At 71.1% G+C, this 55,838-nt stretch carries 52 protein-coding genes (1 of these 52 running past the window's edge); 24 read left to right on the forward strand and 28 right to left on the reverse strand.

The features are described from left to right. Positions 1–200: 200 nt before the first annotated feature. From J3P31_RS19780 to J3P31_RS19805, 6 genes are all read left to right on the forward strand, one after another. The gene (locus J3P31_RS19780) at positions 201–1,616 is read left to right on the forward strand and encodes a mannose-1-phosphate guanylyltransferase/mannose-6-phosphate isomerase (protein WP_210530303.1); all 1,416 of its coding nucleotides are present in this window, start codon (positions 201–203) and stop codon (positions 1,614–1,616) included. Positions 1,617–1,619: 3 nt separating this feature from the next. Continuing rightward, positions 1,620–2,939: a hypothetical protein gene (locus J3P31_RS19785; RefSeq protein ID WP_210530254.1), complete on the forward strand. Its 1,320-nt coding sequence runs from the start codon at positions 1,620–1,622 to the stop codon at positions 2,937–2,939. Positions 2,940–3,101: 162 nt separating this feature from the next. Beyond that, the gene (locus J3P31_RS19790) at positions 3,102–4,343 is read left to right on the forward strand and encodes an O-antigen ligase family protein (RefSeq protein WP_210530255.1); all 1,242 of its coding nucleotides are present in this window, start codon (positions 3,102–3,104) and stop codon (positions 4,341–4,343) included. A 44-nt stretch (positions 4,344–4,387) separates the two neighbouring features. Then, a complete protein-coding gene (locus J3P31_RS19795) occupies positions 4,388–5,665 on the forward strand; it encodes a glycosyltransferase (RefSeq protein WP_246849705.1) in 1,278 nt (425 codons plus the stop codon). Beyond that, entirely contained in the window at positions 5,662–6,561 is a 900-nt protein-coding gene (locus J3P31_RS19800) for a glycosyltransferase family 2 protein (RefSeq protein WP_210530256.1), read from the forward strand. Before J3P31_RS19795 ends, J3P31_RS19800 begins: the two co-directional genes overlap by 4 nt. A gap of 27 nt (positions 6,562–6,588) precedes the next feature. Beyond that, positions 6,589–7,149, forward strand: coding sequence for a VanZ family protein (locus J3P31_RS19805; protein ID WP_210530257.1), 561 nt, complete (start codon positions 6,589–6,591; stop codon positions 7,147–7,149). Between the two features lie 25 nt (positions 7,150–7,174). On the opposite strand, the gene J3P31_RS19810 is transcribed toward J3P31_RS19805, so the two are convergent. Next, positions 7,175–9,073, reverse strand: a complete 1,899-nt coding sequence (locus J3P31_RS19810; RefSeq protein WP_210530258.1) for a glycosyl hydrolase family 28-related protein — start codon at positions 9,071–9,073, stop codon at positions 7,175–7,177. 681 nt (positions 9,074–9,754) lie between these two features. On the opposite strand from J3P31_RS19810, the gene J3P31_RS19815 reads away from it, so the two are divergent. Continuing rightward, positions 9,755–10,495 carry a glycosyltransferase family 2 protein gene (locus J3P31_RS19815; protein WP_210530259.1) on the forward strand — a complete coding sequence of 247 codons (741 nt, stop codon included), beginning with the start codon at positions 9,755–9,757 and terminating at the stop codon, positions 10,493–10,495. Between the two features lie 4 nt (positions 10,496–10,499). Here J3P31_RS19815 and J3P31_RS19820 read toward each other — a convergent pair whose 3' ends face one another. The 14 genes from J3P31_RS19820 to J3P31_RS19885 form a co-directional block, all read right to left on the reverse strand. Beyond that, complete coding sequence (locus J3P31_RS19820) at positions 10,500–11,249, reverse strand: metallophosphoesterase (RefSeq protein ID WP_210530260.1); 750 nt, start codon at positions 11,247–11,249, stop codon at positions 10,500–10,502. 112 nt (positions 11,250–11,361) lie between these two features. After that, on the reverse strand, positions 11,362–12,360 hold the full coding sequence (locus J3P31_RS19825; RefSeq protein ID WP_210530261.1) for an MBL fold metallo-hydrolase: 999 nt from the start codon (positions 12,358–12,360) through the stop codon (positions 11,362–11,364). Further along, positions 12,357–13,106 (reverse strand): DUF4336 domain-containing protein, encoded by a 750-nt coding sequence (locus tag J3P31_RS19830; protein WP_210530262.1) that lies wholly within the window; start codon positions 13,104–13,106, stop codon positions 12,357–12,359. The genes J3P31_RS19825 and J3P31_RS19830 overlap by 4 nt, the downstream gene beginning before the upstream one ends. Before the next feature lie 87 nt (positions 13,107–13,193). Next, positions 13,194–14,183 carry an MBL fold metallo-hydrolase gene (locus tag J3P31_RS19835; protein WP_210530263.1) on the reverse strand — a complete coding sequence of 330 codons (990 nt, stop codon included), beginning with the start codon at positions 14,181–14,183 and terminating at the stop codon, positions 13,194–13,196. Positions 14,184–14,251: 68 nt separating this feature from the next. Beyond that, positions 14,252–15,199, reverse strand: a complete 948-nt coding sequence (locus J3P31_RS19840; protein ID WP_210530264.1) for a DUF808 domain-containing protein — start codon at positions 15,197–15,199, stop codon at positions 14,252–14,254. A 165-nt stretch (positions 15,200–15,364) separates the two neighbouring features. Beyond that, complete coding sequence (locus J3P31_RS19845; protein WP_210530265.1) at positions 15,365–15,550, reverse strand: hypothetical protein; 186 nt, start codon at positions 15,548–15,550, stop codon at positions 15,365–15,367. A 3-nt stretch (positions 15,551–15,553) separates the two neighbouring features. Further along, positions 15,554–15,739 (reverse strand): hypothetical protein, encoded by a 186-nt coding sequence (locus J3P31_RS19850; protein WP_210530266.1) that lies wholly within the window; start codon positions 15,737–15,739, stop codon positions 15,554–15,556. An 11-nt stretch (positions 15,740–15,750) separates the two neighbouring features. Further along, complete coding sequence (locus J3P31_RS19855) at positions 15,751–16,020, reverse strand: hypothetical protein (RefSeq protein ID WP_210530267.1); 270 nt, start codon at positions 16,018–16,020, stop codon at positions 15,751–15,753. Positions 16,021–16,121: 101 nt separating this feature from the next. Beyond that, positions 16,122–17,066 carry a S1C family serine protease gene (locus J3P31_RS19860; RefSeq protein WP_210530268.1) on the reverse strand — a complete coding sequence of 315 codons (945 nt, stop codon included), beginning with the start codon at positions 17,064–17,066 and terminating at the stop codon, positions 16,122–16,124. A gap of 12 nt (positions 17,067–17,078) precedes the next feature. Next, entirely contained in the window at positions 17,079–17,450 is a 372-nt protein-coding gene (locus tag J3P31_RS21905) for a response regulator transcription factor (protein ID WP_368373120.1), read from the reverse strand. Then, entirely contained in the window at positions 17,447–18,316 is an 870-nt protein-coding gene (locus J3P31_RS19870) for a S1C family serine protease (RefSeq protein ID WP_210530269.1), read from the reverse strand. The genes J3P31_RS21905 and J3P31_RS19870 overlap by 4 nt, the downstream gene beginning before the upstream one ends. Positions 18,317–18,394: 78 nt before the next feature. Beyond that, the gene (locus tag J3P31_RS19875) at positions 18,395–18,754 is read right to left on the reverse strand and encodes a DUF779 domain-containing protein (protein WP_438270312.1); all 360 of its coding nucleotides are present in this window, start codon (positions 18,752–18,754) and stop codon (positions 18,395–18,397) included. Between the two features lie 74 nt (positions 18,755–18,828). Next, positions 18,829–20,346 (reverse strand): aldehyde dehydrogenase, encoded by a 1,518-nt coding sequence (gene adh / locus J3P31_RS19880; protein WP_210530270.1) that lies wholly within the window; start codon positions 20,344–20,346, stop codon positions 18,829–18,831. Positions 20,347–20,428: 82 nt separating this feature from the next. Continuing rightward, on the reverse strand, positions 20,429–21,193 hold the full coding sequence (locus J3P31_RS19885; protein ID WP_210530271.1) for an ABC transporter permease: 765 nt from the start codon (positions 21,191–21,193) through the stop codon (positions 20,429–20,431). 121 nt (positions 21,194–21,314) lie between these two features. On the opposite strand from J3P31_RS19885, the gene J3P31_RS19890 reads away from it, so the two are divergent. Beyond that, entirely contained in the window at positions 21,315–23,384 is a 2,070-nt protein-coding gene (locus J3P31_RS19890; protein ID WP_210530272.1) for a 4Fe-4S binding protein, read from the forward strand. Continuing rightward, positions 23,384–24,259, forward strand: a complete 876-nt coding sequence (locus J3P31_RS19895; protein WP_210530273.1) for an FAD:protein FMN transferase — start codon at positions 23,384–23,386, stop codon at positions 24,257–24,259. Before J3P31_RS19890 ends, J3P31_RS19895 begins: the two co-directional genes overlap by 1 nt. A gap of 75 nt (positions 24,260–24,334) precedes the next feature. On the opposite strand, the gene J3P31_RS19900 is transcribed toward J3P31_RS19895, so the two are convergent. Then, entirely contained in the window at positions 24,335–25,237 is a 903-nt protein-coding gene (locus J3P31_RS19900) for a substrate-binding periplasmic protein (protein WP_210530274.1), read from the reverse strand. 2 nt (positions 25,238–25,239) lie between these two features. Further along, complete coding sequence (gene pedF / locus J3P31_RS19905; protein WP_210530275.1) at positions 25,240–25,929, reverse strand: cytochrome c-550 PedF; 690 nt, start codon at positions 25,927–25,929, stop codon at positions 25,240–25,242. Positions 25,930–26,101: 172 nt separating this feature from the next. Here pedF and J3P31_RS19910 point away from each other — a divergent pair, with 172 nt between their 5' ends. The 5 genes from J3P31_RS19910 to J3P31_RS19930 all read left to right on the forward strand — a co-directional run bounded on the left by J3P31_RS19910 (position 26,102) and on the right by J3P31_RS19930 (position 30,445). Further along, positions 26,102–27,280: an ABC transporter substrate-binding protein gene (locus J3P31_RS19910; protein ID WP_210530276.1), complete on the forward strand. Its 1,179-nt coding sequence runs from the start codon at positions 26,102–26,104 to the stop codon at positions 27,278–27,280. Between the two features lie 89 nt (positions 27,281–27,369). Further along, positions 27,370–28,344, forward strand: a complete 975-nt coding sequence (locus tag J3P31_RS19915; protein ID WP_210530277.1) for a YVTN family beta-propeller repeat protein — start codon at positions 27,370–27,372, stop codon at positions 28,342–28,344. After that, positions 28,341–29,060 carry an ABC transporter ATP-binding protein gene (locus tag J3P31_RS19920; RefSeq protein WP_210530278.1) on the forward strand — a complete coding sequence of 240 codons (720 nt, stop codon included), beginning with the start codon at positions 28,341–28,343 and terminating at the stop codon, positions 29,058–29,060. Before J3P31_RS19915 ends, J3P31_RS19920 begins: the two co-directional genes overlap by 4 nt. Next, a complete protein-coding gene (locus J3P31_RS19925) occupies positions 29,057–29,848 on the forward strand; it encodes an ABC transporter permease (protein ID WP_210530279.1) in 792 nt (263 codons plus the stop codon). Before J3P31_RS19920 ends, J3P31_RS19925 begins: the two co-directional genes overlap by 4 nt. 60 nt (positions 29,849–29,908) lie before the next feature. Further along, positions 29,909–30,445, forward strand: a complete 537-nt coding sequence (locus tag J3P31_RS19930) for a tetratricopeptide repeat protein (protein ID WP_210530280.1) — start codon at positions 29,909–29,911, stop codon at positions 30,443–30,445. On the opposite strand, the gene J3P31_RS19935 is transcribed toward J3P31_RS19930, so the two are convergent. After that, positions 30,385–31,071: an ABC transporter ATP-binding protein gene (locus J3P31_RS19935; RefSeq protein ID WP_210530281.1), complete on the reverse strand. Its 687-nt coding sequence runs from the start codon at positions 31,069–31,071 to the stop codon at positions 30,385–30,387. The genes J3P31_RS19930 and J3P31_RS19935 overlap by 61 nt on opposite strands. Positions 31,072–31,087: 16 nt before the next feature. Continuing rightward, positions 31,088–32,059 (reverse strand): ABC transporter substrate-binding protein, encoded by a 972-nt coding sequence (locus tag J3P31_RS19940; RefSeq protein WP_210530282.1) that lies wholly within the window; start codon positions 32,057–32,059, stop codon positions 31,088–31,090. 198 nt (positions 32,060–32,257) lie between these two features. Here J3P31_RS19940 and J3P31_RS19945 point away from each other — a divergent pair, with 198 nt between their 5' ends. The 4 genes from J3P31_RS19945 to J3P31_RS19960 all read left to right on the forward strand — a co-directional run bounded on the left by J3P31_RS19945 (position 32,258) and on the right by J3P31_RS19960 (position 38,307). Beyond that, positions 32,258–34,024: a PQQ-dependent methanol/ethanol family dehydrogenase gene (locus tag J3P31_RS19945; protein WP_210530283.1), complete on the forward strand. Its 1,767-nt coding sequence runs from the start codon at positions 32,258–32,260 to the stop codon at positions 34,022–34,024. 137 nt (positions 34,025–34,161) lie between these two features. Continuing rightward, the gene (locus J3P31_RS19950) at positions 34,162–34,845 is read left to right on the forward strand and encodes a response regulator transcription factor (RefSeq protein WP_210530284.1); all 684 of its coding nucleotides are present in this window, start codon (positions 34,162–34,164) and stop codon (positions 34,843–34,845) included. Between the two features lie 68 nt (positions 34,846–34,913). Continuing rightward, a complete protein-coding gene (locus tag J3P31_RS19955; protein WP_210530285.1) occupies positions 34,914–36,083 on the forward strand; it encodes an FIST N-terminal domain-containing protein in 1,170 nt (389 codons plus the stop codon). A 7-nt stretch (positions 36,084–36,090) separates the two neighbouring features. Then, positions 36,091–38,307 (forward strand): hybrid sensor histidine kinase/response regulator, encoded by a 2,217-nt coding sequence (locus J3P31_RS19960; RefSeq protein ID WP_210530286.1) that lies wholly within the window; start codon positions 36,091–36,093, stop codon positions 38,305–38,307. Here the strand turns inward: J3P31_RS19960 and J3P31_RS19965 are convergent. Together J3P31_RS19965 and J3P31_RS19970 are read right to left on the reverse strand one after the other, a co-directional pair. Beyond that, a complete protein-coding gene (locus J3P31_RS19965) occupies positions 38,238–38,846 on the reverse strand; it encodes an SRPBCC family protein (RefSeq protein ID WP_210530287.1) in 609 nt (202 codons plus the stop codon). The two genes, J3P31_RS19960 and J3P31_RS19965, sit on opposite strands and share 70 nt — an antisense overlap. 18 nt (positions 38,847–38,864) lie before the next feature. Beyond that, a complete protein-coding gene (locus tag J3P31_RS19970) occupies positions 38,865–41,987 on the reverse strand; it encodes a GAF domain-containing protein (RefSeq protein ID WP_210530288.1) in 3,123 nt (1,040 codons plus the stop codon). Positions 41,988–42,726: 739 nt separating this feature from the next. Between J3P31_RS19970 and J3P31_RS19975 the strand changes: the two genes are divergently transcribed. From J3P31_RS19975 to J3P31_RS19990, 4 genes are read left to right on the forward strand one after another with little or no spacing between them, the layout of a single operon-like run. After that, a complete protein-coding gene (locus J3P31_RS19975) occupies positions 42,727–44,283 on the forward strand; it encodes an OpgD/OpgG family glucan biosynthesis protein (RefSeq protein ID WP_210530289.1) in 1,557 nt (518 codons plus the stop codon). Continuing rightward, positions 44,283–44,447 (forward strand): hypothetical protein, encoded by a 165-nt coding sequence (locus tag J3P31_RS19980; RefSeq protein ID WP_210530290.1) that lies wholly within the window; start codon positions 44,283–44,285, stop codon positions 44,445–44,447. The genes J3P31_RS19975 and J3P31_RS19980 overlap by 1 nt, the downstream gene beginning before the upstream one ends. Before the next feature lie 2 nt (positions 44,448–44,449). Continuing rightward, entirely contained in the window at positions 44,450–46,141 is a 1,692-nt protein-coding gene (gene mdoH, locus J3P31_RS19985) for a glucans biosynthesis glucosyltransferase MdoH (RefSeq protein WP_210530291.1), read from the forward strand. After that, on the forward strand, positions 46,134–47,306 hold the full coding sequence (locus J3P31_RS19990; protein ID WP_210530292.1) for an OpgC family protein: 1,173 nt from the start codon (positions 46,134–46,136) through the stop codon (positions 47,304–47,306). Before mdoH ends, J3P31_RS19990 begins: the two co-directional genes overlap by 8 nt. A 12-nt stretch (positions 47,307–47,318) precedes the next feature. On the opposite strand, the gene J3P31_RS19995 is transcribed toward J3P31_RS19990, so the two are convergent. The 6 genes from J3P31_RS19995 to J3P31_RS20020 all read right to left on the reverse strand — a co-directional run bounded on the left by J3P31_RS19995 (position 47,319) and on the right by J3P31_RS20020 (position 53,354). Continuing rightward, positions 47,319–47,948, reverse strand: coding sequence for a nucleoside triphosphate hydrolase (locus tag J3P31_RS19995; RefSeq protein ID WP_210530293.1), 630 nt, complete (start codon positions 47,946–47,948; stop codon positions 47,319–47,321). Beyond that, a complete protein-coding gene (locus J3P31_RS20000; protein WP_210530294.1) occupies positions 47,948–48,796 on the reverse strand; it encodes a sugar phosphate isomerase/epimerase family protein in 849 nt (282 codons plus the stop codon). The genes J3P31_RS19995 and J3P31_RS20000 overlap by 1 nt, the downstream gene beginning before the upstream one ends. Before the next feature lie 4 nt (positions 48,797–48,800). Next, positions 48,801–49,793: an ABC transporter permease gene (locus J3P31_RS20005; protein ID WP_210530295.1), complete on the reverse strand. Its 993-nt coding sequence runs from the start codon at positions 49,791–49,793 to the stop codon at positions 48,801–48,803. Then, entirely contained in the window at positions 49,790–50,779 is a 990-nt protein-coding gene (locus J3P31_RS20010) for an ABC transporter permease (RefSeq protein WP_210530296.1), read from the reverse strand. Before J3P31_RS20010 ends, J3P31_RS20005 begins: the two co-directional genes overlap by 4 nt. Beyond that, a complete protein-coding gene (locus tag J3P31_RS20015; protein ID WP_210530297.1) occupies positions 50,772–52,271 on the reverse strand; it encodes a sugar ABC transporter ATP-binding protein in 1,500 nt (499 codons plus the stop codon). The genes J3P31_RS20010 and J3P31_RS20015 overlap by 8 nt, the downstream gene beginning before the upstream one ends. Before the next feature lie 90 nt (positions 52,272–52,361). Next, positions 52,362–53,354: a substrate-binding domain-containing protein gene (locus J3P31_RS20020; protein WP_246849703.1), complete on the reverse strand. Its 993-nt coding sequence runs from the start codon at positions 53,352–53,354 to the stop codon at positions 52,362–52,364. Positions 53,355–53,527: 173 nt separating this feature from the next. On the opposite strand from J3P31_RS20020, the gene J3P31_RS20025 reads away from it, so the two are divergent. Then, positions 53,528–54,583, forward strand: coding sequence for a substrate-binding domain-containing protein (locus J3P31_RS20025; protein ID WP_368373121.1), 1,056 nt, complete (start codon positions 53,528–53,530; stop codon positions 54,581–54,583). 12 nt (positions 54,584–54,595) lie between these two features. Here J3P31_RS20025 and J3P31_RS20030 read toward each other — a convergent pair whose 3' ends face one another. Further along, positions 54,596–55,138, reverse strand: coding sequence for a MarR family winged helix-turn-helix transcriptional regulator (locus J3P31_RS20030; RefSeq protein ID WP_210530299.1), 543 nt, complete (start codon positions 55,136–55,138; stop codon positions 54,596–54,598). Between the two features lie 192 nt (positions 55,139–55,330). Here J3P31_RS20030 and J3P31_RS20035 point away from each other — a divergent pair, with 192 nt between their 5' ends. Further along, positions 55,331–55,838, forward strand: the 5' portion of a protein-coding gene (locus J3P31_RS20035; protein ID WP_210530300.1) for an MDR family MFS transporter. Its footprint extends 1,001 nt past the window's final position; only the first 508 of its 1,509 coding nucleotides appear in the window; it begins with the start codon at positions 55,331–55,333; its stop codon lies off the right edge, out of view.

The following is a 55,838-nucleotide window of genomic DNA, read 5'->3' on the forward strand; positions in this document are numbered from 1 at the left end:
CTGGCGCGCCAGAACCGGGCTGCGGCAGGGCCTCGAGCACACCGTCCGCTGGTTCAGGCAAGAGATCGACAGCCTCCGACAGTGACGGGCCAAAGGCCCCTCCGACCCCGAAGCGACCCAAAAAGAAGTTCCGTGATGTCCGTGCCGCGTGACATGGATGGGACACACGGAACTTCAGCAATTTCGAGATCCCGATGGCAATGATCCACCCTGTCCTTCTGTGCGGCGGCTCCGGCACCCGGCTCTGGCCGCTCAGCCGCAAGAGCTATCCCAAGCAGTTCGCGGCGCTCCTGGGGAACGAAAGCCTGTTCCAGGCGTCGGCCAAGCGCCTGTCGGGCTCCCTGTTCGCGCGCCCGGTCGTGGTCACGGCCGACGCCTTCCGCTTCATCGCCGCCGAGCAGCTGGCCGAGGCGGGGATCCCGCCTGCCGCTCTCCTGATCGAGCCCGAGGGGCGGGACACCGGCGCCGCGATCCTGGCCGCCACCCTGCAGGTCGCGGCCGATGATCCCCGGGCGCTGATCCTGGTCGCCCCCTCGGACCACGTCATCCCCGAGGACCAGCAATTCCGCGACACCGTCGCCGCCGCTGCGCCCACGGCCGAGACCGGGCGCATCGTCACGTTCGGCATCGCTCCGGATCGGCCCGAGACCGGCTATGGCTACCTCGAGCTTGCGGCCCCGCCCTCGGCCGCGACGCCCGAGCCCCTGCCGCTCGTGGCCTTCGTCGAGAAGCCCGATGCCGCGAGGGCCGAGGCGATGCTGGCGGACGGGCGGCATCTTTGGAACGGGGGCCTCTTCCTGTTCCGCGCGGATGTCATGATCGATGCGGCACGCCGCCACGCGCCAGCCCTGCTTGCCGCGGTCGAAGCCTCCCTGGCGGGGGCCATGCGCGACCTGGGCTTCTGCCGGCTCGATGCGGCCGCCTGGGCCGACGCACCGACCATCTCCATCGACTACGCGATCATGGAGAAGGCCGACAACCTGTCGGTCATGCCCTACACCGGACGCTGGTCCGACCTGGGCGACTGGGCCTCGGTCTGGCGCGAGACGCAGGCGGACGGGACCGCCGCCTCCGGGCCGACGACGGCGATCGACTGCGACGGCACGCTGCTGCGGTCGGAATCGCCCGGCCAGCGGGTCGTGGGGATCGGCCTTCATGACATCGTCGCCGTGGCCATGCCCGACGCGGTGCTGGTCGCCCACAAGGACCGCGCGCAGGACGTCAAGGCCGCCGTCGCCGCCCTCAAGAAGGAGGGCGCCCGCCAGGCCGAGACCTTCCCCCGCGACCACCGCCCCTGGGGCTGGTTCGAAAGCCTTGCCATGGGCGACCGCTTCCAGGTGAAGCGCATCGTGGTCCATCCGGGCGCGGCGCTCAGCCTCCAGAGCCATCATCACCGGTCCGAGCACTGGATCGTGGTGCAGGGCACCGCCAAGGTCACCGTCGACGACGAGGTCCGCCTCGTGACCGAGAACCAGTCCGTCTACATCCCGCTGGGCGCCGTCCACCGGATGGAGAACCCGGGCAAGCTCCCCATGGTCCTCATCGAGGTCCAGACCGGGCCTTACCTGGGCGAGGACGACATCGTCCGCTACGAGGACGTTTACGCGAGGTCCTGACGAATGCAGCCCAGCGCCCCGACAGTCGGCCCGTCCCTGGCGGCCGGGCCCGGTCCGATCCGGACAGCGGGCGGCAGCCTTGCCGCCCGGGCCGCCAGCGGTGCCGCCCGCATCCTGGGCGGGTCGCGCGGGGTCGTGCTGGGCCAGGCCGTCTTCGCCGCGAGCCAGGCCGCGATCCTGATGATCCTGGCGCACCGGGGTCAGCTCGAGACCATCGGGGTGTTCACCGCGGGGCTGGCCATCTTCGGGCCGCTCTGCCTCGTGGCCAGCCTGAACTCGCGCATCCTGATCGTCATCGCCGCGGCCCCCGACCTCGGACCGCGCACGGCCTTCCGGCTTCGGGGCATCGCCGTCCTGGCAAGCGCGGCCGTCACCGCCCTGGCCCTGATCCCGGTCGCGCCCGACGCCTGGACGCTCCTGGCGGCCGGACTGCTGATCGGCACGCGCGCGGCGGACCAGCTCAGCGACGTGTCGATCGGCTTCTACCAGCGCGAGGGCCGCACGAACCTCATCTCGCGGTCCTTCGCGGTCCGGGGACTGGCCGCGCTCTCCGCCTTCATCGCCGTGCTGGTGCCGTTCGACAACGTCCCGGTGGCCTCGGCGGCGGCGGCCGTGGCTGCGACCTCGGCCGTGCTCCTTCTCGAGGTGCGGCCGCTGCTCGCCCGCTTCCCGGACCATGAGCAGGCCCCGGGCATCTGGAGCACGCTTCGTGCGCTGGTCCGCTTTCCGGCCGCCTTTTTCCCCTTCGTGGACAGCCTGCACACCAACGCGATCCGCTACGCCCTGGTGCAGGTCACATCGGCCCAGTTCCTGGGGCTGTTCGGCGTCGCCCAGGCCCTGTTCAGCCCGTTCCAGCTTTTGACCACGGCGATCGGCTACCAGCGGCTTTCCCTGTCGAAGAGCCTGGCAGAGCGGCAGGACCTCCCCGGCCTCCGGCGGCAGGCGATCCGCGGACTCGGCCTCGGGCTCGGGCTGTCGCTCCTGTTCACCGCCGGCGCCCTGCTGGTGCCGCATGCCGTCTTGGCCCTGGTCGTCGGCGACTCGGTCGAGGCGACCCGCGATGCCATGATCAAGGTCGGCGTGGCCATGTTCTTCTGGGCCCCGAACGCGATGGTGGCGCATCCGGTCATCGCCATGAACCGCCAGAGCAGCTACCTGCTCGCGCCGCTGGTGTCCCTTCTCGCCTTTGCGGGCGCTGTCGTGGGGCTGCACCTCTGGGGGACGGGAACCTCGGTCTGGCTGACCGTCCTGCTGTTCTCGGGCAGCTTCCTTATTCGGGTCGTCTGGTGCCTGGTCGTGGTGTGGCGCCCCGCCGCGCGCTGACAGGCGTTCTTTCCGTTGCCAGGAGCCCGAAGATGACGGAAAAGCCCGCACGGTCCGGCCCGCAGATCCCGGCCCTGGTCGGGGACTGACGCACCTTCGCCGCCTCATGGCGGCCCCAGCCCCGCCATCCTCCGGCCCCGCCGCTCCCCGAGGAACCACGACATGCCCAGCCGACGCAGCGTCCTCATCCTTGTCCTTGCCACCCTGGTCGCGATCTCCGTGATCGCGCCCGGCGGCGCCTTCGAGCCGCCGCCCGCCGTCGCCCGGCTCAAGGACATGGGCCGGGAGATCACCTACGCGGTCCTGGTCGGGCTGTTCCTGACGGCGGCGCTCAACCTGCTGTTCACCCTCCGGGGGGCGCGGCCCGGCGTCGTCGTCTGGGCCTATTCCGGCTTCTTCATCTTCACCGGAGCGAAGTTCGTCTACTACGACCTGGTCGGCCCCGGCCTGCTGTATTTCGGGGTCTTCGCGCTCTACTTCGTGACCTTCGGGCTGTTCCTGCCCAAGCTGTCGCGCTCGGGGCTGTTCGATCTCGATGCCGCAGTGACGGTGATCGGCCTGGCCAACCTCCTGGCGGTGGCGATCAACCTGCCGACCTCGTTCATGGCGGGCACCTCGAGCTTCTACGGGCGCTTCTCGGGCCTCGCCTTCAACGCCAACATCCTCGCCTACGCGCTGGTGCTGACCTCGGTGTGCCTGCAGGCCACCGTGCGCAACATCCCTTACCGCGCGCTCCGCACGCCGGCCCTGATGCTGGGGCTGGGCCTCAACTTCTACCTGATCTTCCTGACCCAGAGCCGCGGCGGCCTCATTCTGCTGGTCGTGTCCATGCTCATCAACTTCTACTTCTGGAACAGGACGCTCTTCCGGGTGGCGCTGGTGCTGTCGCCCTGCCTGATGCTCCTGGGCTGGCTGTTCTTCCTGAACAGCCCCCTTTACGGAGTCATCTTCGCGGATCGGGGCGACACGCGCGGCTGGGTCTTCGAACGGCAGTGGAACAGCTTCATGGCCTCGCCTTTCTTCGGCGACCCCTGGATGGATTCCCGGATCGTCTACGGCGAGAACCTGCTCCTCGGGGCCATCGCCGAGATGGGCCTTTTCGGGCTGCTGTTCGTGAGCCTCATCTGCCTTCCCCGGCTCGTCCAGTTCTATCGCCTGGGCTGGCGCCGGCGGCTGCCCACGCTCCGGCTGCGGCAGGACCACCAGCTCGCGGCGGCCTTCGTCGCCGTGACGATCCTGTCGGGCGGCCTGGAGTCCATGCTGCTGGGCGTCGTGGGACCGGCCATCATCTGCTTCCTCGTCCTCGACGCGGCCAGCCAGAGCTGGAAGCTCCCCGTGCGCCGGATGATGCAGGACCTTGCAGCCGGCGCGGGCGGTCCCGCCCTGAACGGGCAGCCGTCCTGAGCCCGCATCCCTCCCCTCACCCGAACCCCATGACGAGATCAGCCATGAGCGAACAGACAGCTCCCGACCCCCAGCGGCGGATCCGCGTGCTTCACGTGACGCCGACCTACTACCCGGCCGTGGCGTTCGGCGGACCGATCTTCTCGACCAAGGCGCTCTGCGACGGCGCGGCGCGCGACCCTGGCTTCGAGGTGCGCGTGCTGACCACGGACTCGGCCGCGCCGGGCCGGTCCGACGCGCTGCCCCTGACCGAGAACCCGGCCTGGTTCCCGGCGGGCTACGAGGTCCGCTACTGCCGCCGCCGTTTCATGACCTCGGGATCGCCCGAGCTTCTGCGGCGCCTGCCCGGGCTCATCCGCTGGGCGGACGTGGTGCATGTGACCGCCGCCTACTCCTTTCCGACGATCCCGGCGCTGCTGCTTTGCCGCCTTCTCGGCAAGCCGGTCGTCTGGTCGCCGCGCGGAAGCCTGCAGGCCACGGCGCAATGGTCCGGCGCGCCTCGGCGCCGCATGAAGGAGCTCTACGAGAGCGTCTGCAACGCCGTGCGGCCGCGCCGCACGATCCTGCACGCCACCGCCGAGATGGAGCGCGAAACCAGCCGGGGCCGGCTGGGCGACATCGAGTCCGTGGTCATCCCGAACGGCATCGAGCTGCCCGGAGAGCTGCCCGACCGGACCTGGCGGCCCGGCGGGCGGCTGCGGCTGATGTTCATGAGCCGCCTTCACGAAAAGAAGGGCCTCGATGTCCTGATCCGGGTCATGGCCCGGCTGCCCGCGCAGGTCACCCTCGACATCTACGGGGACGGCGAGGCCGACCATGTGGCGGGCTTCCGGTCGCTCGTGGCCGAGCTGGGGCTGACGGACCGCGTCCTGTTCCGCGGCCAGATCGGCGCGCAGGAAAAGCTCCGGGCCTTTGCCGAGGCGGATCTGTTCTGCCTGCCGACGCGATCGGAGAACTTCGGCATCGTGGTCGGCGAGGCGCTGGCCCATGGCGTGCCGGTCATCACGACGACCGCCGCCCCTTGGGACGGCCTGGAGACCGAGGGCTGCGGCCTGTGGACCGAGCAGGGCGAAGATGCCCTCGAGGCCGCCATCCTGTCGCTGAACAACGCCGACCTGGCGGCCCTGGGCGAACGCGGACGGCAATGGATGGAGCGCGACTTCACGCCCGTGTCCGTCTCGCTCCGCATGCGCGACGTGTATCGGCGCCTCGTCGGCGGCCGGCCCGCCGTCACCGGGGGCCGCCCGCACGCGACGGAGACGGCGCCAGCCGGTCCGGCGCCGCGCACCGCCTCGCTTCAACGCGAAGGGCACGCCCAATGACCCTGACCACCATCATCCTCACCCGTGACGAGGAGCGCCACCTCGCCCGGGCCATCGACAGCGTCCGCAGCATCTCGGACCGCATCGTGATCGTGGACTCCGGCTCGACCGACCGGACCCGCGAGCTCGCGGCCAGCCTGGGCGCGGAGGTTCTCGAGAACCCCTGGACCAACCACGCCACGCAGTTCAACTGGGGGCTCGACCACCTTCCGGCGGAAACGGAGTGGGTGCTGCGCCTGGACGCCGACGAGATCGTCACGCCCGAGCTGGCCGCACAGATCGCCGCGACCCTGCCCACGCTGGGCGCGGAGGTGGCGGGGGTCTACGTGTCGCGGCGGATGACGTTCCTGGGGCGCGCGATCCGGCACGGAGGCGTCTTCCCGATCAAGGTCCTCCGCCTGTTCCGCCAGGGCCAGGGCCGCTGTGAGGATCGCTGGATGGACGAGCACATCCTCGTGGATGGGCCGACCGTCGCGCTCAGCGGCGAGATCGTGGACGACAACCTGAACTCCCTGAGCTGGTGGACCCAGAAGCACAACGCCTACGCTTCGCGCGAGGTGGTGGACCTCCTGAACCTCGAATACGGCTTCCGGCCGCACGAGTCCGTCGCCAACCTCCGGGGCGGGCAGCAGGCCGGGGTCAAGCGATGGCTCAAGGAACGGGTCTATGCCCGGCTTCCAGGCGGGTTCCGGGCCTTTGCCTACTTCTTCTACCGCTACGTGGTCCGGATGGGCTTCCTCGACGGAAAGGAAGGCACGGCATTCCATGTGCTCCAGGGCTTCTGGTACCGGTATCTCGTGGACACGAAGCTGCACGAGGTAAAGACCTACATGCACCGGACCGGAGCCCCGCCGCTTCAGGCCATCGAGGCCGTGCTCGGCATCAGGGTGGCCTAGCGGCCCAAGCCGCGCCCGCCTGGATCCATGAGCGCCGGCTTCGCCCACCTTCTGTCCTATGCCGGCGGAGCCGCCGCCTATGCCGTGGCCGGGACCGCCGCTTTGGTCGGGCTGGGCGTGGCGGCGGGGTGGCGCCCCCTGGCGCAGGCCTGGCAGATCCTGCTGGTCACCCTGCTGTTCGTCAGCCTCACGCAGCATCCCTTTCCTGACAGGTCGGCGCTCGCCTGCCCCGTGGGCGCGGCCGCGCCGAACCTCCATCCGTTCAGCTTCCTGGGCTACCTGATCCACGGCTGGCGGCGGGCGCCGGACCTGGGCGCCTGGCTGGCGCAGGGGCAGCTTCTTTCGGTCGCGATGAACTTCGTCCTGTGCGCGGTCATCGGGGCCCTCCTGCCGCGGCACAGGATCGGGTTCGGCACGGCCCTGCTCCTGGGCTGCGGCCTGTCGCTGGCCGTCGAGCTCACGCAGCTGACGGGGATCTGGGGGCTTTATCCCTGCGCCTACCGCAAGTTCGACGTGGACGACCTGATCCTGAACATCCTCGGGGTCGCGGCCGGCTACTTCGCGGGGCGCGGGGTCCGGCGCGCCTGAGCGGCCGGCCCCGCCCCCACCCCGCTTACCCTTCGGTCATGAAGAAGCGGGCCTCGGCCATGAACTCCCCGGCATCGAGCCGGTTGGGGAACCGGGCCACCTGCAGCCCCCCGAAGTCCAGGGCTCCGGCCGTGGCGCTTTGCATCCGGAGCCGCGGCGTCCCGGCCGACGCCTGCGACCGCGTCACGATCCCGAGCCCGAACCATTCCCCGATCGGATGGGCGATCTGGTTCGAAAGCGCCGCGACGAAGCCGCTGACGTTCACGCCCGTGAAGGACAGCGGCTGCGCCGCCCGCATCATCAGGTAGATGGCGTAGAATTCGCCGGGCGCGAAGTCGGCCGCGATCCCGAGGTTGAACCCGAAATCCGCCGAGGTCACCGTCGCATGCTTCTGCTCGGGCAGGACGCCGCCGACCTGGCCAAAGGCGAGCGGGGCCGTCGTCGAAAGCTTGCCCGAGGTCAGCGCCGCGCCGGTGAAGGGCTCGGCGATGAGGAGCCGGCCGCCGAACGGGCGAAGGCCCCAGGTCTTCTCGGTCTTGGCCGGGACGCGGGCGACGATGGCGCGGCCCGTGCTGTGGACCGGCATGGGGCGCTGCACGAGGCAGGACACCGACCGGTTGTCGGTCAGGACGCGGTCCATGCGGACCCGCCCGGTCCCGATCTCGGTCACGTCGGCCTCGAAGAGGTTCGCCAAGCCATCCACGTAGATGGAGCCGCCGTCGCGCGCCACCATCCGCCCGACCCGTCCGCCGTCGACGGCGACCTGCCCGCCGAAGCTTTCGTACAGATCGCCGGTGGGCGCGGCAGTTCCGGCGACCACGGCGCCCTTCTCGTAGGTCGCGCCGTTGAAGGTCACCGTGCCCGAGGTGGCGTTGTTCTCGAACCAGGGCTGGACCAGCCGGAAGCCGCCCCGGATGCAGAGGAGCCCGATGCCGCAGCTTTCGATGCTGGCCTTGGTCAAGAGGTTGTGGGGCGTGTTGACGGTGGCCCCCAAGCCCGCCAGGCCGATGTCGCAGCTGTTGATGCGGATCGTGTCCCAGTGCTTGTTGCCCGAATGCCCGCCCGCGTTCGCCATGGCGAAGGGCAGCGTGACGCTGACCGTCGATCCCGCGCCGTTTACCAGGTCGCCGATCGTCGTGGCCCCGGTCCCGAAGGTGCCGTTCAGGATGCCCACGAAGCAGTCGCGGAGGTTCAGGTTGCGCCCGCCGTAGTAGTAGTTGTCCCCGGTCACGAGCCCGATGAGGCATTCGGTGAACGACACGTTCTCGAGCCGGTGCTCGCGCGGGGCATAGAGGCCGCAGCCCATCCGCTTGGTGCCGCCGACATAGCCCGAGAACTGGAGGTCGCGGAGGGACACGCCCCACCAGGACTGCGAGAAGGCCGACTGGCCCAGGGTGACGGCGAATTTTCCGGCGTCGCGGGCGCGGATCACGGTCGCGCCGTAGTCCCCGACCAGCGCCACGGGGACCGAGCTCGAGGCGGTGGTGAGCGCGAACTCGTGCAGGACGTAGGTGCCGCCCGGCGCATAGATCGTGCCGCCTCCGGCCGCCGCGGCGGCGGTGCGGGCCATGACGAAAGCCGCGGTGTCGTCGGCGGCCCCGTCGCCCTTGGCCCCGAAGGCGCCGACGTGCCAGCCCCTTTCGCCGGGGCGCACATAAAGCCTCACCCCTCGGGCGGTGGTCAGGTGGGCGTCGGCGGCGTCGGGCGCGGCGACCAGATAGGTGAAGCCCTGAAGCGTCGTGCGCACGATGTCGCCCTCGGCCACGGGCCGGGAGCCGGTGCCGTAGCCCATCGAGCGGTCGGCCACGAGCGCGGCGAAGGACGACAGGGTCCGGCTCGCGCGGAGCTCCACGACGGCGGCGTTGACACGGGCGGCCAGGTCGGCGCCGCTGAAGTTCGGGGTGGGCAGGTTGTCGAGGGTCATGTCAGCCCTCCGACCGGGTGCGGCAGGCGGCGTGGGGCCGGGTCGTCCGACGGAGCGGCACGGCGTCGCCGCGCCCGACGGGGCGGGTGATGGGTCTGGATCGCATGGGGAAGTCCTCCTGATATGCGACCAGGCTAGGACAGAGCGGTAACCGGCTTCTTATAGCACCGAGCGTTGCGTGCCCCTGCCCCGCACGGACCGCCCGGGTCGCCACCGTCCCGATGGGCACCCGGGCGGAGGTTCCGGGTGGGGCCCCGGACCTGGACGAGTTCGGTACCTAGGCCGAACGGGAGGGGGATCGTCGGGGGCACGGATCGGAGCGCCTAACCTGACAGTGGTCGACGAAACGGAAACGGACGGAGCGGAGGCGGACAGCCGGGGCCGGAGGGGTCGCGGGGACGCCAGGGGCGCGCCCAAGGTCGCCTGACCCCCGAATATGGCGATCGGGCGTCGATTTCGGGGCGCAGCCGCCGTCGGCCGATCCCTGCCGAGCAGGAGCAGGCCAGCCACGGCCCCGATGAATGGTCCGGTTGGAGCAAAGCACTGTTTCCTGAGCGCGAACAACCACACCACCCATAAACCTTTCAATTAGTTAAAATGCGATCTAATGGGCCTGAGCCCGCGGGTCGCCAGCAGGACCCCGGACGGACTGCCCCTGGCCGTTTCGCGAAAGGATCCGGCATGCTCATTTCCGTCGTCACCGCCGTCTTCAACCGCGCCGATACCGTCGGCGACGCCGTGGAAAGCCTGCGGTCCCAGACCTGGACCGACTGGGAGCATGTCATCCAGGATGGCGCATCGCGCGACGGGACCCTGGAGGTCCTGGAGGGCCTGTCGGACCACCGCACGCGGCTCGAGAGCGGAAAGGACGGCGGCATCTACGACGCGCTGAACCGCGCCTTTGTCAGGACCTCGGGCGAGGTGGTGGGCCTGCTGCATTCGGACGACCTGTTCGCCGCGCCCGATATCCTCGAGTCGGTGGCCGCCGCCTTCGCGGACCCCGAGGTGGACGCGGTCTATGGCGACCTCCTGTACGTCGCCCGGGACAACCCGGACCGGGTGATCCGCACCTGGACCTCGCAGCCCTTCCGGCCCGCCCTGCTGCGCCGGGGCTGGATGCCCGCGCATCCGACCCTGTTCCTGCGCCGCCGCGTGATCGAGCAGCATGGCGCCTTCGACACCGCCTACCGGATCGCCGCCGACTACGACGCCGTGCTGCGCTACTTCCGCCAGCCGGGCTTCCGGGCGGTGCACGTGCCCAAGGTCTTCGTGCGGATGCGGGTCGGCGGCGAAAGCAACCGCTCGGTCGAGCGCATCCTCAAGAAGAGCCGCGAGGACCTGCGCGCCCTGCGGACGAACCGCGTGGGCGGGGTCGGCACGCTCCTGTTCAAGAACGCGAGCAAGATCAGCCAGTTCTTCTAGGCCGTCAGGCGGTCACGAAGCTCACCCCGCCCGGGTCCACCAGGGCGGCCGTGAGCCGGCCCGTCGCATAGGCCCCGGTGTCCACGGCGATCCGCCCGCTCTCGGCCAGCGGCTCGGGCGTGATGGTATGGCCGTGGGCGATCCAGATCCCGTCGGCGCGGACCCCTTCGGCAAAGCGGGGATGGCCCCAGATCAGCGTCCGTTCGGACTGCTGCTCCAGGGGGAGGGTGGGGTCGGCGGCGGCGTGGACCACGGCGACGTTCCCGCTCCTCCAGACCAGGGGGCGGAGACGGAGCCAGTCGGTCAGCTCCTCGCCCATGGCGGCGGCGAGGCGGTCCCGGGCCGCCTCGAGCGCCTCTCCCCTGGCGCTGGGGGTGACCCCGCCGACGCCGTAGCTCGCCAGGGTCTGGAGCCCCCCGTTCACGAGCCAGCGCGGTCCCTGCCGTTCCGGGTCGGCCAGGAAGCCCAGGCACATGGCCTCGTGGTTGCCCTTGAGGCAGACGAGGTCGGGCCGGGCGGCGAGCCGGGCCAGGACGGCCGCGCTCTGCTCGCCCCGGTCGATGTAGTCGCCGACCAGGATGATGCGCCGGCCGGGCTCGGTCGCCGCGAGCCGGTCGAGAAGCCGCCCGAGAAGGTCGTCGCGCCCATGGACGTCCCCGATCACGGCCAGGGGTTCGTCCGGGGCGAGCGGGGCGTCGAACACCGCGGGGGCCGCCTTGCTGCGGCGTCCGAACAGATCCAGGAGACGTCTCATCGGTCCTGTGGCCCTTTCCTGATCCTCGTGGAGCCTGGGGCCAGCGGCCCGCGTGCGGGTGCGGCCCTGGTCCCATCCCCCGGCTCTCCCGTGCGGCGCGCGGCGCGGGAGGTCAAGGGCCGACCCCGCCCCGGAAGGCCGCCTCGGCTTCGGCCCGCAGCAGGTCGGGCCGGTCCAGATAGCGGGGCGAGTGGTGGAAGACGGTGATCCGCCGCGCCCCGGCCTCCCGCGCAAGCTCGCCCGCCCGTGCGGCCGTATGGTGCAGGCGGTCGCGCGCGATGGCCTCGTCCTCGCCCAGGAAGACCGCCTCGATGAAGAGGTGATGGGCGTCGCGGGCCAGCCGGCGGATCGCGGCGGCGTTCGCGGGCGTCATCGCGGCGTCGGTGACATAGGCCAGGCGCTGGCCGGGGGCGACCTGAAAGGCCGCGGCCCGAAGGTCCCCCAGCCGCATCGGGGGGCCCCCGCCCGTGTCCACGGCAAGGTCGTCGGGCGCGCCGCGGCGGACCGCGCTCTTGGCGGCGTTGAGCCAGGGACCGACCGCGAGGCCCAGCCGCTCCAGACCGTCCACGCGCACGTTGACCCGCGCCCGCTCCTGCAGGGCAAAGGCGAGGCAGGGCAGACCGTGGTCGAGCGTCGCGGCCTCGACCTGCAGGTCGTCCTCGGCCAGCACCAGCCCGGGCTCCAGCCCCGCGTCGCCGGCCGGGCTTGGCCGGAAGGCGTCGCGGGCGCGGAAGGCGGTCCAGGGGCCGAGGCGGTCGTCCGCGAACTCGGCCGCCAGCACCGTGAGGTCGGGCGAGCCCTCGCCCAGGAGGTTCCAGGCATAGGCGTCGAGCTTGGCCCGGATGCCGCCCACCAGGCCGGGCGGCCCGACCATCCGGATCACGCCGGGGCGGTTCAGCCGCAGGCGCAGGAGCCGGTCGAAGCCCACGAAATGGTCCATGTGCCGGTGCGACACGAAGACATCCGTCACGCGCAGCAGCTCGCGCGGGGAAAGCGGCCCGAGGTCGCCCAGGTCGAACAGCACCGCCCGTCGCCCGAAGAGGAGGTCGAGGTAGAGCCCCGGGTCTCCGAACGGCTCGTTCACGAGCCGGGCCTGCACGAGCCAGCTCACCCCAGCAGCCACCGGAGCGAGCGGCGCAGATGCGCCGTGCCGTCGCGGTCGAACCACTTGCCGTGGGCGAAGATCACCCGCTCGGGGCCCCAGTCCACGAGCTCGCGCGCGAGCGCCCTGGCAGCGGACCGGTTGAGGTTGACGGCAAGGCGGTAATGGGGCGGCGCCATCCCGTCCGGCTCCATGGCCCCGCCTGCGCGGACAAGGGGGCGGAGCGCCGGGTTGAGCTTGTCGGCCTCGAAGTTCTCCACCAGGTCCGTGAGGACCAGCGTGCGCGAGGCGCGGTGCAGGAACACGGCCTCGGTCAGGCCGAGCCCGCCCTGGAGGAGCCGCTGCTCCATGTCGTCGGCCCAGGCCGCGGGCGCCACCGGGCCCAGGTCCTCGTCGAGCCGCACGCCGGACATGCGGACCTGCCAGCGCCGCCGCAGCCCCGGCGCGGCCCAGGTCCTGGCCCCCGGGCATTGCCCCTGCCAGTCCTTGACGAAGGACCAGTGCGCGATGTTCGGCGCGACCAGGTGCGCGATGGGCCCGATCCTCTCGATCTCGCGGTGGAGCCGGGCGTTGTAGGGCGTGGGCGAATGCAGCCACACCCCGCCCGAGCCGAGCCGCACCACGGTCATCCGGACCGGCACCTCGATCATGAGGACGTGCAGGGGGCCGCCATCCACCACCCAGATGCCCTCGGCGACGGGCTTGAGGGTGTCGAGGGGCGGGTAGACGACAGGGCTGGTTCCGTCCGTGGCCATGGGATGTCCCCTTCGCAGGTCCGATGCCGCATCAACGACCTGGCGTGCCGGAAGGTCCCTCGGGCCGGAGCCCGTGTCGGGACCGCGTCAGGGCCAGGGCAGATCGACCGGCTCGCCGGGCTGGAGCGGCTGGAACCGTTCGGGCGGGAGGTCGTGCCGCGCCAGGGCGGCGGCCAGGTCCCGGGGCGGCGCGTCGGCCTCCTCCCAGGTGAGCTGGAACGTGCCCCAATGGTGCCCCAGCGCCCGCCGCGCCCCGCAGTCGAGCATGATCCGCACGGCCTCCTCGGGGTCGACGTGCTGCGTGCCCACGTACCAGCGCGGCTCGTAGGCCCCGATGGGGATCAGGGCCAGGTCCGGCGGGCCGTAGACCTCGCGGATGCGGCGGAAGATGCTGCCGTCGCCGTAGGACGTGTCGCCCACGTGATACAGCACGCCGCCCGCGCCGGTCAGGACATAGGAGCCCCAGAGCGCCATGCGCCGGTCCCAGAGGCTTCGCCCCGACCAGTGCAGCGCCGGTTCGAGATGCACCGAAAGGCCGTCCGACAGCCGCAGCCCCTGCCCCCAGTCCAGCGTCTCGACCGGCATGGCGCGGTCGTAGCGGCGCAGCACGGCGTCGTTGCCCAGGGGCGCGAGGATGCGGGGGGCGAACCGCGCCCAGAGCCGGGCGATGCCGGGGCCGTCGAGGTGGTCCCAATGGTTGTGGGTCAGGAGGATCGCGTCGATGGGCGGGAGGTCCTCCCAGCGGATGCCCGGGGGATGCGCGCGCCGCGGGCCGGAATGGGGCCAGGGGCCGAGCCATTCGGCGAAAACGGGGTCGATGAGGAGGTTGTGCCCCGCCACCTGCACGAGGAGGCTCGAATGGCCGATGGAGGTCACGCGAAGCGCCGCGACCCGCTGGGGCGGCACGACCGGGCGCACGGGACGCGGCGGCGCGGTCCACCTTCGGGCGATCTGGCCGCGCACCATCCGGAGGTGGGTGGCCATACCGCGCCGGGGCGGCTCGTCGTGCGAGAAGAAGCGGTTCCCGTCGAAATGGCCCGAGACCGGACCGTCGTAATAGCGATTGCGCCGTGTCATGTGCCCTCCGCGCGGCCCGACAGGGGGAACGCGGCGGGCCACCGTCCGGTTCGCTCAGCGTCCGTCGCTCAGTGGGATGCGGCCGGGCGCACGATCCGCAGCAGGCCCAGGGCGACCAGGCCCACCCCGAGGCCGACCACCGCCGAGGCCAGCGCCCGCACGACCCAGTCCACCGCGCCCTCGATCGGCCCGATCAGGGGCGCCACGGCATGGGCGAGGCCGTGGATGATCTCCTCGGGCCGGTGCCAGCCGAAGGTGGCGAGGCCATGGACCAGGATGTTGCCGCCGACCCAGAGCATGGCGACGGTGCCCACCACGCTCAGCACCGCGAGGACCTTGGGCATGCCCACGACCAGCGCCCGGCCGACGATGCAGCGCAGGCCGCCCTTGGTGGCGCCCCGCGCCATGGCCGCGCCGATGTCGTCGGCCTTCACGATCAGCGCCACCGCGCCGTAGACGCCCGCCGTGATGAGCACCCCCACGATGGCCAGGACCACCGCCTGCGTGAGGAGCTGCGGCGCCTCGATGGTGGCAAGGGCGATGGCCATGATCTCGGCGGACAGGATCAGGTCCGTGCGGATCGCGCCCGAGACCTTCTCGTTCTCGAGCTCCTCGGGCGTGTGGGCGGCGCTCTGCTCCTCGTCCTGGGACTCGGGGTCGTGCCGCAGCATGTGGATCAGCTTCTCGGCGCCCTCGAAGCAGAGATACGCCCCCCCGACCATCAGGATCGGCGTGATGAGCCAGGGCATGAGGGCGCTGAGCAGCAGCGCGGCCGGCAGGAGGAACACGAGCTTGTTGCGCAGGCTGCCCTTGGCGATGCGCCAGATGATCGACAGCTCGCGCTCGGCGGCGAAGCCCACGGCGTAGCGCGGCGTGACCGCCGTGTCGTCGATCACCACCCCGGCGGCCTTGCTGCCCGCCTTGACGGTCTGGGTCGCCACGTCGTCGAGCGTGGCCGCCGCGACCTTCGCGATCGTGGCCACGTCGTCCAGAAGGGCGAACAATCCCGATGCCATGGCTCCGCACCCTTATCCCGCCGGCCGCAGGAGCGCGCGGGCGCCATCGGCCAAGTCATTGAACCTGTTTCCGGATAGCGTGACACCCGGGGGGCGGCCAGCCCGGAAACGATGGGACGGGGCGCTGCCGGCGCAGGCCCCGTCCCCCGTGGTCTCCGTTCCGAGCTACTTCAGCCGCTCGTCGCGGGTGTGGTGGCTGTCGCGCTCGCCGCCGCCGGACGACTTGCCGCTGCGATGGTTGTCCTGCACCTCGCCGGGCTTGTTCGGGTCGAGCGGCTTCTTCGCGTTCTCGTGGGACGCGCCAGGGCCGCCCTGGCGGATGGTGTTGGGGCTCTTGTCAGAGGTGGACATGGGTCACCTGTCCTGCTGGAGGCCTTGGTTGGTGGTGTTGACCTTGCTGTTGCCGGCCTGGCCGATCTTGTCGGGGTTCTGCTTCTGCGGATTCCCGACATGGACGGCCGGGTCGTCCGGGTGCGCGGCCGAGACCGGGCCCTTGTCGCTCTGGTTCCCCGGGGGAACCGGGGGCATCTTGCTGCTCATGGGATATCTCCTCAGGCGTTCGCTTCGCCGTCGTCGAGGGTGGCGCGGCTGTCCGCGAGCTCGTCGTCCTCGATCCGGCGGTTGGCGGCGTGGTCACGGTATTGGTCGGTCTGCACGGCCTTGCTGTCGAGCCCGCGCTCGTCGGAGTGCTGCGCCTTGTCGCGGTTGGACAGGATCATGTTGTCGGGAATGTCGGCGGTGTCGATCGTGGTCATCGCCCCTGTGCCGTCGCCCTTGCCCTGGGATCCAGGACCGAAGTGCTTGCGGCTTGCATGTGCCATGATGGCCTTCCTCCATGAACGCGTCGGGCGGGGTCCGCCGCCGTCATGTTCAACCATCCGGAGCAAGGGGAGTTCCGATTGCCGCTGGGAGAGTGCGCGCCTCAGGCCGCGCCGGGCCGTTCGGAGGGGCGGATCGCCCGCCGTTCGAGCCGCCCCGCGCGGAGCAGCGTCAGGGTCGCCTCCTGGCCGATCCGCCCTTCGGACAGCGCCCGCACCAGGGCATCGACGCCGGGAAGCGGCTGATCGTCGAGCGCCAGGAGCGTGTCCCCGACCCGGAGGTCGGCCAGGGCCGCCGGGCCGCCGGCCACGACCTCGCTCAGCCGGACGCCCGAGGCGGCGGCCAGGCCCGCCACCCGCGCCACCTTGCGGGGCAGCGCGGTCGTCTGGCCCGCGACCCCGATCCAGGCCCGGCGGACGCGGCCATGGCGGAGGAGCTGGCCCGCCACGAAGGCGGCCGTGTCGCTCGCCACCGCGAAGCAGAGGCCCTGCGCCCCCCGGATGACCGCCGTGTTGATCCCGACGACCTCGCCCGCGCTGCTGACGAGCGCCCCGCCCGAGTTGCCGGGGTTGAGCGCCGCGTCCGTCTGGATCACGTCCTCGATGAGCCGCCCGTTCCGCGCCCGGAGGCTGCGGCCCAGCGCCGAGACGACCCCTGCGGTCACCGTCGATTCGAAGCCCAGCGGATTGCCCAGCGCCACCACGAGCTGCCCCTGCCGCAGCGCGCGGGACGCCCCCAGATGCGCGAAGGGCAGCGTTCCCGCATGGGTCCGGAGCAGGGCCAGGTCCGTGTCCTCGTCCACCCCCACGAGGGCGGCGCCGCCCTCGGTCCCGTCGGTCAGGTGGACGCGCAGGCCGCGCCCCTCGCCCGCGACATGGGCGTTGGTGAGCACGAGCCCATCCGGCGCGATGACCACGCCCGAGCCGCCGCCCCCGCGCGGGGTCTCGATGCGGACGACGGCGGGGCCGACCCGCTCCACGGCGCCGACCACGGCGGCGGAATAGGCATCGAGGATCGCGATGTCGTCCTTGGGAAGGGGTGCGGCCATGGCGGCCTCCGGTCAGAGATGGATGACACCCGTGCGCGCGGCGTGCGCCACCGCGTCGGTGCGCCCCGTGGCATCGAGCTTGTCGATGACCCGGCCCACATGGAACTTGGCCGTGTGGACCGAGATGCCGAGCCGGCGCGCGATCTCCTTGTTGGACGCGCCCTGGGTCAGGAGCTCCAGCACCTCCCGCTCGCGCGGGGTGAGGTCGCCGGCCGTGGCCATCGGCTCGGGCGCGCGGGCCTCGTCGGGATCGCCGATGACGGCGTCCGGGGTCTCGCCGGGCTCGGCGAGGACGATTCCGGGCACCGCGCCCAGAAGCTCGGTCAGCCGCTCGGCCAGGTCCTCGTCGGCGATCCGGAGGGCGAGGACGACGGGCTCGGTCACGGCGCGGGCTGCTCGGCGATGGTCAGGGTCACGGTCAGGGGCTGGCCCCCGCGCAGGAGCCCCAGCTCGACCGCCTGCCCGACGCTGTCCGGCCCCAGGCGCGACCGGACGGCCCAGGGGCCGCGCAGGGGCTCTCCGCCCAGGCGGACCAGGAGGTCGCCCTGCAGCACCCCGGCCGCCAGCGCGGGGCCCTGCGGGTCCACGTCGGTGACGACCGCCGCCGCGCCGCCGCCCTGCCCCAGCCGCACGGGCTGGAGGCTCAGGCCCAGGTAGCCCCGCGCCACCCGCCCATGCCGGGCCAGGTGGTCGGCCACGCGCTCGATGGTCGCCGAGGGGATCACGAGGCTCGATCGCCGCGGCCCGAACACCGTCATGCCGAAGGCCCGGCCGTCGGCGCCAAGCGCCAGGCCGCCCTCGGCGGCGCGGGGCAGCCGCAGGTCAAGCTGGAGCCGCGCGTCGATGGTCCCGCCGCGCAGCGACCGCCAGGCCGGCCCGGCGTGCCGGACGACACCGAAGCCCGCGACGGCCCCGTCCGGCCCCCGCCCGAGCGCCAGCGCCAGCTCGCCCAGCCGGGGCACCGCCGGATCGAGCGGCACGGGCGGGGGCAGCGCCCCTTCGACCCGCAGGAGCGCCACGTCGGTCGAAGGGTCGCGCCCGACCACGGCCGCGGCCCGGCGCGTCCCGTCGGGCAGGACCACGGCGACGTCGCCCTCGGCATCCAGTGCCTCGTCGGCGGTGACCACGTGGCCCTCGCGCCAGACGAACCCCGAGGACCAGGCGCGGGCCCCCGTGACGCCGACGACGCCGGGGGAGAACCGCTCGGCCAGCGCGGCGATGCTGCGGGACAGGTCGGAAAGATCGGTCATGGTGCCCTCCGTGGGAGTTGCACCAGAGCTAAGACCGCGCGCCCCGCCCGCCTACTGCCCGGACGGGCAGTGCGGGGATCAGGGCCGCAGGCAGATGTTCGAGCGGGTGAGGAACCGCCTTTCCCGCCCGTTGTCGAGCGAGAACATCCCCCCGCGCCCCGGCACCACGTCGATGACCAGGTCGGTGTGCTTCCAGGCCTCGTATTGGCTTTCGGAGATGTAGAAGGGCATCCCCCCGATCTCGCCCATCTGCACGTCGCGGTCGCCGACGATGAAGTCGCCCACCGGGTAGCACATGGGCGAGGAGCCGTCGCAGCAGCCCCCCGACTGGTGGAACAGCACCGGCCCGTGGTCGGCCACGATCTCGGCCAGGAGCTGCAGCGCCTCGGGCGTGGCGGTCACCTTGTCGAGCGGCGGGGCGGCGGTCATGTCGTTCATGGAGTGGTCCTTTCACGGGAAAGGGCGCGCGGGGATGGCCCCGCGCGCCCGCGCCTTTCGGACTGTCCCCCGCCTCAGAAGAAGCCCAGCTTCTTCGGGCTGTAGCTCACCAGCATGTTCTTGGTCTGCTGGTAATGGGCGAGCATGTCGAGGTGGTTCTCGCGGCCGATGCCCGACTGCTTGTAGCCACCGAAGGCCGCGTGGGCCGGATAGGCGTGGTAGCAGTTGGTCCAGACGCGGCCGGCCTGGATCGCGCGGCCGAAGCGGTAGCAGGTGTTGGCCTCGCGCGACCACACGCCCGCGCCCAGCCCGTAGAGCGTGTCGTTGGCGATGTGGAGCGCCTCGTCCTCGTCCTTGAAGGTGGTCACGGACACGACCGGCCCGAAGATCTCCTCCTGGAAGATCCGCATCTTGTTGGTGCCCTTGAACACCGTGGGCTTGACGTAGTAGCCGCCCGCGAGGTCGCCCTGGAGGTTGGCGCGCTCGCCGCCCGTCAGCACCTCGGCGCCTTCCTGGCGGCCGATGTCCATGTAGGACAGGATCTTCTCGAGCTGCTCCGAGGACGCCTGCGCGCCGATCATCGTCGCCGGGTCGAGCGGGTCGCCCTGGACGATCGCCTCGACGCGCTTGATCGCCCGCTCCATGAACTGGTCGTAGATGCTCTCGTGGATCAGGGCGCGCGACGGGCAGGTGCAGACCTCGCCCTGGTTCAGCGCGAACATCACGAAGCCTTCGATCGCCTTGTCGAAGAAGTCGTCGTCTTCGCGGCAGACATCCTTGAAGAAGATGTTCGGGGACTTGCCGCCGAGTTCGAGCGTGACCGGGATCAGGTTCTGGCTGGCGTATTGCATGATCAGCCGGCCCGTCGTCGTCTCGCCGGTGAAGGCGATCTTGGCGATCCGGTTCGACGACGCCAGCGGCTTGCCCGCCTCGAGGCCGAAGCCGTTGACGACGTTGAGCACGCCCGGGGGCAGCAGGTCGGCGATGAGCTCGATCCAGAGCATGATCGAGGCCGGGGTCTGCTCGGCGGGCTTGATGACCACGCAGTTGCCGGCGGCCAGCGCGGGGGCGAGCTTCCAGGTCGCCATCAGCAGCGGGAAGTTCCAGGGAATGATCTGGCCCACGACGCCCAGCGGCTCGTGGAAGTGGTAGGCGATGGTGTCGTGGTCGATCTCGGAGATGCCGCCTTCCTGCGCGCGCACGACGCCGGCAAAGTAGCGGAAGTGGTCGATGGCGAGCGGCAGGTCAGCGGCCATCGTCTCGCGGATGGGCTTGCCGTTGTCCCAGGTCTCGGCGGTGGCGAGGAGCTTGAGGTTCTCCTCCATGCGGTCGGCGATCTTGTTGAGGATCACCGAACGGTGGGCGGCCGAGGTCTTGCCCCAGGCGTCCTTGGCGGCATGGGCGGCGTCGAGCGCGGCCTCGATGTCGGAGGCGTCCGAGCGGGCGATCTCGCAGAGGACCTGGCCGGTCACCGGCGAGGTGTTCTGGAAGTAGCGGCCCGCATTGGGGGCGACGAACTTGCCGCCGATGAAGTTGTCGTAGCGCGTCTTGTAGGGCGAAGCCGCCACACGAAAATGTTCGACCTTGTTCATGATCTTCTCCCTGCGCCGCCTCCTCGCGGCCCTGGGGCATTCGTGCCACGCGGACGGGCGAATTTCAGCCGCGACAAAGGTCTTAGGCGGTGCGCCAGCGCCGCGCGCGGAGCTCAACCGGTTGAAGCAGCACGTATTCCATGACCAGCATCACCGCCACGAAGGCCGCCGAATAGGCCAGCACATGCGCCACGTCGAAGAGCTGGAAGTAGAGGTGGATCTGGAAGCCCACGCCATTGGGCCGACCCAGGAACTCCACCACCAGCACCAGCTTCCAGATGATGGCGAGGCCGTTGCGCGCGCTCGCGGCCAGGTAAGGGGCCAGCTGGGGCAGCATGACGTGCCGGAGCCGCGCCCAGGGCGACAGGCGGTAGACCCGCGCCATCTCGGCGATCCGGGGATCGAGGGCGCGCGCGCCCTCTCGCATGGTGACGACCACCATCGCCGTCTTGTTGAAGGCCACCGCGCCGACGGCCGAAAGCTCGTTCAGGCCGAACCAGACATAGGCCAGCACGATCACGACCAGCGCCGGCAGGTTCAGGGCGATCACGACCCAGGGGTCCGCCCAGCGGTCGAACCGGGGATGCAGGCCCAGCAGGAGCCCCAGGACCGAGCCCGCCGCCATCGCGATCCCGAAGGACCAGCCGACCCGGCCCAGGGTGGCCAGCACATGCCGCCCGAGATCGCCGGCCGCGGCTTCGGCCCAAAGGACCTCGGCCACGCGCCAGGGCGTCGGCAGCCGCACCGGATCGTCCGCCAGCACCGAGATGCCGGCCCAAAGGAGCGCCATCGCCGCCAGCGACACCGCGAGGGCCGCCCGGTCCACCTGCAGGCCCTTCTGCGCCATGCCACGATCCTCCCCTGCCGGCCGAGCCTGCGTCCCGCCGCCGCCCCGGTCAACCGGGGGCCGCCGCAACGCGACCTAGGTCTTATGGGCGCCGTGGGGAGCCCTGCCTATCCTGCCCGGCATGGCCGCTGTTCTCCGCCTTCTTGCCCTCCTGCTCCTCGCGACGGCGGCGCGGGCCGAGGTGCTGGACCGCGCGGCGCTGGCCGGCTTCGTCCGCCCGCCGATGTCCATTGGCGACCCCGTGAACGACAGGGGCGTCTGGGAGCTCCTCAATTCCGGGGGCGCGCTCGCGGGCTATGTCTTCGAGACCGAGCCCATGGCCCCGATCCCCGGCTTTTCCGGCGCGCCGATCAACCTGTTCGTGGCGCTGGACCTCGAAGGGCGCTTCATCGACGTCAAGCTCATCTCCCACAACGAGCCGATCTTCGTGTCGGGCCTGGGCGAGGCGCCGTTCCGCGCCTTCCTGGAGCAGTATCGCGGCCTGTCGATCTCCCAGCCCATGGTGGTCGGAACCCCCTACGGCGACGCGGGGGCGGGATCGGCGCTCGTGTACCTCGACGGGGTGACCAAGGCGACGGCCTCGGTCCGCATCGCCCATGAATCGCTGCTGGCCGCCACGCGCGAGGTCGCGCGGGAGAAGATGAAGGGCATCGCCAGCGCCCCGCCCGCCGCGCCCGACCCCGCGCACGAGGAAGCGCTGGCCTGGGCCGACCTCGTGGACCAGGGCATCGCCACGCGAAAGCTGGTCACGAACGCGCAGATCGACGGGATGTTCGCGGGCACGATCTGGGCCGCCGACGACCCCGAGGCGCGGGCCGATCCCGACGGGCCTTATCTCGACCTTTGGATCGTCGATCTCGGGCCGCCGTCGATCCGCGCGGCGGTGCTGGGCGAGGCGACGGCCGGAAAGCTCGACCGTTTGCTGGAGATCTCGCCCAACGAGGAGCCGATCCTCGTGATCGACGCGGGCCGCCACGGCCTCGTGTCGCCCGACTTCGTGCGCAACACCGCGCCCGACCGCCTGACCGCCTCGCAGGATGGCCTTCCCGTGGCGCTGCGCGACGCCGACATCGCGGTCGAGCTGCAGCCCGGCGTGCCGGAGGGCATCGCGATGATCCTGCGGACCGACCGCCGCCTGGGCTTCGACCCGTCGCGCCCCTGGACCCTGGAGGTCGAGGCCGTGCGCGAGCATGGCTCCTTCCAGCCCGAGATCGGCCGCGTGCCCCTGACGGCCGAGCACGCCACGCCCGAGCGGTTCTTCCTCCGCGAGGGCGAGGTGCGGCAGCTCACCCCGTTCGAGGAGGCCGTGCGGAGCCGCGCCCCGGACCTCGCCCTGCTGGGCGTCCTGCTCGCGGGGCTGTTCGTCCTCCTGGGGCCGCTCATGCACAGGGTGGCGCGGCGCGGCTGGCTGACGCCCGTCCGGCTGACGGTCCTGGCCGCCGTCCTGGCCTTCGTCGGCTGGTGGGGCCAGGGGCAGCTGTCCATCGTCACCGTGCTGGGCGCGATCCGCACCGCCTGGGATGGCGGCGGCTTCGCCTTCCTCCTCTACGACCCCTTCGGGCTCCTGGTCTGGGGCGCGGCGATCGTCGGCCTCGTGCTCTGGGGGCGCGGGCTGTTCTGCGGCTGGCTTTGCCCCTTCGGCGCGCTGCAGGAGTTCGCGCACCATCTGGGCCGCCGCCTGCGCCTGCCGCAATGGGAGCCGCCCGCCGTCTGGGACCGCCGCCTCAAGGGCGTGAAATATGTGCTGCTGGCGGGCCTCGTCGCCACCGTCTTCGTCGCGCCCGACCGCGTGGACACCATGGCCGAGGTGGAGCCCTTCAAGACCGCCATCACCACCTTCTTCCTTCGCGACTGGCTCTTTGTGCTCTATGCCGTGGCGTGGCTCGTCTCCGGCACCGTCCTGTTCAAGGGCTTCTGCCGCTATGTATGCCCCCTGGGCGCGGTCATGGCCATCGGCGGCCTGCTGCGCGGGCGGGACTGGATCGCGCGGCGGGCGGAATGCGGCTCGCCGTGCCAGCTCTGCCGCGTGCGCTGCCGCTACGGGGCGATCGAGCCCACGGGCCGGATCGACTACTCGGAATGCTTCCAGTGCCTCGACTGCGTGCAGATCCTCGACGATCCCCGGCAATGCGTGCCGCAGGTCCTTGCCGCACGCGGGCCGCGCACCGCCTCGCAACGGAGGGCCGCCTGATGCGCCGCCGCCGCTTCCTCCGGATCATGGCCGCGGCGCTGCTGGGGCCCGGGGCCGCGCTGGCCCGCGACCGGCGCCTGGCGCTGGGGGCCGAGGCGGAGCTCACGCTCTATGGCCCGCCGGCCCTGACGGCCCGCGCCCGCGACCGCGCCTGGGCCGAGATCGCACGGATCGAGTCGATCTTCAGCCTGTACGACCCGGCCTCGTCGCTGTCGCGGCTCAACGCGGCGGGCCGCCTCGACGCGCCCCCGCACGAGCTGCTGGAGGTGCTGGCCCTGTCGGACCGCCTGCACGCGGCCACCGGGGGGCTCTTCGATCCGACGGTGCAGCCGCTCTGGCTCGCCCTCGCGCAGGGCGGGGACGCGGAGGAGGCACGGCGGCTCATCGGCTGGGAGGGGGTGCGGATCGGCCCCGACGCGGTGAGGCTGGGCAAGGGCCAGGCCCTCACGCTCAACGGGATCACGCAGGGCTATGCCACCGACCGGGTCGCCCGCGTCCTGGCCGACGAGGGCCTGACCCACGCCCTGGTCGACATCGGCGAGTTCCGCGCCCTGTCCGGTCCCTTCCGCCTGGGCGTGGAGGACCCGACCTGGGGGCGCCTGGGCCAGATCACGCTGGACGGCGCCGCCTGCGCGACCTCCAGCCCCGGGGCCATGCTGCTGCCCGGCGGGTCGGGGCACATCCTCGATCCCCGGGGCGGCGACCCCGTCTGGTCCACAGTGACCGTCACGGCCCCCACCGCCGCGATGGCGGACGGCCTGGCCACCGCGCTCTGCCTCGCCGAGGCCGGAGCGGCGCGCGGCATCCTCGCGGCGCTTGGGCCGGGCCTCGGGGCCACCGCGATCACCCCCGGCGGCGACCTGCTGACGCTCTGACGCAAAAGGGCGCCCCGGGGCCAGGCCGCCGGGGCGCCAGTCGGTCCGACTGGGAGGAGGACGGACCGGGTAACCTCACCTCTCGGGCGGCTCGAAGGTGAGCCCGAGATCCCCGAACAGCGCCGGGATCCGCCCATCGGCAAGCCCCGCGGCGATGGCGTCGTCCACGGCATAGCCCAGGTCGCGGTGCGACATGTGGACCGCCAGACCCACGGTCCAGTCCCCGACGGCCAGGCCGGGCAGCGGCGGCTCGTGGACGCGGACCCCCTCGCCCGCACCCCATTCGAGTTGGGCGCGCGGCCCCATTGCGGCGTTGACCTCGCCCCGCGACAGCGCGGCCATCCCGGCGGCCATGGTCGGATAGCGGCGGATGTTGGCGTTGATCTGCCCGCCGGGAAAGGACGCGAGATAGAAATCCGAGATCGTGTCGTTCTGCACCCCCACGAGGTCGAAGCGGAAATAGGCGGGGGTCGGCGGATCGTCGGGATAGGCGTCCTCGCGGTAGGCGATGGCCAGCCGTTCCCGGTAGGCCTGCCCGGTGAAGACGACCTGCTCGACCCGGCAGGCGAAGACGCTGTCGTAGGGCACATGGAGCATCGCGTTCGCGACGTCGTTCTCGGCGCCGGCGGTGGGCTGGCCCTGCCAGACCTGGTAGCGCAGGTCGGCCTCCAGGGTCTCGCCCGAAAGGACGAAGCGGAAGCGCGGCTCGACGCCCAGCGCCTCGGCCACGAGACGCCCGAGGGCGATGTCGATGCCCTGCGGCTGCCCGCCCTCCTCCCAGGAATAGGGCGGCAGGTTGGCGTAGACGGCGAACTCGATCCAGCCGCGCGCAACGATGGCGTCGAGATCCTGGCCCACGAAGTCCCGGTCGGGGTTCTGGATGCGCCCGCCGGGCACGACGCCCTCGCAGCGGGCCAGGGCCGCCCGGGGCAGTCCCGCCGCCCCGGCCAGGCCCCAAAGGACGTCACGCCGCCGCATGGCTAGTGCGCGACGGACAGCGACACGGAGATGAGCTCGGCCGCCTCGTGGAACCGCGCGGGGCTCCCGTCGATGAGCCGGGCCGCGCGCGCGGCGGCGCTGTCCGCGACCGGGGCGCCCGACAGCGTCTCGAAGCCCGCGTTGATCTCCATGAGCTCGGCCTTGATCGCGTCGATGTCCGCGCCCGCCGGGTCCTCGGCGTAGCCGGCCAGCTTGTCGCGCATCTGGGTCAGCGTGGGGGCGGCGTCGGCCACCTGCTGGTCATCGGGGCGGGTCTCGATGTAGGAGCGGATCGCCCAGGCGGCCTTCTGGCCCAGGATCTCGCCGAAGGCCGGCATCTTGGTGATGCCGTTCTGGGTCATGCCGTGCTGGAAGCGTTCGGCGAACCATTCGTCGCCGTATTCCTCGGCCTCCAGGAACCGCAGGTCCGGCGCGAGCCCCCCCGAGATCGCGCCCAGCCCGTGGCAGCGCGCGCAGTTCTGGTTGAAGCCGGAATCGCCGATCTCGATCGCCTTCTGGAACACCTCGGGATCCATGCTGCGGTAGGGGTTCTCGGTCAGCCACTCCTCGCCCACATCGGGCAGGGCGTCGGTGTTGACGGGCTGCGGGGCGACGTCGCCATGGGCGAGCGCGATGCCGGCGATGACGATCAGGCCGGCCGACAACGGCCAGCGGGCGCGGGATGCGGGCATGTGATTCCTCCTGGGGGCGCCTCTTGCGGGACGCGTCTGGGGAAAGGGTGTCAGAGCCCCTCCGCCCCCGCCATTCGACCTTGGTGGCAACGGAGCCGCCAGGGGCTGCGACCATGGTCGCGGTTCGCCCGCTCCGCCCCGCCGCTATCCTGCCGGACCAAGGGAGGACGTCATGCGACAAGTCACGGCAGGAGCCATCCTGCTGGCCCTTATGGCCTTTTCCACCCCCGCACGGGCCGACGGCATGACCGTCCCCATCGCCTACCTGCACCAGCAGGTGGAACGCCCGCCGGTCCTGTCGGACCTGGATCCGGTGCCGGCGGACGACGGGATCGCCGGCGCGACGCTCGGGCGCGAGGACGACGCCACGACGGGCCGCTTCCTGGGGCAGGATTACCGGCTCACCGTGCGCGAGGTGCCGGTCGGGGGCGACCTCCTCGCCGCCGCTCGCGAGGCGCTGGCCGGGTCGCGGCTCCTGGTGGTGGATGCCCCGGCGGCGGACCTCCTGAAGGTGGCGGACCTGCCCGAGGCGCGGGACGCCCTTCTCTTCAACGTGGGCGCGCCCGACGACGGCCTGCGCGGGGCGGACTGCCGGGCGAACCTGCTCCATACCATCCCCTCGCTCGGGATGCGCGCCGACGCTCTCGCGCAGTTCCTGCTGGTGCGGGGCTGGACCGGGGTGGCGCTGCTGTCGGGTCCCCATCCCGACGACCAGGCCTGGGCGGAGGCGCTGCGCGGATCGGTGGCCAAGTTCGGCCTGTCCCTGGTGGACGACCGCCCCTGGGAGTTCGCGGGCGACCTCGGCCGCACCGCCCAGTCCGAGATCCCGCTGCTCACGCAGGGGTTTGCCGACCACGACGTCCTGCTCGTCGCCGACGAGACCGGCGACTTCGGCCGCTACGTCCTGTTCAACACCTGGCAGCCCCGTCCCGTCGGCGGGTCCGAGGGCATCGTTCCCGTGGCCTGGTCGCCGGTGCTGGAGAACTGGGGCGCGTCGCAGCTCCAGTCGCGCTTCGCCGACCTGGCGGGCCGGCCCATGCGCCCGCGCGACTACGCCGCCTGGGCCGCGCTGCGCAGCATCGGCGAGGCCGTGACGCGGACCGGCTCGGCCGACCCGGCCACGCTCCGCGCCTACATGCTGGGACCGGAGTTCGAGCTCGACGGGTTCAAGGGCCGCCCGCTCAGCTTCCGCGACTGGGATGGCCAGCTCCGGCAGCCGATCGCGGTGGTGCAGCCCCGCGCCATGATCGCCATGGCGCCGTTCGAGCAGTTCCTCCATCAGGTCAACGACCTCGACACGCTGGGCCGCGACCGCCCGGAAAGCGGCTGCGCCGCCTTCGCGGGGCCCTGATGCGCGCAACGCCCGGTGCCCCAGGACATCGTTCATCCCATCCGGCGCATCCTGGCCGGACGTTCCTTTCCCTTTCCGCAGGTGCCCCCATGCCCCGACCCGTCCTGCCGTCCTCCGGGGCGGCCCTCCTTGCCCTGCTCCTGGCCGCCCCCGCGTCGGCCGAGGAGATCTGGATCACCAACGAGCTCGACGACACGATCAGCGTGATCGACGCCCAGACGCTGGAGGTCACGCGCACCATCCCCACCGGCGAGCGTCCGCGCGGCATCACCTTCGCCCCCGACGGCAGCGTGGCCTACATCTGCGCCTCGGACAGCGACGCGGTGCAGGTCATGGACCCGGAAAGCGGCGAGATCCTGCACGACCTCCCCTCGGGCGAGGACCCGGAGCAGTTCGCGCTGTCCCCCGACGGGCGGCATCTCTGGATCGCCAACGAGGACGACGCCGTGACGACCGTGGTGGACGTGCAAAGCCGCCGCGTGGTCGCCCAGATCGACGTGGGGATCGAGCCCGAGGGCATGACCGTGTCGCCCGACGGGCGCATCGCCATCACGACCAGCGAAACGACGAACATGGCGCACTGGATCGACACGTCGACCTACGAGCCGGTCGCCAACACGCTCGTGGACACCCGGCCCCGCGACGCCGAGTTCGCCAAGGGCGGGGCGGAGCTCTGGGTGTCCTCCGAGATCGGCGGAACGGTCACGGTCTTCGACGCCGCGACCCGGCAGGAGACCCGCAAGATCACCTTCGCCATCCCGGGCGTGAACGACGACCAGATCCAGCCGGTGGGATTCGCCTTCACCCCGGACGGCGCGACCGCCTTCGTGGCCCTGGGCCCCGCCAACCACGTCGCCGTGGTGGACGCCGCCACCTACGAGGTCGAGGACTACATCCTCGTGGGGCGGCGGGTCTGGCACATGGCCTTCAGCGCCGACGGCTCTAGACTCTTCACCACCAACGGGGTTTCGGGGGACGTGACCGTGATCGACGTGGCGAACCGCGAACCGCTCAGCTCGATCAAGGTCGGGCGCTTCCCCTGGGGGGCGGCGCTGCGGCCATGAGCGGTCTGTCCGTCCGGAACGTCACCCACCGCTACGGCCCCCGCACGGCGCTGGACGCGGTCAGCTTCGACGTCGCGCCCGGCCGGTTCTGCGCGCTCCTGGGGCCCAACGGCGCGGGCAAGTCCACCCTGTTCGCCCTTCTGACGGGTCTTCTGGCCGCACCTCCGGGGACGATCGCGGTGGCGGGCCACGACATCCGGCGCGAACCCACCAGGGCCCTGGCCCGCATGGGCGTGGTGTTCCAGGCGCCGACGCTCGACCTCGACCTGACGGTGGCGCAAAATCTGCGCTACTTCGCGGCGCTGCAGGGCCTTTCCGACCGCATCGCCGCCGGGCGGATCGACAGGGCGCTCCACCGGCTCGGCATGGCCGAGCGGGCGGGGGAACGCGCGCGCGCCCTGAACGGCGGACACCGCCGCCGGACCGAGATCGCGCGGGCGCTGATCCACGAGCCCGCCGTGCTCCTCCTCGACGAGCCGACGGTCGGGCTCGACGCCGCCGCGCGGGCGGCGATCACCGACCACGTGCACGGCCTGGCGCGCGAGGACGGGCTGACCGTGCTCTGGGCCACGCACCTGACCGACGAGGTGCGGCCCGAGGACGATCTCGTGATCCTCCACAAGGGCCGCGTCCTGCGCCACGCCACCGCCGGGGCCGTCGCGCGGGGGGCGCCCCTGACCGAGGTCTTCCTCGGCCTCACCGGAGAGGCGGCATGACCCCGGCCCTGCGCGCGCTCCGCGCCATCGTCACCCGCGAGGCCCTGCGGTTCCTCGGCCAGCGGGGCCGCTTCCTGTCGGCCCTGGTGCGCCCCCTGGTCTGGCTCCTGGTCTTCGCGGCGGGGTTCCGGGCGGCGCTCGGGCTGTCCATCACGCCGCCCTACACCACCTACATCGAGTACGAGACCTACATCGTCCCCGGCCTGTGCGGGATGATCCTGCTCTTCAACGGGATGCAGTCCTCGCTGTCGCTGGTCTACGACCGCGAGATGGGATCGATGCGGCTTCTCCTCACGGCGCCCCTGCCCCGCTGGTGGCTCCTGCTGTGCAAGCTGCTGGCCGGAACGGCGATCGGCGTCCTTCAATGCTATGCCTTCCTGCTCATCGCCTGGATCTGGGGCATCAGGATGCCGTGGTTGGGCTACCTGACCGCGCTGCCCGCGCTGGTCGTGGCGGGGCTGATGCTGGGGGCGCTGGGGCTGGCCCTGTCCTCGTTCGTGAAGCAGCTCGAGAACTTTGCCGGCGTGATGAACTTCGTGATCTTCCCGATGTTCTTCCTGTCCTCGGCACTCTACCCCCTCTGGCGGATGCAGGAGGCGGGTGACCTGCTCCACGACATCTGCGCCGCCAACCCCTTCACCCACGCGGTGGAGCTCGTGCGCTTCGCCCTGTACGTCCAGCCGAACCTGCCGGCCCTGGGCTGGACCGCCCTGGCGGCCGTGGCCTTCCTGGGGCTGTCGCTCTGGGGCTACGACCCGGCGCGCGGGATGATGGGGCAGCGGGCCTGAGCGCCCCCGGCCATGGCGGCCCCGCCCTGGCCTCGCAGCACCGATCCGGGAGACACCGACATGATCCGCCGCGCCGCCGTCCTGCTCCTTCTCCTGGCCGGGCCCGCCCTGGCCGAGGGCGATGAGCACGGCACCACGAACCCCGAGGAGATGACCCTGGACCGCATGGTCGAGAACGCCCGCAACGGCCAGGTGGACATGACCACCTGCGCCTCGGGCTACCTGATGACCAAATCCGGCCAGCACGCCATCGCGCGCGAAACCTTCGAAGCCTGCGCCGAGGCCGGCTACACCGGCGCGATGACCTGGATGAGCTACATGGAGGACAACGGCTTCGGGGGCGACAGCAATCCCGACGCCTCCACCGAGTGGAACCGCCGGGCCGCCGAGGCGGGCGATCCCATCGGCCTGTTCAACCACGGCCTGGACCTGCTGCGCGGGCACGGCACGGCCCTGGACGAGGAGCGCGGGCGGGCGCTGGTGGACCGGGCCGCCGCCGCCGGGGTCGAGGACGCGCGGACGCTCGTGGAGTCGGGCTATGACCTCGACGTGGTGACGCCGGACGCGGACAACTGGAAGTACGCGCCCCTGTTCTGACGCTCCTCGACGATGACGGCCGGACGGCCGCCCAGCCGCAGGATCCGCGTGGCCAGCGCCTCGGCCTCGCGCGGGTCGTGCGTGACAAGGAGCGTGGCCGTCCGGTGCCGCGCCCGCAACTGCGCGAACAGCGTCATCATCTCGCGCACGCGCGGCTCGTCGAGCGACACGAAGGGCTCGTCCATGAGCAGGAGGTCGGGCCGGCAGGCAAAGGCCCGGGCCAGCGCCAGGCGGCGCTGCTGCCCGAGCGAGACCTGCGAGGGGTAAAGCCCGCCCATCCCCTCCAGCCCCACCTCCGCCATCGCCGCGTCCGCCTCGTCGGCGGTGATGCCGGCCGTCACCGTCAGGTTCTGCGACAGCGTCCGCCAGGGCAGCAGGGTGGGCTCCTGGAACACCACGGCAAGCCGGCCCCGGACCCGCACCGATCCCGCCCGCCGCCGGTCGAGTCCCGCGATGACCCGCAGGAGGGAGGTCTTGCCCACCCCGGAGGGACCGGTCAGGGCCACCGTCTCGCCCTGCAGGACGGTCAGGCGCACCGGCCCCAGCACCTCGGCCCCGCCAAAGGCGAGACCGGCCAGGTCGAGATCGAGGACGACCGGCGCCTCGGGCTCCCCCCTTCGCGCCATCGCGAGCACCGCGGCCCTACCCGCCCGTGCCCACGAAGACGCCCTCCGGCAGCGTCGTGGCGGTGCCCACGAGCTCCTCGCCGCCCAGCTCGGCCATGAGCCGCAGCATCCGGTCGGCGGCCTCCTCGTCCACGGGGCCTTCGGCGGGGGTGCCGGCCAGGAAGCCGTCGCGCAGGGCGGCGAACTCGGCATCCGAGCCGGCGTTCATCATCGGGCGGATCCGCTCCCAGGCGGCCATGTCGGTCGCGAGGAGCGCCTTGGCCTCGTGCGAGGCGGCGGCCAGTTCCCCCGTGAGCTCGGGATGCGCCTCGAGCATCTCCCCGTGCAGGACATAGCCCAGGAGCGGCGTGTCGGGATCGAGCCCGAGCGCCGTGGCGGCGTCCTCGACCGAGATCAGCTCGCGCATCCCGGCGGCCTCCATCTTGGCCTGGAAGTGCCAGAAGTTGATCGCCCCATCGAGGTCGCCCGACAGCGCCGTCTCGTAGATCAGGGGGGGCGCGCCGAAGACCTGCTCGGTGTCGGCGGCCAGGTCCATGCCGTATTCCTGCTGGGCGTAGGCGCGCAGGATCAGCCAGCTCTTGTCCACCGGCCCGCCCGCGATGCCGATCTTGCCGCCCTCGAGGTCCCTGAGGCTCTGGGCCGGGCTGTCGGCCGCGACCATGAGGCCGCCGACCGCCCTGGAATAGGGCAGGAACACGAGGTCCATGCCCGCCGCCCTCTGCCGGGCGACCCAAAGCCAGTCGGACACGATCACGTCCACCTCGCCGGCCAGGAACGCGGTCTGCGCGGCCGGCGCGCCGGCCAGTTCCTGGACCTGCAGGTCGAAGCCGTTGGCGACGTCGAAGCCGTTGTGCTCGATGGTGTCGAGCTCCCAGAGCACGGTGCCCGAGGCCTGCACCCCCGCCTTCAGAACCGGCTCCTCGGCCCGAGCCGGCGCGGACAGGCAAAGGACAGCAAGCGCGCCGGCGGCGGCGTGGCGGATGGACATGGCGCTCCTCCCAAAGCTGTGGACCCAGCCTAGCAGGGCCTCCGCTGCATGGAATACGACCAAAGCCGCACCCGCGGAACCTTTGTTTACGACCAAACGCGAATACCGCGCCGCAAGGCCCCGGCCCGATACTTCGGTCCGGGGCCGGCCCGCGCAGGGGCGCAGGACAAGGCCAAGACGACAAACGGGAGGAAGCTCATGAGACGTTTGATGCTGGCCGCGACGGTCAGCCTGCTGGCCGTCGGCGCCGCACAGGCGCAGGTCACGGCCGACGACATCGCCAACGACGCGACCACCACGGGCGATGTCGTCACCAACGGCATGGGCCAGGCGCTCCAGCGCTACAGCCCCCTCGAGCTGCTCAACAAGGAGAACGTGGAGCACCTCGTCCCCGCCTGGGCCTTCTCGCTGGGCGGCGAGAAGCAGCGCGGGCAGGAAACCCAGCCCCTGGTCTATGACGGGATCATGTACGTCACGGGGTCCTATTCGCGGCTTTACGCCGTCGACGTGAAGACCGGCCAGGAGCTCTGGCAATACGACGCCCGCCTGCCCGAGGGCATCCTGCCCTGCTGCGACGTGGTGAACCGGGGCGCCGCCATCTACGGCGACATGGTGATCTTCGGCACGCTCGACGCCCGGCTGGTGGCGCTCGACCGCAAGACGGGCGACGTGATCTGGAACAAGGAGATCGCGGACTACAAGGCGGGCTACAGCTACACGGCCGCGCCGCTCATCGTGAACGGCCTCGTGATCACCGGCAACTCGGGCGGCGAGTTCGGGATCGTGGGCGAGGTGCAGGCCCGCGACGTCAACACCGGCGAGCTCGTCTGGACGCGGCCCACCATCGAAGGGAACATGGGCACCCTGAACGGCGAGGACAGCACCATGACCGGGGTGCTGAACGCCACCTGGCCCGGCGACATGTGGAAGACCGGCGGCGGCGCCCCCTGGCTGGGCGGCTCCTACGACGCCGAGACCAACACCCTGATCTTCGGCGCGGGCAACCCGGCCCCCTGGAACAGCCACCTGCGCAACGCCGGCACGCCGGTCGAGGGCAACACCGGCGACAACCTGTACGCCGCCTCGCGGATCGGGATCGACCCCGCCACCGGCGAGATCAAGTGGCACTTCCAGACCACCCCGCGCGAGGGATGGGACTTCGACGGCGTGAACGAGGTCGTGGCCTACACCGACCGGGAGGGCAACGGCCGGCTCGCCACCGCCGACCGCAACGGCTTCTTCTACATCCTGAACCGCGAGGACGGGAAGTTCATCCGCGCCACGCCCTTCGTGCAGAACATCACCTGGGCCAGCGGCATCGGCGAGGATGGCCGCCCCATCTACAACGAGGACAACCGCCCCGGCGACCCGACCACCGCCGCCGAGGGCGAGCGGGGCGAGACGGTCTTCGCGGTCCCCTCCTTCCTGGGCGGCAAGAACTGGATGCCCATGGCCTTCAGCCAGCGGACCGGCAACTTCTACGTGCCCTCCAACGAATGGGGCATGGACATCTGGAACGAGCCCGTCACCTACCGCGAGGGCGCGGCCTACCTGGGGTCGGGCTTCACCATCAAGCCGATCTTCGAGGACCATATCGGCGCGCTCAAGGCCATCGACCCCGACACCGGCGACATCAAGTGGGAATACCACAATCCCGCGCCCCTTTGGGGCGGCGTGATGACCACCGCGGGCGGGCTCGTGTTCCTGGGCACCCCCGAAGGCGAGTTCAAGGCGCTGGACGATGAAACGGGCGAGGTCCTGTGGTCCTTCCAGACCGGGTCGGGCATCGTCGGCCAGCCCATCACCTGGGAGCAGGACGGTGAGCAGTTCGTGACCGTCGTGTCGGGCTGGGGCGGCGCCGTTCCGCTCTGGGGCGGCGAGGTCGCGAACCGCGTCAACTACCTCAACCAGGGCGGCATGGTCTGGACGTTCCGGCTGCCCAAGGAGTTCGCCTCGGCCGGCTGATCCCGTCCAGGTCCGAACCCCGCCGGCGCGGCCGTCATGGCCGCGCCGGTTCCCGTTCGGGGGGTCCGACCTTTGTGGCGTAGGCGGGCGCGTCGCGGGCTGCTAACCTGGGACCGAACGCAACCCGGACGACGATCATGCAGGCCAGCCCTCTCGCCCCCCAGCTCCGCACCTTCGGGACGGCGCTGATCGTGGACGACCACCCGCTCTTCTGCGACGCCCTGTCGATGACGTTGCGCGCCGTGGCCGGCATCGCCCGGACCGAGACGGCCGACAGCCTGGCCGCCGCGCTGGACCGGCTCGAGACGGACGGGATCGACCTCGTCGTGCTCGACCTCAACCTCCCGGACGTGAGCGGGCTGGACGGGCTGCTGCGGCTGCGGGCGGCCGCGAACGGCCTGCCGGTCGTGGTCGTGTCCTCGGTGGCCGACCACAGGATGATCGCGGCGACGATCCGCGCGGGGGCGGCGGGCTTCGTCCCCAAGCACAGCCAGCGCGACGTCTTCCGCCGGGCCCTGGCCCAGATCGCCGCCGGCGGCGTCTTCGTGCCGGAAGGCGTTGTGATCGAGGACGAGGTGCCCGCCACCGGACCCGAGGAAGCGATCCGCCGCCTGTCCCAGTTGACCCGCCAGCAGGCCCGCATCCTCGAGCTGATCTGCGAGGGCAAGCTCAACAAGCAGATCGCCTTCGACCTGTCGATCGCCGACGCGACCGTGAAGGCCCATGTCACGGCGATCATGCGCAAGCTGGGCGTCCAGACGCGGACGCAGGCGGTGCTCCTCGCGCGGGAGGTGAGCTTCTCGACGATCTTGCACGACTGAGGCCGCTGCAGCTACGCTCCGGGGCGAACCGGACTAGAACATGACATGGTTCGCTGGGGAGGAGCATCATGGAGAGGAGCGAGGCGCTGAGCCTCGCGCCGCGGACCGGCATGCCACGGGTCCGTTCGGCGCAGGTCCCGCATGACGAACCCGACGCCCTGGGCCAGCTGGCGCAGGGCCTGGGCGGCGACCTGGCCCTGGTCGCCCTGTTCGTGACGCCCTTGGCCGATTTCGCCGCCGTCATGGCCGCCGCCTGCCGGCTTTACCCGGACGCCGTGGTCGTGGGCTGCACCACCGCCGGAGAGATCGGCGTCCAGGGCTATGCCGAGGGCGTGATCGTCGGGCTGGGCCTGCCCCGCGCCAACTTCGCGGTGACGCCCATCCTGGTGCCCGACCTCGACGCCCTCGACGGAGAGCAGCTCGTGGGCGACATGATCCGGTCCCGCACGAGCCTCATGGCCCAGGAGCCGCGCTGGCGGAACGAGTTCGCCTTCCTCCTCGTGGACGGGCTGTCGGTGCGCGAGGACGAGCTGGTCTCGGCCCTGGCGGTCGGGCTGGGCCCGATGCCGCTCTTTGGAGGATCGGCCGGGGACGGGAGCCACTTCCGGGAAACCTTCGTGGCCCTGGGGGCCGAGCCGCGCCGCCACGCGGCCGTGCTTTGCATGGTCCGCACCGATTGCGAGGTGCAGGTCTTCAGCCTCGATCACCTCAAGCCGTCGCAGACGCGCATGGTCGTGACCGAGGCCGACCCCGCGCGCCGCATCGTCCACCAGATCAACGCCGAGCCCGCCGCGCGGGAATACGCCCGCGTGCTGGGCAAGGACCCCGAGCAGCTGTCGCCCATGACCTTCGCGGCGCATCCCGTGGTCGTGCGCTTTGGCGGCACCCACCATGTCCGGGCGATCCAGCGGGTGCTCGACAACGGCGACCTCGTGTTCTTCTCGGCCATCGACGAGGGGCTGGTCCTGACGCTCGCCGAGGCCGAAGACATGGCCCAGCATCTCGACCGCGAGCTCAAGCGGATCCGCCGCGGCCGCGAGCCCGAGGCGATCTGGGCCTGCGACTGCATCCTGCGCCGCGTCGCCGCCCAGGAAACCCAGCAGACCCGCGCCCTGTCGGCCATCCTGTCCAAGAACCGCGTCGTGGGCTTTTCGACCTACGGCGAGCAGATCAACGGGATGCACGTCAACCAGACCATGACCGGCGTCGCCATCTTCCCTCCCCCCGATCCCTCGTGACGCGATCATGCCAGCCATCGCCCTGATCGACCCGACCGAACCCCTGGAACGGCAGAACGACAAGCTGCTGCGGATCTGCGATGCCCTGATGAAGCGGGTCGAGCAGATCGACGACGACCGGGGCGTGGCCTACAACCAGTTCCAGCGCGCCGTCCTGCTCGAGGATCAGGTGCGCGAACGGACGCGCGACCTCGAGCACGCGCTCGACCTCCTCAACGAATCGAACGCCCGCCTCGCCGCCGCCATACGCGAGACCGAACGGGCGCGCTCGGACCTGGCCGGGGCCATCGAGACGATCCAGGAAGGCTTCGCGCTCTTCGACCCCGACGACCGGCTCGTGCTCTGCAACTCGCGCTTCGCGATGCACCTGCCCGACATCCGCCACGCCCTCGAGCCCGGCCTGACCTTCGAGGGCTACGTGGCGCTGGTCAGCCGCAGCGCCCATCTCGACCTGCCGCCCGGAATGACCCGCGAGGAATGGCTGGTGAGCCGGATGGCCCGCCACGGCGAGACCCACGTCGTCTTCAACGTCCGCATGGCGGGCGACCGCTGGGTGCAGGTCAGCGAGCACCGGATGACGCGGGGCCAGACGGTGGTCATGCAGACCGACGTGTCCGACATCATCCGATCCGAGCGCGAGGAGCACGGCAAGCTGCTCGACGACCAGGCGCGGCTGATCCGGGCGACCCTGGAGCACATCGACCAGGGCGTCTGCATCGTCGACCCGCGGGGGCGGCTCGCCGGGTTCAACCGGCGCATGGCGACGCTGCTGGGCCTTCCGCTCACCTATCTGCGGCCGGGGCTGGACGTGGACCTGGTCCTCAACCGGCTCCGGTCCGACGCGAGCTTCGGGCCCGGCCCCTCGCCCGACGACGTGCTGGCCTGGGTCCGGCAGGATGGCGGCCGCAAGCCGCTCCGCTTCGAGCTGCGACGCGGCGAAGGCAAGTGGATCGACGTCTTCGCGGCCGAGATGCCCGACCGCGGCTTCGTGATGAGCCTCACCGACGTCAGCGCCGAACGTGAATCCGCGCGGGCGCTCCACGAGGCCAACGAGATGCTGGAAGCCCGCGTGGCCTCGCGCACGCTGGAGCTGGAGGACGCCCTCGCCGTGGCCGAGCGGGCCAACGCCTCGCGCACGCGGTTCGTCGCCGCGGCGAGCCACGACCTCCTCCAGCCGCTGTCGGCGGCCAAGCTCTACCTGTCCTCGATATCGGACGAGATGTCCGACCCGTATCACCGCGAGGTGGTCAACAAGGCCCAGAACGCCCTGGCCTCGGTGCAGGACATCATCGAGGCGCTGCTGGACATCTCCAAGCTGGAGTCCGGGCGCGCCGCCGCCGACATCCGGACCGTGGACCTGGGCACCCTCCTTGCGCAGCTTCGCGACGAGTTCGCGCCGGCGGCGGCGCTCAAGGGGCTGAAGCTGACCGTGCGGCCCTCGGCGCTGCGGATCACCACCGATCCCACCTACATCAAGCGGATCCTCCAGAACCTGATGGCCAACGCGATCCGCTACACCGAGTCCGGGCGCGTCCTTGTCGGCGCGCGGCGGTCGGGGGGGATGGTGCGGATCGGGGTCCACGACACCGGCCCCGGCATCCCCGAGGCCGAGCAGGAGAACATCTTCAAGGAATTCCACCGCCTGGGCCGCCGCGCCTCGGCCAGCGAGGGCCTGGGCCTGGGCCTGGCCATCGTGGACCGGGCCTGCGCGATGCTGGGGCATCCGCTGACGCTCGCCTCGGTGCCGGGACGGGGCACGGCCTTCACCGTCGCGGTCCCGCTGTCCGAACGGAGCGGCCACATCCCGATCGACCCGCGCCGGGCCCTGTCGGGGGACTGGCGGCATGATGGGCTATCGGTGCTGGTGATCGAGAACGACCTCGACATGCGGCGGGCCCTGTCGCTCCTGCTGCAAAGCTGGGGCGTGCGGGTGCTGGGCGCGGGCTCGGCCGAGGAGGCGCTGCGGCGGCTGGGTCCCTCGGGGCTGCGGCCCGACGCCCTTCTGGTGGACTTCCAGCTCGATGACGGGGAGACCGGGGTGCGGGCCATCCAGCGGCTGCGGCGCAAGCTGGGGCGCCTGCCCGCCCGGATCGTGACCGCGAACCGCAGGCCCGAGGTCGCCGCCGAGGCGCGGCGGATCGGGGTCGAGATGCTCTACAAGCCGCTCGACCCCTTGATGCTCCACCTGTTCCTGGGCTCCCTCGCCCTGGGCCGGATGGGCTGAGGCGCGCGCCCGGCAAAGGTCAGGCGAGAGGGGCCGGGCGGCGGCGGGATGCGCGCCCGCTCGGCGTCGCTGGCGGCCCGGCGGCGCAGGATCTCGAGCCGCAGGCTTTCCTCACCCCGCTGCATGGCCCAGTCGTGGTTCGCCGTGAACAGCGGGCGGAGCAGCCAGGTCAGCGCCCGCAGGACCGGCTTCCTCGCCTGCACCTGCCAGTCGTAGCGGATCACCGCCACGGGCCCCTCCTGGGCAAAGCTCCATTCGCCCCGGCCGGTGAAGTCGCCGCTGGGGACCAGGACGACCCGGCGCGGCGGATCCACCTCGGTCACGCGGAAGCGCCAGCGGAGCGTGTAGGGCAGCCAGCCCTTGGTGAGCAGCTCCACCTCCTTGCCCAGGCCCGTGGCGTCGCCGGGGGCCAGTTCCTCGACCGCGAGGTAGACGGAGGGCCACCATTCGGTGAGGCGGGCGATGTCGCCCAGCACGCCGGCGACCTCCTCCAGGGAGGCGTCCACGCGCCAGGTGGTCACGATGTGGTAGCGGCTCACGCGCAAGGGCTCCGCATCTCAGGCCCCGGCCAGCGCGTCGCGGATCTTGGTGGTCAGGAGGTCCATCTGGAACGGCTTGGTGAGGATCGCCATGTTGCGGTCGAGCTGCCCGTTCCCCACCACCGCGTTCTCGGCATAGCCGGTGATGAACAGGATCTTGAGATCGGGCCGCAGGACCCGCGCCGCGTCGGCGACCTGCCGCCCGTTCAGCCCGCCCGGCAGGCCCACGTCGGTGATGAGGAGGTCGATCCGCGCGCCGGACTGGAGGATGCGAAGTCCCGACGGCCCATCCGCGGCCTCGAGCGCGGCGTAGCCCGCCTCGTCCAGGACCTCGCGGACCAGCATCCGGATCGTCGGCTCGTCGTCGATGACGAGCACCACCTCCCCGTCGCCCGAGGGACCGGCGGCACGGTCCGGCCCGAGGTCCCCGTCCGCCTCGGCCTCGGCGGTGTGCCGGGGGAGGTAGAGCGTCATCGTGGTCCCCTGCCCCACCTCCGAATAGATGCGGATCTGCCCGCCCGACTGGCGCGCGAAGCCATAGATCATCGACAGCCCCAGGCCGGTGCCCTGGCCCAGCGGCTTGGTGGTGAAGAAGGGATCGAAGGCCTTGGCCGCGACCTCGGGCCCCATGCCCGTCCCGGTGTCGGTCACGCTGAGCGAGACATACTGCCCCGCCGCCAGGTCGAGCTGCGAGGCCATGCGCGGATCGAGCCAGCGGTTCGCCGTCTCGATGGTCAGGCGCCCGCCATCGGGCATGGCGTCGCGCGCGTTGATGCACAGGTTGAGCAGCGCGTTCTCGAGCTGGTTGGGGTCCACCAGCGTGGCCCAGAGCCCGCCCGCCCCCACGACCTCGAGCTGGACCGAAGGTCCCACGGTCCGCCGGACCAGCTCCTCGATCCCCTGGACCAGGCGGTTCACGTCCGTCGGCTTGGGATCCAGCGTCTGCCGCCGCGAGAAGGCCAGGAGGCGGTGGGTCAGCGAGGCCGCGCGCCGCACCGCGCCCTGGGCCGCCACGAGGTAGCGCTGGGTGGCCGGGGCGTTGCCCTGCTCGATCCGGGTCTGGATCATCTCGAGGCTGCCGCCGATCCCGGTCAGAAGGTTGTTGAAGTCATGCGCGAGCCCGCCCGTGAGCTGGCCGACGGCCTCCATCTTCTGCGACTGGCGCAGGGCCTCCTCGGCCTCCACGAGCTGCCGGGTGCGCTCCTGGACGCGCTGCTCGAGCGTCTCGTTGAGCTCCTGGAGCGCCACGGCGCTGGCCCGCAGCTCGGCCTCGGCCCGCACCCGCTCGATATGCGCCCAGGACCGGTCGACGACCTCGCGGGTGAGCGCCAGCTCGATGGGGGACCAGCGGTGCGGCGTCCTGTGATGGACGGCCATGAGCGCAGTCAGCCGGCCTTCCTTGACCAGGGGCATGCAGATCGTGGCCGCGATGCCGATCCCCTGGAAGGTCGAGGCGGCCTCGGGCGCCAGCTCCTCCTGGACGTCGTTGACGATGAGCGGCTGGCCGGCCCGGAGCCGCCGGACGGCCCTCTCGCCGAAGGCGGCAAGGCTGTAATGGCCGACGATGCTGCCCGACCCCGGCGCGGACCAGTCGCCGCGGATGGTGAAGCCGTCCTGGTCGGGGTCCATGTCCGCGTAGGCGCAGATCGACACGCCCATGTGCTGGCCCAGCCGCCGGGTCGTCATGTCCATGACCTCGTCGGCGCCGGCGGCGACCGTGGTCTCCCGCCCGAGCTCATCGAGGAAGCGCAGCCGCTCGGTCCCGGCCCGCAGGGCCTGCTCGGCCCGGCGCCGCTCGACCATGACGCGGGTGCGCTCGGCCACGTCGCGCAGGAAGGCCAGCTCCTCGGGGAGCCAGGGGCGCGGGTCCGCGTGGTTCAGGAAGAAGATGGCGACGGTCCGCCCCCCCTCCACGACCGGGATGTTCAGGATCGCGCGCGCTCCGATGGCGCGGATGGCCCCGGTCGCGGCGGCGGTGCGGGGATCGGCCTCGGCATCCTCGATCACCACGGTCTCCCCCCGCGCGAGGTCCTCGATGAAGGAGCCGTAGTCGCGGAAGCGGCGCAGCCCGGCGATGCTGCGGACTCCGGGGGCGTTCCAGTCCTGCTCGATCAGGATGGTCTCGGCCTGCGGGTCGACCGAGCCGTAGCCCGCGCGGTCCACGTCGAGCGTCTCGCCCAGGATGCGTCCGGCGGCGAAGGAAATCTCGCCGGGGCTGTCGAGATCGCGGAAGGCGTCGCTCAGCCGGACGAGCGCGTCCCTCATCCGCTCGGCCCGCTTGGCGTCCGTGATGTCCAGCGACACCCCCGTGAGACGGGTCCAGCGGCCATCCTCGCCGGGGCTGGGACGTCCCCGCATCGCCACCCACCGCGTGCCGCCCCCGGGGGGAAGCACCCGGAACTCGACCGCGAAGTCGGAGCCCCGGGAAAGGCTGTCGGCCATGACCTCCTCGACCATGGACCAGTCGGCCGGATGCACCGATTCCAGGAACTCGGCGTAGCTGCAGGGCGAATCCGGGTCCCGACCCGCGTTCTGCCGGCAGATCGGGGAGGAGGTGAGCTCGTGGGTCGACAGGTCGAGCGTCCAGGCCCCGAACCGGCCCGCGGCCAGGGTGAAGCGCAGCTCCTCCTCGCGGGCCTGCTGCTCCCTCAGCCGGCCGTTGAGCTCGGCCACCAGCGCGGCATTGCTGCTTTCGAGGCTCGCCAGCCGTTCCCGTTCCAGGGTGACGTCCACTTGGCTCGCGAAGAAGTAGGCGAGATTGCCTTCGGCGTCCCAGACCGGCGCCATGAGGAGACGATTCCAGAACGCCTCGCCGTTCTTGCGGTAATTCCGGATGTCCACCTCGATCGCCTGGGAGGACTTGACCGCCGTGCGAATGGCCCGCCGTGTCGCGGGATCCGTGTCGGCCCCCTGCAGAAAGCGGCAATTGCGTCCAAGGATCTCTTCGCGGTCGTAGCCTGTCAGGCGGCAGAACGAGTTATTGACGAAGACGACCGGATTGTCCTCGAGCCGGGGGTTCGTGATGATCATCGGCATGCGCGTCGCCCGCACCGCCGCGACGAACGGGTCCGTGCCGATGTCGAGGCCGAAGATTTCCGCGTCGATGCGTTCGGCGTCGAGCTTGGCCTCCTCCGTCGGCATCCGTCCTGTAGGCTTGTCCAATCGATCTACCCATGTCAGTCCGGGCCGCCCATGGCGCGACCGGGTCGGACCCGGCGCATCGCAAAGCCCATCTTCCGCCATCATCTAGGTCGGCGTCCTGACCCGACCAAGAGCGCTTCGCTGCGTTGTGCGCAGCCGGTGAGCGGCACGCTCCGGCACGGCACCCGGCCCGCGGACCGGGGCCTGGATGCGGCCCATGGCGAGGTCCCGGGCACCCCCTGGGACGCTTTGCCGCAATCCCCCGGAGCGGCCTTTCGGGCGTGATCACAATGCCGAAATCATGGGCAGATCGGAACCAGGCAAAGGACGGAGCGGGATCACGGCGACGGGAGGAGCAACCGCCAGCCCAAGGAATGCGCAGTCCGTTCGATCGCACTAGGACCGACATCTCGGGTTGCAATCATATCAAGTTTGACTGTTAAACTGTTGGGAGGTGGAGATTCGCGCAGCGATTCGGTCGGACCACCTCGCAGGCGCGTGACGATGGCCCGAACGTCGGTGATCATCGTGCGTTCATCCGTTTGCATATCCGTTATGCAGTTCAGGAATGCCCAATTCCTGAGCGACCGGCAAAAACCCGCCTCTTTCAATCCTCTAGAACAGGCGGAACGAGGCCGGAGCTTAGCGGTTAAGCAAGGGCCCTCTTGCAGGTGCAGCATCTTAGCGCAACTGATCCACGCGGGTGGCCTGCACCCTTTCTCCGACCGAATCCGAGACCATGTTCCTGACTTCCCCACTGACCCCCTCGCGGCGGGACCTTCTGAAGCTTGCGGCCGTATCGGCGCTCCTGCCGCGCCTTGCGCGATCGGCGGAGGCCCAGGAAGGCCAGCCCTTCTCCTTCGATGCGCTGTCCGAGGAGATGCGGGCAGCGGCGGCCCAGCCCTGGGCGCCCCCGTCCCCTCCGCAGGGATGGTGGGGCGAACTGGATTATGACGGCTACCGCATGATCCGCTTCCGCGACGAGGAGGCCCGCTGGCAGGACCAGCCGGACCTGTGGCGCCTTCAGGCCTTCCACATGGGCTGGCTCTTCCCCGAGCCGGTCCGCCTGTTCGACGTGACCGACGGGACCGTGCGGGAGCTCGCCTTCACGACGCACGACTTCGAATACTCGAACGCCCTCGAGGGCCGGGTTCCGGCCGACAGCGCCCTGCCGGGCGTCGCCGGCTTCAAGCTGAACTGGCCGCTCAACAGCCCCGACCGCATGGACGAGGTCGTGTCCTTCGTCGGCGCCAGCTACTTCCGCGCGCTGGGGCGCGAGAACGTCTACGGCGCCAGCGCCCGGGGCGTCGCGCTCAACACCTGGCTGCAGACGCCCGAGGAGTTTCCGCGCTTCTCGCGCTTCTACGTCGCCCACCAGGGCGAGACCGCGACCATCCACGCCGTGCTCGAGGGGCCGAGCGTCATGGGCGCCTACCGCTTCGTCGTGCGCCCGGGCAATGCGACCGAGATGGACGTCACCGCGCGGCTGTTCTTCCGCTCGGCGGTCGAGGAGCTGGGGATCGCGCCGCTGACCTCGATGTTCCTGTTCTCGGGCCAGAACCGGGCGGATTTCGACGACTACCGGCCGAACGTGCACGACAGCGACGGCCTGCGGATCGTGCGCGCCGACGGCGACATCATCTGGCGGCCGCTGGACAACCCCGGGCGGCTGGCCTCCTCGTACTTCTCGGAATCCGCGCCGCGGAGCTTCGGCCTCTACCAGCGCGACCGCAGCTTCGAAAGCTATCAAGACCCTGGCGCCCGCTACGACCTGCGTCCCTCGATCGAGGTGGTTCCGCAAGGGGACTGGGGCAACGGCTTCGTGCGGCTAGTGGAGATCCCGACCGCGCTCGAGGCCAACGACAACATCGTGGCCTTCTGGGTGCCGCAGCAGAAGGTCCAGGCCGGCGAAGCGCGGGAGTTCTCGTACACGCTGCGCTGGGGCGACCTGCTCCCGGACTTCGAAGGTCCGCTGGCCGTCGTCACCGAAACCCGCGCGGGCGCGGGCGGCGTGTCAGGGATCGAGGCGCTCGAGAATGCGCGCAAGTTCGCTGTGCACTTCAAGGGTGGCAAGCTGGGCGCGCTGCCAGCGGACGCCGAGCTCGAGCCGGTCGTCACGGTGTCGTCTGGCCATGTCGTCACCGCCATCGTCGAGAAGCTGCCCGAGACCGGGGATTGGCGGGTCATCCTGGACATCGGGGCGGAGCGCGACGCCACCGTGGAGATCACCATGCACCTGGCCGGCTACGACGAGCGTCTGACCGAGACCTGGGCTTATCAGTGGGTGAACGTCTGATGCTGGACGGAAGCCAACAGTTCCTCTTCTTCGAGGACGAGCAGCGGGTGGACACGGTCCTCCCGCCCTACGCGCCGCTTGCGATGCCGACCCAGATCCTCGAACGCCGGCGCCGGCGCTGGAGCCTGGGGTGGTGGCGCATGTTCATCCTGCTCGCCCGCTGATCATGGCCGACCGGACCGTCATCGCCCGTGCCGTGGCCCTGGGGGCGGCGGCGGTCCTGGCCGTCGTGGCGCTCGGGCTCCTGCTGTATGGCGGGGGGCTGAACGCGCTCAGCCTGCTGCAAGGCCTCGCCGTGCTGGTGGCGACCTTCTGGCTGGGCTTTGGGGCGGGGTTGGTCCTTCTTGGCCTCAGCGCCCGCTTCGCCCCCCCGCCCGAGGTGGAGTTCCGCGGCCGGGCCGTAGTCCTGATCCCGATCTGCAACGAGGATCCGTCCGACATCTTCGCCCGGATCGCGGCCATGGACGTGGAGCTTCAGCTCAACGGGCTCTGGCGGCAGGTGGACATCGCCGTCCTGTCCGACACCAAGTCCGAGGGCCTGGGCGCCGAGGAGGAACGCCTGTTCCGCCGCCTCCTGGCCGAAACCGGGGGCGAGGGCCGGCTCTTCTACCGCCGCCGCTCGGACAACCGGGGCCGCAAGGCCGGCAACATCGAGGACTTCATCCGCCGCTCGGGCGGAGCCTATGACCATGCGGTGATCCTGGACGCCGACAGCCTCATGGCCGGGGACACGATCGGCCGGATGCTTCGGCGCATGGAGGCCGACCCGCGCCTGGGGCTGCTCCAGACCGTGCCCGCCATCATCGGCGCGCGGTCGCGCTTCGGGCGGATGATGGCCTTCGCCGGCAGCTTCCACGGGCCCGTCTTCTCGAAGGGGCTGGCGCAACTCCAGGGCCGGACGGGGCCGTTCTGGGGCCACAACGCCGCCGTCCGCGTGCGCGCCTTTGCCGAAAGCTGCGGCCTGCCCGAACTGTCGGGCCCCCCGCCCTTCGGCGGCCATGTCCTCAGCCATGACTACGTCGAGGCCGCGCTCCTTGCGCGGGCGGGCTGGACCGTGCGGCTCGATCCCGACCTCGGCGGCTCCTACGAGGAAGGGCCCGAAAACATGCTGGCCTACGCCAAGCGGGACAGGCGCTGGTGCCAGGGCAACCTCCAGCACGCACGGATCCTCCTGGCTCCGGGGTTGCGCCCCTGGAGCCGGTTCGTCTTTGCCCAGGGCATCTTCGCCTATGTGGTGCCGGTCCTTTGGCTGACTTTCGTCATCCTGGGCCTGGCCGGCCGGATGGAGTCCACGAGGTCCGCCCAGCTCGCGGCCTTGGTGCTGGCCCTGCTGTTCATCCCCAAGCTGCTCGTGGCCGCCTCGGCGCAGGGCCGGGCGCGGCAGTTCGGGGGTCATCTTCTCCTGCTGGCCTCGGTCTTCGCGGAAGTGCTGCAATCCAGCATCATCGCCCCCGTGCTCCTCATGTTCCAGGCCCGCTCGGTCATGCAGGTGGTGCTCGGGCGGGATGGGGGCTGGCCGTCCCAGGCCCGGGGCGACGGCCGTCTGAGCTGGGAGGAAGGCTGGCGCGCGGGCTGGTGGATCACGCTCTGGGGCCTGGGCTTCCTGGCGACCTGCTGGTTCATCGCGCCCGACCTGCTGCCCTGGCTCCTTCCTCTTGCCGGGCCGATGGCCCTGGCCCCCTTCATCATCACCTGGACCTCGCACCCGCCGCGCACGCGCCTGTTCACGACGCCCGAAGACCTGAGCGCCTCCCCCGTGCTGCGCCGCGCCGCCGCCGAGCGGGCGCTGTGGTCCAAGCCCGATCGCATGCCCCTGGTCCCGGCGCCCCCCAAGTCGCGCCGCGTGCACCATGCGTGAACTCAACCCGGCCGAGATCCGGCCGGCGACCCCTGTCGTCCCTGCCCCGCTGGGCGCTCCGCGCAAGGCGCGCGACCCTCGGCTGGACGTCCTCAGGGGCGTGGCCCTGGTCACGATCTTCATCGACCATGTGCCCACCAACGCCTATGAGGCGCTGACGCTTCGCAACTGGGGCTTTTCGGACGCTGCCGAAGGCTTCGTCCTCATGTCCGGGGTCTCGGCAGGACTGGCCTACGGGCTCGCCTTCCGTCCGGGGGGGCAGGCCTGGACGGGGCTCGCGCGGGTCTGGTCCCGGGTCTGGACCCTTTACCTCGTGCATGTGCTGGTGACCGCGCTGGCCTTCGCGCTGGCGGCGGGGCTGGCGCTCTGGGCCGGCATTCCGGGGCTGCTGCGGCTGAACGGCATCGACGGGATCTACCTCCATCCCCTCCAGACGATGGTCGCCCTGCCGCTGATGATCGACCAGCTGGGCTATGCCAACATCCTGCCGCTCTATTGCGTGCTTCTGGGGGTCACGCCCGCGCTGCTCTGGGGCGCCTGGCGACGGCCCTGGGCCGTCCTGGCCGGGTCGGCGGCCCTCTGGTACCTGGCCGCAGAGTTCAGGCTGAACATCCCGACCTGGCCCATCGAGAAGGGGTGGCAGTTCTCGCCCTTCGCGTGGCAGATCCTGTTCGTGCTGGGCCTGTTCACCGGCATCCGGCTCAAGGAGGGGCGCCGCTTCGTGCCCCGGCGGGGCTGGCTCCTGGCGCTTTGCGCGGGGTTCGTCCTGTTCGCGCTCGCCTGCCGCACGATGCCCCCTGTCGCCCGGCTGATGCACGAGGGGTTGGGCTGGCTGGGTCAGGCCGGCGCGCCATGGCACCTTATCTCGTTCGACAAGATCTGGGAAACGGCGCCCCGGCTCGCCCATGCGGCGGCGCTGGCCTATCTCCTGTCGGCGCTGCCCGCCATCCGAAGCGCCTGCGCCCAGCCCTGGGCCGCGCCCTTTGCCCTGCTGGGCCGCCACGCCCTTCCGGTCTTTGCGCTGGGATCGGTGCTCGCCTTCCTGTTCCAGGGCATCAAGACCGAGACGGGCGAGAACTTCCTGTTCGACAGCGTCATGCTGGGCTCCGGGCTGGGCCTGCAGTTCGCCCTCGCCCTGGCCAAGGACCGCTGGCCCGCCCGCTGAGGGGCGCCCCCCTCAGGCCCGGACGACGAACTGGGCGGGCGCGCTCTCGGCCCGGACCATTCGCCCGTTCGGAAGGTCGTTTCCATCGAGCTTCCAGGCGATCTCGTCGGGGGTCAGCTGATAATGCTCCCATCGGCGGGTCAGCCGGGCCCGCAACTCCTCTTCGGGCACGTCGATCATCACGGTCACGTCGAACAGCGGTTGCAGGCTGTTCCAGGGCGCCCGGTCGAGGAGCAGGTAGTTCCCTTCGCTCACGATGACCCGGACCGAAGACGGGATCAGGCGGGCCCCGGCGCGCGCGATCTCGATGTCGCGGTCAAAGACGGGGACGGCCACGGCGGCCTCGTCATTGGCCCTCAGCCGCAGCAGGGTGTGGCGCAGCCCTCCGACGTCGAAGGTCTCGGGGGCGCCCTTCCGGGGTCGCAGGCCGGCCGGGACGAGGTACAGGTCGTCGTAATGGAAGCCGTCCATCGGCAGGAGCGCGGCCAGCCCGGGCGTCGCCTGGTTCAGCCGCTCCACCAGGCCTTCGGCCAGCGTGGACTTGCCCGAGCCGGGCGCCCCGGCAATTGCGCAGATGGTGCGGGCTCCATTCACCGGCGCGGCCAGCCGCCGCGCCAGTTCGTCAAGATCGGTGGGCGTCATCAGATCAGCCTGTATTGCTTGGCCTTGTTGCGGAGGAAGGGCAGGCCCTTGTCCATCACCTCCTCGAAGCTTTCCGCGACCGGCCGCCAGACCGCAAGGCCATAGCCCACCTCGGGCGGCATGTTGATGAAGCTTTCCATCGCGAGCCCGCCCTTGAAGCCGATGGCGGCCAGCGTGGCATAGACCTCGTCCCAGTCGCAGGTCCCCTCGCCCGGGGTGCCCCGGTCGGATTCCGACAGGTGGATGTAACGGAGATGCTCGCGGGCATCGAGGATGCCGTTCCCGACGCCCTTCTCCTCGATGTTCATGTGATAGGTGTCGAGGTGGATGAAGATGTTGTCCGCCCCCACCTTCTCGATCATCCACTTGGCCTGCCAGCCGGTGTTGATGAGGTGGTTCTCGTAGCGGTTCACCGGCTCGATGCCGAAGGCGAGGCCGAGCTCCTTGGCGTACCGGGCCGCCGCCTCGAGCGCGCGGGCGATGTTGTCGTACTCCTGCTCGGTCGGGGGCACGCCGGTGCGCTGCCCGATGCCGCCGAAGGTCACGCCCGACAAGGCCTCGGCGCCCATGGCCTTGGTGACGTCCATGGCCTGCTTGAGGTGCTCGATGGCGCCGTCGGGATTCACGCTGGCCCAGTTCCGTTCGGGCAGGCCAAGGGAGCAGACGGCCCTCATGCCATGCGCCTCGAGGAGCGCGCGCGTGTGGGGGGCGTCGACCATCGGCGCATTGAGGAGCGCGATCTCGATGAAGTCCATCTTGTAGGCCGCCGCGGCGGGGATCGTCCGTTCCGCCCCCGCGCGGTCCCAGTTCATCGTCCACATGCTGGTGTGGACGCCGAAGCCTTGCATGTCGTCAGTCCTTTCGTGTCTTGGCCCGCCATCGCGCGACCAGGGTTCGTATGATCATCACGCCGATCAGGAACAGCCCCCAGATCGCGGTCGACAGGTGCTGGTTCGCGCCCAGGAGGTTCAGGCCCGAGGACAGGACCTGCAGGATCACCAGGGCGATCACCACGGGAAGCACCTTGCCGAAGCCGCCGAAAGGGTCCACCCCGCCCAGGAAGCAGGCCAGCACCGTCACGAGGAGCAGCGACTCCCCGTGCCCCATGCGGACGGAGTTGAAGCGCGACAGCATGAGAACGCCCGCCACCGCGCACATGAGCCCCGACAGGGTGTAGATCAGGACCAGCGTGCGCCGGACATTGATCCCCGAATAGCGCGCGGCCTGTGGGTTGGAGCCGATCATGTGGACGGCAAAGCCGTGCCGGGTGTGGGACAGGAGGACATGCCAGGCCAGCGCCGCCACCCCGAAGATCAGGAGCGGAACGGGCACCCCGGCGACCAGGCCGTGGCCGATCGGCTCCACGAAGGACGGAAAGCCCGAGATGTCGCCGCCCCGGGTCAGGAACTCGCCCAGCCCCCGCAGGAAGATCATCATGGACAGCGAGACGAGGATCGGGTGCGCCCCCGTCACGGCGATCACGAGGCCCATGACGCCTCCGGCGAGCCCGCCGGCCCCAAGCGCCAGCACCGATCCGAGCACGAAGGCCATCGGCCCGGCGTCCAGGCCGCCATGGGACTTGAGCACCCAGGCCAGGGTCAGGCCGCAGATGTTGGCGGTCGCGATGATCGCGAGGTTCAGCCCGCCCGAGATGATCGGGATCAGCATCGCCAGCGTCAGGAGCCCGAGTTCCGGGAGCTGGAATGCGATGGAGCCGAAGTTCGCCCCGCTGAGGAAGCGCGGCGCGATGGCGCCGAACACCACGACGACCAGCAGCAGGAACCCCAGGAGGCCCAGGATCTCGGGCGCGATGCGGGGCGTCCGGCGCAGCGGCGCGACGGTCATGGCCGGGCCCTCCGGGGCTGGGCGCGGACAAGCTCGACGCCCGAGGTGGAGATGGCGATGAGGATGATCGCGCCGACGACCATCTTGAAGGCATAGGGCGACACGCCGAGCAGGTTGAGCCCGTTCTGGGTGATGGCGACCAGCATCACCCCGAGAAAGCAGCCGATCACCGAGCCGCGCCCCCCGCCGAGCCGCGCGCCCCCCAGCACGACGGCGGCCAGCACGTCGAGCTCGCGCCCGTAGAGCGCGTTGGGCACCACCTCGCGGGTGATGTTGACCTGCATGAGGCCGGCGATCCCTGCCATGGCTCCCATCCAGCCGAAGGCGACGAACCACATCGCGCCGGGCCGGATGCCGATGCGGCGGGCTCCTTCCGGGTTGTCGCCGAAGGCATAAAGCTGGCGGCCGACCGTCGTGTGCCGGATCAGGACCCAGGTGGCCAGCATGCAGGCCAGCATGACGGCGACGGCGAGCGTGAGCTCGGCCCAGCTTCCATCCGCGGTCTGGTGCTCCCAGATCAGGATCCGGCGGGTCCACCAGGAGGGCAGGCTGTAGATCCCCCGCCCGGCCGTCAGCCACATCATCAGCCCGAAGAAGGCGTTGAAGGTGGCGATGGTGACCACGATCGAGATGACGCCGAAGCCGTGGATCAGGGCGGCGTTGATCCAGCCCAGGGCCACGCCCAGCGCGATGGCCACGACGAAACCGAGGATCCAGGTCCCGCCGCCCAGGGCCTCGAGGACATGGACCGCCAGCACCTGCACCACCGACGCCGCCACCGCGAAGGAGATGTCGATCCCGCCCGCGATCAGCACGACCAGGAGACCGACCGCCCAGATGACGTTCACCGCGCTGTTGTTGAGCAGCGACGCCAGGTTCACGGGCGAAAGGAAGCTCGGCGAGGCCAGGGACAGGCCGGCGCAAAGGACGAGCAGGACGGCGAGGAGCTTGGCCTCGGTGGGGTAGTCGCGGAGCAGCCTAGCCATAGACGGCCTCCTCGAGGGCCGGGAGTGGGGTTCGGCGGGGGTCGTACTCGCCCAGGATGCGGCCCTGGGCCATGTGCAGCACGCGATCGGCGTTCTGGTGGACCTCGGGCACCTCGTCCGAGATCATCAGGATGGCGAGCCCCTGTTCGGCCAGGCGGCGGACGATGCGGAATATCCCCGCCCGGGCGCCCACGTCCACGCCGACGGTCGGGCTGTCGAGGATCAGGAGCCGCGGCTGGGTGGCGAGCCACTTGGCCAGCACCACGCGCTGCTGGTTGCCGCCCGACAGCGTCGCGACCGGGTCCTCGGGCAGGCCGAGCTTGATGGAAAGGTCCCGGATCCAGCCCTCCACGAGATCCCGCTTGGCGCGGCCCGAGATGAGCCCGGCCGGGCCGGTGATCCGCCGCAGCACGGACATGACCGTGTTGTCGGCGATGGATTGCGGCTGGATCAGCCCAAGGGCGAGCCGGTCCTCGGACACGTAGGCCACGCCGGCCGCGATGGCGTCGCGGTTCGAGCGAAAGGCGACGTCGCGCCCCTCGATGCGGATCGTGCCACGGTCGGGGCGGGTCATCCCGAAGAGCGCATGGCCCAGCTCGGTCCGGCCGGCGCCGATCAGTCCGGTGAGGCCCACCACCTCCCCCGCCCGGACGACGAGGTCGATATCCTCGAATTCGCCGTTCCGGGACAGGCCGCGCACCTCGAGGACGGGGCACGCGCCGGCCATGTCGCGGGCGGCGACGACCGAGTCGAAGGTCCGGCCCGTCATCAGCTCGGTCAGCCGGGCGGGCGTCATGCCCTGCGTCGGATAGACCCCGACGAGCCGCCCGTCGCGCAGCACGGTCACCCGTTCGCAGATGTCCAGCACCTCGGCCAGGCGGTGGCTGACGAACACGACGGCCACCCCGCGCGCGGCCAGGGTGCGCACGATGGCCAGCAGGCTGTCGGTTTCGGACTGGGTGAGCGAGGCCGTGGGCTCGTCCATGAAGATGAGCCGCGCGTCCTGCACCAGGGCGCGGGCGATGGCGACGATCTGCCGTTCGGCGATCGGCAGGGTCCGGAGCCGGGCCTCCAGGTCCAGCTCGACCCCGAGCCGGCCGAGCGCGGCCCGTGCGGTCCCGTGCAGGCGGGCATGGCTCACGAGACGGGGGCCGCGGCCCATGAGGGTCTCGATGGCGATGTTCTCTGCCACCGTCATCTCGGGAAATAGCGCGAGGTCCTGCCAGATGACCGCGATCCCCGCCCGGCGGGCGGCATCGGGCGTCATGCGGGCGACCGTCTCGCCGAAGACCTCCATCCGGGCGCCCGGTTCGGGCGCGTGGACGCCGGTCACGATCTTGATGAGCGTGCTCTTGCCGCAGCCGTTCTCGCCCGCAAGGCAGTGGACCTCGCCGACCCGGACCTCGAAGGCGATGTCGTCGAGGGCGCGAACGCCGCCGAAGACCTTGGACACCTGCGACAGGCGGAGGGCGAAGGGGGGATCAGCGGCCATGCGGCACCCGGACGGCGGGCGGCCGGGCCCGAGGACCCGACCGGTGCGAGGACGTCGGCCGGGCGCCGGAGCCCCCGGCCGCGCGGCGGATCAGAGCCCCATCTCCGCAAGGCCGTCGACGGTCTCGGCGTTGATGGCAACGAGGTTGTCGGTGATGATGTCGTGCCCCTCGGGATCGGGGGACACCACGCCCAGGCCCGGAATCTCGGTGCCGTCGGCGATCTGCTGGCCTTCCACCAGCATATCGCCCAGGGTCACGAAGACCTTGCCCGCTTCCATCGGGTTCCACATGAACCCGCCCGAGATCGCGCCGGAATGGATCAGGTCGCGGCCCTGCCCCGGCGAGAACGGCCCGAACACGTGGACTTGGCCCACGGCCCGGCGCTCCTCGATGGCGCGGCCCGCCCCGATGGGACCCTGGCTGCCGAAGGCGAGGAAGCCCTTGAGGTTCGGATGCGCCGCCATCAGGTCGAGAGCGGTCCGGCGCGAGTCGTCGACGTTCTCGGCCACGCCGTAGCGTTCGCCCACCGGCGTCATCTCGGGATACTTGTCCTGGAGGTAGGCGATGGCCGCGTCGGCCCAGGCGTTGTGCAGCGGCACCGTGAGCGAGCCCACGAAGACCGCGTATTCGCCCGTGCCGCCCATCGCCTGGGCGAGAAGCTCCGCATGGGCCTCGCCGAAGCCCTGCGCCGAGGCCATCTCGAAGTTCCAGTCCACGTTCTGGAGCCCGGGCCCTTCGTGCGACACCACGAGGATGCCCGCGTCACGGGCCTTCTGGAGCACCGGCTCCAGCGCGGCCTCGTCGTTGGGGACCACGCCGATCACGTCGACGCCGCGCGCGATGAGGTCCTCGATGGCGCGGACCTGAAGCGCGGGGTCGGCGCTGGTGGGGCCGATCATCTCGGCTTCGACGCCAAGCTCGGCCGCCTTTTCCTGGATGCCCTGCTCCATGGCGTTGAACCAGGGGATGCCGCCGATCTTGACGACGACGCCCATGGTGGGCGCCTCCTGGGCGGCGGCGGGCAGGGCCAGCAACGCCGCGAGAGCGGGTCCCGCCAAGATGGCGGCGCGTCGGTTCATCATGTCGTCCTCCCATGTTCCGCCGGGTTGGTCCCGGCTTTCATCGCAGGCAGGCGTCAACGGACCGTTGGAGCATCGCGCGGTCCTCCTCCGCGCGGCGCAACACCTTGCGCAAACGATGGAGCCAAGGGCATCAAGGAACCGACCCTACGTCAACAGAAATCTTCGGCGCCACTGTGAACGATCCACGCCCCCTGCGGCCCAAGCCGACCCTTCGGGACATCGCCCGGCTCAGCGGGGCCTCGACCTCCACGGTCAGCTCGGTCCTGTCGGGCACCTGGCAGGCCCGCCGGATCAGCGAGATCACCGCCGAGCGCATCCGCAGCATCGCCGGAGCCCAGGGCTATTCCACGAACCGGCAGGCCCGGGGCCTGCGCCGTGGCCAGTCGGAACTGGCCGGCCTGATCCTGCCCATGCACGACAACCGGTTCTTTGCCGCCATCACCCAGAGCTTCGAGGCCGAGGCGCGGGCCCGGAACCTCTGCCCCGTGGTCGTGTCCACCCTGCGCGACCCGCGCGAGGAGATCCGGACGGTCGAGCGGCTGATCTCGCAGGCGATCGACTTCCTGGTGATCGCGGGCGCCACCGACCCGGCGGCGATCGGCGCGCTTTGCCGTGCGGGGGGCGTGCGGCACGTCTACCTCGACCTGCCCGGCCATGACGCGCCCTCCGTCGTCAGCGACAACCGGGCCGGGGCGGCGCTCCTGACCGAAACCATCCTGGACCGGATGGAGTCCGGGACCGCCGGGCCGCGCGGGCGTCCCTATTTCCTGGGCGGCGCCCCCGCCGACGCCGCGACCGCCCGACGGATCGAGGGCTTCCGCGAGGTGGTCGCAGCGCGGCTGGGCCCGGTCGACCCGGACCAGGTCATCGCCTGCGGCTACGCCCCGTCCCGCGCCCGGGCGGAGATCGCCGCTCTGCGCGAGCGGCTGGGCGGGCTGCCCGTCGCGCTTTTCGTGAACGCGATCACGGTGTTCGAGGGCGTGCTGACCCATATCGTGACCCTGCCCCCCGCCGAGATCGAGGGCTGCGTGATCGGCTGCTACGACCACGATCCGATCGCCTCGTTCCTGCCCTTCCCGGTCCACATGATCCGGCAGAACTCCGAGGCCCTCGTCGCCCGCGCCTTCGAGCTGATCGACGCCGAGGTGGACGCGCCGCTGCTGGTGGAGATCGCGCCGGACCTGGTGCCGCCCCGGTCGATCCATTCGACCCGCTTCGACCTGGGCTGACGCGGCGCCCCCTCAGGCGGAATCGGACGGCCCGGCGCGGGATTCGCCGCGATGGACGCGGCCCAGCCCATCCGCGTAGCGCCCGAACAGTCGGGAGAAGATGGCCACGTCCTCGTCGGACCAGTCGGCGAAGATGTCCATCAGCTTGGCCCACTTGAGCTCGCGGAACCGGGCCAGAACCTCGTGCGCGCGGTCGGTGAGGAGCAGGACGGACTTGCGCCCGTCGTCCTGCGCCGCGGCCCGGGTCACATAGCCCCGCGCGATCAGGTCGGCGGCGATGCGGCTCGCCCGGGAGGGGTCGAGGTTCATCTCCTCGGCCAGGAGGCCGATCGTCGCCGGTTCGCCCCGGTCGCGGCCGATGCCGTTCTGGATCCGGGTGATCGCGGTCAGGCCATGGAACTGCGTGAGCTCGAGGTCGAGGCCCAGCTCCGCCAGGAGCCGGCCCTGGATCTCGCCCTTGAGCAGGCGGCGGTGCCACAGGAAGAGCGCCCGGTCGAGTTGCACCAGGGCCTCGGCCGCCTCGGGCGAGCGTCCCTGGGCCTGGGCGATCTGCATGGCTTCGTCCTGAAAGGACGGCGTGCGGCACCGGGGGGCGGAAGGGCTGGTCATGGACGCAATCTGGGCAGGATGCCTGCGCATGTCAATAATATGCGCGACGCACATATATGCCGTTGACACAAGGCGGGGCCCGGCCTAGCTCTCGCGCCATTCGGCCCGGCGTCGCCCGGGCCCTGCCCCGGAGCCCCCATGTCCGTCCCCACCCCTGTTGCCGCCCCGGCGACCCATGAGGCCCCCAAGGCCCGGCTCGTCATCGTGTCGATCGGCCTCCTGCTGCTGCTGGCGGCGCTCGACCAGACGATCGTCTCCACGGCCTTGCCGACCATCGTGGCCGACCTCGGGGGGCTCGAGCACCTGAGCTGGGTGGTGACGGCCTACATCCTGTCCTCGACGGTCGTGGCGCCGCTGTATGGCAAGCTTGGCGACCTGTACGGACGGCGCAACACGGTGGTCGTGTCGGTGGGACTGTTCCTGCTGGGCTCGGCGCTGTGCGGGCTTGCCACGACGATGACCTTCCTCATCGTGGCGCGGACGATCCAGGGCCTGGGCGGGGGCGGGCTCTTCGTGCTGGCGCTGTCGGTCATCGGCGACGTGATCCCGCCGCGCGACCGGGGCAAGGTCCAGGGGGTCTTCGCGGCCGTGTTCGGCGTGTCCTCGGTCATCGGGCCGCTGATCGGCGGCTGGTTCGTCGAGGCCT

This window comes from Rubellimicrobium arenae, assembly GCF_017916275.1.
In the GTDB taxonomy this organism is placed as follows: domain Bacteria; phylum Pseudomonadota; class Alphaproteobacteria; order Rhodobacterales; family Rhodobacteraceae; genus Rubellimicrobium; species Rubellimicrobium arenae.

Excerpts from the sequence above, each read along its gene's own strand:
- J3P31_RS19780 (WP_210530303.1), top strand. The coding sequence starts at position 201 with ATGATCCACCCTGTCCTTCTGTGCGGCGGCTCCGGCACCCGGCTCTGG.
- J3P31_RS19785 (WP_210530254.1), top strand. The coding sequence starts at position 1,620 with ATGCAGCCCAGCGCCCCGACAGTCGGCCCGTCCCTGGCGGCCGGGCCC.
- J3P31_RS19790 (WP_210530255.1), top strand. The coding sequence starts at position 3,102 with ATGCCCAGCCGACGCAGCGTCCTCATCCTTGTCCTTGCCACCCTGGTC.
- J3P31_RS19795 (WP_246849705.1), top strand. The coding sequence starts at position 4,388 with ATGAGCGAACAGACAGCTCCCGACCCCCAGCGGCGGATCCGCGTGCTT.
- J3P31_RS19800 (WP_210530256.1), top strand. The coding sequence starts at position 5,662 with ATGACCCTGACCACCATCATCCTCACCCGTGACGAGGAGCGCCACCTC.
- J3P31_RS19805 (WP_210530257.1), top strand. The coding sequence starts at position 6,589 with ATGAGCGCCGGCTTCGCCCACCTTCTGTCCTATGCCGGCGGAGCCGCC.
- J3P31_RS19810 (WP_210530258.1), bottom strand. The coding sequence starts at position 9,073 with ATGACCCTCGACAACCTGCCCACCCCGAACTTCAGCGGCGCCGACCTG.
- J3P31_RS19815 (WP_210530259.1), top strand. The coding sequence starts at position 9,755 with ATGCTCATTTCCGTCGTCACCGCCGTCTTCAACCGCGCCGATACCGTC.
- J3P31_RS19820 (WP_210530260.1), bottom strand. The coding sequence starts at position 11,249 with ATGAGACGTCTCCTGGATCTGTTCGGACGCCGCAGCAAGGCGGCCCCC.
- J3P31_RS19830 (WP_210530262.1), bottom strand. The coding sequence starts at position 13,106 with ATGGCCACGGACGGAACCAGCCCTGTCGTCTACCCGCCCCTCGACACC.
- J3P31_RS19835 (WP_210530263.1), bottom strand. The coding sequence starts at position 14,183 with ATGACACGGCGCAATCGCTATTACGACGGTCCGGTCTCGGGCCATTTC.
- J3P31_RS19840 (WP_210530264.1), bottom strand. The coding sequence starts at position 15,199 with ATGGCATCGGGATTGTTCGCCCTTCTGGACGACGTGGCCACGATCGCG.
- J3P31_RS19845 (WP_210530265.1), bottom strand. The coding sequence starts at position 15,550 with ATGTCCACCTCTGACAAGAGCCCCAACACCATCCGCCAGGGCGGCCCT.
- J3P31_RS19850 (WP_210530266.1), bottom strand. The coding sequence starts at position 15,739 with ATGAGCAGCAAGATGCCCCCGGTTCCCCCGGGGAACCAGAGCGACAAG.
- J3P31_RS19855 (WP_210530267.1), bottom strand. The coding sequence starts at position 16,020 with ATGGCACATGCAAGCCGCAAGCACTTCGGTCCTGGATCCCAGGGCAAG.
- J3P31_RS19860 (WP_210530268.1), bottom strand. The coding sequence starts at position 17,066 with ATGGCCGCACCCCTTCCCAAGGACGACATCGCGATCCTCGATGCCTAT.
- J3P31_RS19870 (WP_210530269.1), bottom strand. The coding sequence starts at position 18,316 with ATGACCGATCTTTCCGACCTGTCCCGCAGCATCGCCGCGCTGGCCGAG.
- J3P31_RS19875 (WP_438270312.1), bottom strand. The coding sequence starts at position 18,754 with ATGAACGACATGACCGCCGCCCCGCCGCTCGACAAGGTGACCGCCACG.
- adh (WP_210530270.1), bottom strand. The coding sequence starts at position 20,346 with ATGAACAAGGTCGAACATTTTCGTGTGGCGGCTTCGCCCTACAAGACG.
- J3P31_RS19885 (WP_210530271.1), bottom strand. The coding sequence starts at position 21,193 with ATGGCGCAGAAGGGCCTGCAGGTGGACCGGGCGGCCCTCGCGGTGTCG.
- J3P31_RS19890 (WP_210530272.1), top strand. The coding sequence starts at position 21,315 with ATGGCCGCTGTTCTCCGCCTTCTTGCCCTCCTGCTCCTCGCGACGGCG.
- J3P31_RS19895 (WP_210530273.1), top strand. The coding sequence starts at position 23,384 with ATGCGCCGCCGCCGCTTCCTCCGGATCATGGCCGCGGCGCTGCTGGGG.
- J3P31_RS19900 (WP_210530274.1), bottom strand. The coding sequence starts at position 25,237 with ATGCGGCGGCGTGACGTCCTTTGGGGCCTGGCCGGGGCGGCGGGACTG.
- pedF (WP_210530275.1), bottom strand. The coding sequence starts at position 25,929 with ATGCCCGCATCCCGCGCCCGCTGGCCGTTGTCGGCCGGCCTGATCGTC.
- J3P31_RS19910 (WP_210530276.1), top strand. The coding sequence starts at position 26,102 with ATGCGACAAGTCACGGCAGGAGCCATCCTGCTGGCCCTTATGGCCTTT.
- J3P31_RS19915 (WP_210530277.1), top strand. The coding sequence starts at position 27,370 with ATGCCCCGACCCGTCCTGCCGTCCTCCGGGGCGGCCCTCCTTGCCCTG.
- J3P31_RS19920 (WP_210530278.1), top strand. The coding sequence starts at position 28,341 with ATGAGCGGTCTGTCCGTCCGGAACGTCACCCACCGCTACGGCCCCCGC.
- J3P31_RS19925 (WP_210530279.1), top strand. The coding sequence starts at position 29,057 with ATGACCCCGGCCCTGCGCGCGCTCCGCGCCATCGTCACCCGCGAGGCC.
- J3P31_RS19930 (WP_210530280.1), top strand. The coding sequence starts at position 29,909 with ATGATCCGCCGCGCCGCCGTCCTGCTCCTTCTCCTGGCCGGGCCCGCC.
- J3P31_RS19935 (WP_210530281.1), bottom strand. The coding sequence starts at position 31,071 with ATGGCGCGAAGGGGGGAGCCCGAGGCGCCGGTCGTCCTCGATCTCGAC.
- J3P31_RS19940 (WP_210530282.1), bottom strand. The coding sequence starts at position 32,059 with ATGTCCATCCGCCACGCCGCCGCCGGCGCGCTTGCTGTCCTTTGCCTG.
- J3P31_RS19945 (WP_210530283.1), top strand. The coding sequence starts at position 32,258 with ATGAGACGTTTGATGCTGGCCGCGACGGTCAGCCTGCTGGCCGTCGGC.
- J3P31_RS19950 (WP_210530284.1), top strand. The coding sequence starts at position 34,162 with ATGCAGGCCAGCCCTCTCGCCCCCCAGCTCCGCACCTTCGGGACGGCG.
- J3P31_RS19955 (WP_210530285.1), top strand. The coding sequence starts at position 34,914 with ATGGAGAGGAGCGAGGCGCTGAGCCTCGCGCCGCGGACCGGCATGCCA.
- J3P31_RS19960 (WP_210530286.1), top strand. The coding sequence starts at position 36,091 with ATGCCAGCCATCGCCCTGATCGACCCGACCGAACCCCTGGAACGGCAG.
- J3P31_RS19970 (WP_210530288.1), bottom strand. The coding sequence starts at position 41,987 with ATGCCGACGGAGGAGGCCAAGCTCGACGCCGAACGCATCGACGCGGAA.
- J3P31_RS19975 (WP_210530289.1), top strand. The coding sequence starts at position 42,727 with ATGTTCCTGACTTCCCCACTGACCCCCTCGCGGCGGGACCTTCTGAAG.
- J3P31_RS19980 (WP_210530290.1), top strand. The coding sequence starts at position 44,283 with ATGCTGGACGGAAGCCAACAGTTCCTCTTCTTCGAGGACGAGCAGCGG.
- mdoH (WP_210530291.1), top strand. The coding sequence starts at position 44,450 with ATGGCCGACCGGACCGTCATCGCCCGTGCCGTGGCCCTGGGGGCGGCG.
- J3P31_RS19990 (WP_210530292.1), top strand. The coding sequence starts at position 46,134 with ATGCGTGAACTCAACCCGGCCGAGATCCGGCCGGCGACCCCTGTCGTC.
- J3P31_RS19995 (WP_210530293.1), bottom strand. The coding sequence starts at position 47,948 with ATGACGCCCACCGATCTTGACGAACTGGCGCGGCGGCTGGCCGCGCCG.
- J3P31_RS20000 (WP_210530294.1), bottom strand. The coding sequence starts at position 48,796 with ATGCAAGGCTTCGGCGTCCACACCAGCATGTGGACGATGAACTGGGAC.
- J3P31_RS20005 (WP_210530295.1), bottom strand. The coding sequence starts at position 49,793 with ATGACCGTCGCGCCGCTGCGCCGGACGCCCCGCATCGCGCCCGAGATC.
- J3P31_RS20010 (WP_210530296.1), bottom strand. The coding sequence starts at position 50,779 with ATGGCTAGGCTGCTCCGCGACTACCCCACCGAGGCCAAGCTCCTCGCC.
- J3P31_RS20015 (WP_210530297.1), bottom strand. The coding sequence starts at position 52,271 with ATGGCCGCTGATCCCCCCTTCGCCCTCCGCCTGTCGCAGGTGTCCAAG.
- J3P31_RS20020 (WP_246849703.1), bottom strand. The coding sequence starts at position 53,354 with ATGATGAACCGACGCGCCGCCATCTTGGCGGGACCCGCTCTCGCGGCG.
- J3P31_RS20030 (WP_210530299.1), bottom strand. The coding sequence starts at position 55,138 with ATGCAGATCGCCCAGGCCCAGGGACGCTCGCCCGAGGCGGCCGAGGCC.